Source organism: Sphingomonas hankookensis (genome assembly GCF_001619955.1).
Lineage (GTDB): Bacteria > Pseudomonadota > Alphaproteobacteria > Sphingomonadales > Sphingomonadaceae > Sphingomonas > Sphingomonas hankookensis_A.
The window spans coordinates 1-56,075 of the sequence record NZ_LQQO01000002.1 but is presented as its reverse complement, the minus strand read 5'-3'; the positions used below and the strand labels follow the sequence as shown (position 1 = coordinate 56,075).

56 protein-coding genes (1 of these 56 running past the window's edge) are annotated in these 56,075 nt (G+C 67.6%); 27 read left to right on the top strand and 29 right to left on the bottom strand.

From position 1 onward, the window contains the following. Positions 1-69 carry the beginning of a DNA repair protein RecN gene (gene recN, locus AVT10_RS03015; RefSeq protein ID WP_066688332.1) on the bottom strand. 1,596 nt of this gene lie to the left of the window's left edge, so 69 of the gene's 1,665 nt are visible here — the first part of the coding sequence; its start codon is at positions 67-69; the stop codon falls past the left edge of the window. 304 nt (positions 70-373) lie between these two features. Then, the gene (locus tag AVT10_RS03010) at positions 374-1,339 is read right to left on the bottom strand and encodes an outer membrane protein assembly factor BamD (RefSeq protein ID WP_066688224.1); all 966 of its coding nucleotides are present in this window, start codon (positions 1,337-1,339) and stop codon (positions 374-376) included. Positions 1,340-1,433: 94 nt separating this feature from the next. Between AVT10_RS03010 and AVT10_RS03005 the strand changes: the two genes are divergently transcribed. Then, entirely contained in the window at positions 1,434-2,258 is an 825-nt protein-coding gene (locus AVT10_RS03005) for a class I mannose-6-phosphate isomerase (protein ID WP_066688222.1), read from the top strand. Positions 2,259-2,350: 92 nt separating this feature from the next. Then, on the top strand, positions 2,351-2,914 hold the full coding sequence (locus AVT10_RS03000; RefSeq protein ID WP_157092672.1) for a glycine zipper 2TM domain-containing protein: 564 nt from the start codon (positions 2,351-2,353) through the stop codon (positions 2,912-2,914). 4 nt (positions 2,915-2,918) lie between these two features. Here the strand turns inward: AVT10_RS03000 and rarD are convergent, their stop codons facing one another. Together rarD and AVT10_RS02990 are read right to left on the bottom strand one after the other, a co-directional pair. Continuing rightward, positions 2,919-3,821 carry an EamA family transporter RarD gene (gene rarD / locus AVT10_RS02995; RefSeq protein ID WP_066688221.1) on the bottom strand — a complete coding sequence of 301 codons (903 nt, stop codon included), beginning with the start codon at positions 3,819-3,821 and terminating at the stop codon, positions 2,919-2,921. Positions 3,822-3,826: 5 nt separating this feature from the next. Next, complete coding sequence (locus AVT10_RS02990; protein WP_066688220.1) at positions 3,827-4,048, bottom strand: hypothetical protein; 222 nt, start codon at positions 4,046-4,048, stop codon at positions 3,827-3,829. 124 nt (positions 4,049-4,172) lie between these two features. Between AVT10_RS02990 and AVT10_RS02985 the strand changes: the two genes are divergently transcribed. Together AVT10_RS02985 and AVT10_RS02980 are read left to right on the top strand one after the other, a co-directional pair. After that, on the top strand, positions 4,173-4,889 hold the full coding sequence (locus AVT10_RS02985; protein WP_084401268.1) for a hypothetical protein: 717 nt from the start codon (positions 4,173-4,175) through the stop codon (positions 4,887-4,889). A gap of 49 nt (positions 4,890-4,938) precedes the next feature. Continuing rightward, positions 4,939-5,382, top strand: coding sequence for a hypothetical protein (locus AVT10_RS02980; RefSeq protein ID WP_066688216.1), 444 nt, complete (start codon positions 4,939-4,941; stop codon positions 5,380-5,382). 102 nt (positions 5,383-5,484) lie between these two features. Here AVT10_RS02980 and AVT10_RS02975 read toward each other — a convergent pair whose 3' ends face one another. From AVT10_RS02975 to AVT10_RS02955, 5 genes are all read right to left on the bottom strand, one after another. Then, a complete protein-coding gene (locus AVT10_RS02975; RefSeq protein ID WP_066688214.1) occupies positions 5,485-7,038 on the bottom strand; it encodes an efflux transporter outer membrane subunit in 1,554 nt (517 codons plus the stop codon). Then, positions 7,035-10,226 (bottom strand): efflux RND transporter permease subunit, encoded by a 3,192-nt coding sequence (locus tag AVT10_RS02970; protein ID WP_066688213.1) that lies wholly within the window; start codon positions 10,224-10,226, stop codon positions 7,035-7,037. The genes AVT10_RS02975 and AVT10_RS02970 overlap by 4 nt, the downstream gene beginning before the upstream one ends. A 3-nt stretch (positions 10,227-10,229) precedes the next feature. Then, entirely contained in the window at positions 10,230-11,438 is a 1,209-nt protein-coding gene (locus AVT10_RS02965; protein WP_232307851.1) for an efflux RND transporter periplasmic adaptor subunit, read from the bottom strand. A gap of 281 nt (positions 11,439-11,719) precedes the next feature. Beyond that, positions 11,720-13,003 carry an L-fuconate dehydratase gene (locus AVT10_RS02960; protein ID WP_066688212.1) on the bottom strand — a complete coding sequence of 428 codons (1,284 nt, stop codon included), beginning with the start codon at positions 13,001-13,003 and terminating at the stop codon, positions 11,720-11,722. 310 nt (positions 13,004-13,313) lie between these two features. After that, positions 13,314-14,129, bottom strand: coding sequence for an IclR family transcriptional regulator (locus AVT10_RS02955; protein ID WP_066688326.1), 816 nt, complete (start codon positions 14,127-14,129; stop codon positions 13,314-13,316). 140 nt (positions 14,130-14,269) lie between these two features. Between AVT10_RS02955 and AVT10_RS02950 the strand changes: the two genes are divergently transcribed. The 9 genes from AVT10_RS02950 to AVT10_RS02910 all read left to right on the top strand — a co-directional run bounded on the left by AVT10_RS02950 (position 14,270) and on the right by AVT10_RS02910 (position 26,307). Beyond that, on the top strand, positions 14,270-16,402 hold the full coding sequence (locus AVT10_RS02950; protein WP_066688211.1) for a TonB-dependent receptor: 2,133 nt from the start codon (positions 14,270-14,272) through the stop codon (positions 16,400-16,402). 165 nt (positions 16,403-16,567) lie between these two features. Further along, positions 16,568-18,733, top strand: a complete 2,166-nt coding sequence (locus AVT10_RS02945; RefSeq protein ID WP_066688209.1) for a primosomal protein N' — start codon at positions 16,568-16,570, stop codon at positions 18,731-18,733. Between the two features lie 170 nt (positions 18,734-18,903). Then, entirely contained in the window at positions 18,904-20,436 is a 1,533-nt protein-coding gene (locus tag AVT10_RS02940; protein WP_066688324.1) for a S1C family serine protease, read from the top strand. A 331-nt stretch (positions 20,437-20,767) separates the two neighbouring features. Continuing rightward, entirely contained in the window at positions 20,768-21,343 is a 576-nt protein-coding gene (locus AVT10_RS02935) for a F0F1 ATP synthase subunit delta (RefSeq protein ID WP_066688322.1), read from the top strand. A gap of 2 nt (positions 21,344-21,345) precedes the next feature. After that, positions 21,346-22,875, top strand: a complete 1,530-nt coding sequence (gene atpA, locus AVT10_RS02930; protein WP_066688204.1) for a F0F1 ATP synthase subunit alpha — start codon at positions 21,346-21,348, stop codon at positions 22,873-22,875. 122 nt (positions 22,876-22,997) lie between these two features. Next, a complete protein-coding gene (locus tag AVT10_RS02925) occupies positions 22,998-23,876 on the top strand; it encodes a F0F1 ATP synthase subunit gamma (protein ID WP_066688203.1) in 879 nt (292 codons plus the stop codon). After that, positions 23,873-24,460: a hypothetical protein gene (locus AVT10_RS02920; protein ID WP_066688201.1), complete on the top strand. Its 588-nt coding sequence runs from the start codon at positions 23,873-23,875 to the stop codon at positions 24,458-24,460. The genes AVT10_RS02925 and AVT10_RS02920 overlap by 4 nt, the downstream gene beginning before the upstream one ends. Continuing rightward, a complete protein-coding gene (atpD, locus tag AVT10_RS02915; protein ID WP_066688199.1) occupies positions 24,460-25,932 on the top strand; it encodes a F0F1 ATP synthase subunit beta in 1,473 nt (490 codons plus the stop codon). The genes AVT10_RS02920 and atpD overlap by 1 nt, the downstream gene beginning before the upstream one ends. 123 nt (positions 25,933-26,055) lie before the next feature. Next, entirely contained in the window at positions 26,056-26,307 is a 252-nt protein-coding gene (locus tag AVT10_RS02910; protein ID WP_066688197.1) for an ATP synthase F1 subunit epsilon, read from the top strand. 223 nt (positions 26,308-26,530) lie between these two features. Here the strand turns inward: AVT10_RS02910 and AVT10_RS02905 are convergent, their stop codons facing one another. Both AVT10_RS02905 and fsa read right to left on the bottom strand, forming a co-directional pair. Then, positions 26,531-27,412 (bottom strand): tyrosine recombinase XerC, encoded by an 882-nt coding sequence (locus AVT10_RS02905; RefSeq protein ID WP_066688195.1) that lies wholly within the window; start codon positions 27,410-27,412, stop codon positions 26,531-26,533. Between the two features lie 43 nt (positions 27,413-27,455). Further along, complete coding sequence (fsa, locus tag AVT10_RS02900; protein WP_066688193.1) at positions 27,456-28,109, bottom strand: fructose-6-phosphate aldolase; 654 nt, start codon at positions 28,107-28,109, stop codon at positions 27,456-27,458. Between the two features lie 198 nt (positions 28,110-28,307). Between fsa and AVT10_RS02895 the strand changes: the two genes are divergently transcribed. From AVT10_RS02895 to aguB, 3 genes are read left to right on the top strand one after another with little or no spacing between them, the layout of a single operon-like run. After that, complete coding sequence (locus AVT10_RS02895) at positions 28,308-29,276, top strand: agmatine deiminase family protein (RefSeq protein ID WP_066688191.1); 969 nt, start codon at positions 28,308-28,310, stop codon at positions 29,274-29,276. Continuing rightward, positions 29,273-29,623, top strand: coding sequence for a DUF3147 family protein (locus tag AVT10_RS02890; protein WP_066688186.1), 351 nt, complete (start codon positions 29,273-29,275; stop codon positions 29,621-29,623). The genes AVT10_RS02895 and AVT10_RS02890 overlap by 4 nt, the downstream gene beginning before the upstream one ends. Before the next feature lie 8 nt (positions 29,624-29,631). Next, the gene (gene aguB, locus AVT10_RS02885) at positions 29,632-30,477 is read left to right on the top strand and encodes an N-carbamoylputrescine amidase (RefSeq protein ID WP_066688183.1); all 846 of its coding nucleotides are present in this window, start codon (positions 29,632-29,634) and stop codon (positions 30,475-30,477) included. Positions 30,478-30,590: 113 nt separating this feature from the next. Here the strand turns inward: aguB and AVT10_RS02880 are convergent, their stop codons facing one another. The 5 genes from AVT10_RS02880 to AVT10_RS18045 are packed head-to-tail and all read right to left on the bottom strand — an operon-like array spanning position 30,591 to position 34,085. Next, positions 30,591-31,364 carry a crotonase/enoyl-CoA hydratase family protein gene (locus AVT10_RS02880; RefSeq protein WP_066688182.1) on the bottom strand — a complete coding sequence of 258 codons (774 nt, stop codon included), beginning with the start codon at positions 31,362-31,364 and terminating at the stop codon, positions 30,591-30,593. 37 nt (positions 31,365-31,401) lie between these two features. Continuing rightward, complete coding sequence (locus AVT10_RS02875; RefSeq protein ID WP_066688181.1) at positions 31,402-32,055, bottom strand: winged helix-turn-helix domain-containing protein; 654 nt, start codon at positions 32,053-32,055, stop codon at positions 31,402-31,404. A 32-nt stretch (positions 32,056-32,087) separates the two neighbouring features. Then, entirely contained in the window at positions 32,088-32,996 is a 909-nt protein-coding gene (locus tag AVT10_RS02870; protein ID WP_066688180.1) for a hypothetical protein, read from the bottom strand. Further along, the gene (locus AVT10_RS02865; protein WP_066688178.1) at positions 32,984-33,928 is read right to left on the bottom strand and encodes a hypothetical protein; all 945 of its coding nucleotides are present in this window, start codon (positions 33,926-33,928) and stop codon (positions 32,984-32,986) included. Before AVT10_RS02865 ends, AVT10_RS02870 begins: the two co-directional genes overlap by 13 nt. 1 nt (position 33,929) lies before the next feature. After that, positions 33,930-34,085 carry a hypothetical protein gene (locus AVT10_RS18045; protein WP_157092671.1) on the bottom strand — a complete coding sequence of 52 codons (156 nt, stop codon included), beginning with the start codon at positions 34,083-34,085 and terminating at the stop codon, positions 33,930-33,932. A 133-nt stretch (positions 34,086-34,218) separates the two neighbouring features. Between AVT10_RS18045 and AVT10_RS02860 the strand changes: the two genes are divergently transcribed. From AVT10_RS02860 to AVT10_RS02850, 3 genes are all read left to right on the top strand, one after another. After that, positions 34,219-34,662, top strand: coding sequence for a PaaI family thioesterase (locus AVT10_RS02860; protein ID WP_066688320.1), 444 nt, complete (start codon positions 34,219-34,221; stop codon positions 34,660-34,662). Next, positions 34,659-35,036 carry a PaaI family thioesterase gene (locus AVT10_RS02855; RefSeq protein ID WP_066688176.1) on the top strand — a complete coding sequence of 126 codons (378 nt, stop codon included), beginning with the start codon at positions 34,659-34,661 and terminating at the stop codon, positions 35,034-35,036. The genes AVT10_RS02860 and AVT10_RS02855 overlap by 4 nt, the downstream gene beginning before the upstream one ends. Before the next feature lie 100 nt (positions 35,037-35,136). Further along, positions 35,137-37,962, top strand: a complete 2,826-nt coding sequence (locus AVT10_RS02850; protein ID WP_126013020.1) for a TonB-dependent receptor — start codon at positions 35,137-35,139, stop codon at positions 37,960-37,962. Between the two features lie 153 nt (positions 37,963-38,115). Here AVT10_RS02850 and AVT10_RS02845 read toward each other — a convergent pair whose 3' ends face one another. The 13 genes from AVT10_RS02845 to flgB form a co-directional block, all read right to left on the bottom strand. Continuing rightward, positions 38,116-39,102, bottom strand: a complete 987-nt coding sequence (locus tag AVT10_RS02845) for a flagellar motor protein MotB (RefSeq protein ID WP_066688172.1) — start codon at positions 39,100-39,102, stop codon at positions 38,116-38,118. Between the two features lie 3 nt (positions 39,103-39,105). Continuing rightward, positions 39,106-39,969, bottom strand: coding sequence for a flagellar motor stator protein MotA (gene motA / locus AVT10_RS02840; RefSeq protein ID WP_066688170.1), 864 nt, complete (start codon positions 39,967-39,969; stop codon positions 39,106-39,108). Between the two features lie 131 nt (positions 39,970-40,100). Then, on the bottom strand, positions 40,101-41,222 hold the full coding sequence (locus tag AVT10_RS02835; protein ID WP_066688165.1) for a flagellin N-terminal helical domain-containing protein: 1,122 nt from the start codon (positions 41,220-41,222) through the stop codon (positions 40,101-40,103). An 8-nt stretch (positions 41,223-41,230) separates the two neighbouring features. After that, on the bottom strand, positions 41,231-42,568 hold the full coding sequence (gene flgK / locus AVT10_RS02830; protein ID WP_066688163.1) for a flagellar hook-associated protein FlgK: 1,338 nt from the start codon (positions 42,566-42,568) through the stop codon (positions 41,231-41,233). Next, positions 42,565-42,918: a rod-binding protein gene (locus AVT10_RS02825; RefSeq protein WP_232307850.1), complete on the bottom strand. Its 354-nt coding sequence runs from the start codon at positions 42,916-42,918 to the stop codon at positions 42,565-42,567. Before AVT10_RS02825 ends, flgK begins: the two co-directional genes overlap by 4 nt. A 2-nt stretch (positions 42,919-42,920) precedes the next feature. Continuing rightward, positions 42,921-44,015 carry a flagellar basal body P-ring protein FlgI gene (locus AVT10_RS02820; RefSeq protein ID WP_066688156.1) on the bottom strand — a complete coding sequence of 365 codons (1,095 nt, stop codon included), beginning with the start codon at positions 44,013-44,015 and terminating at the stop codon, positions 42,921-42,923. A gap of 8 nt (positions 44,016-44,023) precedes the next feature. Continuing rightward, the gene (locus tag AVT10_RS02815; RefSeq protein ID WP_084401264.1) at positions 44,024-44,713 is read right to left on the bottom strand and encodes a flagellar basal body L-ring protein FlgH; all 690 of its coding nucleotides are present in this window, start codon (positions 44,711-44,713) and stop codon (positions 44,024-44,026) included. Next, positions 44,694-45,482 (bottom strand): flagellar basal-body rod protein FlgG, encoded by a 789-nt coding sequence (flgG, locus tag AVT10_RS02810; protein ID WP_066688155.1) that lies wholly within the window; start codon positions 45,480-45,482, stop codon positions 44,694-44,696. The genes AVT10_RS02815 and flgG overlap by 20 nt, the downstream gene beginning before the upstream one ends. A gap of 12 nt (positions 45,483-45,494) precedes the next feature. Beyond that, entirely contained in the window at positions 45,495-46,247 is a 753-nt protein-coding gene (locus tag AVT10_RS02805; RefSeq protein ID WP_066688154.1) for a flagellar basal body rod protein FlgF, read from the bottom strand. Between the two features lie 213 nt (positions 46,248-46,460). Continuing rightward, on the bottom strand, positions 46,461-47,768 hold the full coding sequence (locus AVT10_RS02800; RefSeq protein WP_066688153.1) for a flagellar hook protein FlgE: 1,308 nt from the start codon (positions 47,766-47,768) through the stop codon (positions 46,461-46,463). A 42-nt stretch (positions 47,769-47,810) separates the two neighbouring features. After that, the gene (locus AVT10_RS02795; RefSeq protein ID WP_066688152.1) at positions 47,811-48,485 is read right to left on the bottom strand and encodes a flagellar hook assembly protein FlgD; all 675 of its coding nucleotides are present in this window, start codon (positions 48,483-48,485) and stop codon (positions 47,811-47,813) included. Between the two features lie 2 nt (positions 48,486-48,487). Next, the gene (gene flgC / locus AVT10_RS02790) at positions 48,488-48,895 is read right to left on the bottom strand and encodes a flagellar basal body rod protein FlgC (protein WP_066688151.1); all 408 of its coding nucleotides are present in this window, start codon (positions 48,893-48,895) and stop codon (positions 48,488-48,490) included. A 4-nt stretch (positions 48,896-48,899) separates the two neighbouring features. Then, positions 48,900-49,250, bottom strand: coding sequence for a flagellar basal body rod protein FlgB (gene flgB / locus AVT10_RS02785; protein ID WP_066688150.1), 351 nt, complete (start codon positions 49,248-49,250; stop codon positions 48,900-48,902). Between the two features lie 191 nt (positions 49,251-49,441). On the opposite strand from flgB, the gene AVT10_RS02780 reads away from it, so the two are divergent. From AVT10_RS02780 to fliA, 8 genes are all read left to right on the top strand, one after another. Next, on the top strand, positions 49,442-50,095 hold the full coding sequence (locus AVT10_RS02780; RefSeq protein WP_232307849.1) for a motility protein A: 654 nt from the start codon (positions 49,442-49,444) through the stop codon (positions 50,093-50,095). Further along, positions 50,092-50,658, top strand: a complete 567-nt coding sequence (locus AVT10_RS02775) for a hypothetical protein (protein WP_066688148.1) — start codon at positions 50,092-50,094, stop codon at positions 50,656-50,658. The genes AVT10_RS02780 and AVT10_RS02775 overlap by 4 nt, the downstream gene beginning before the upstream one ends. Beyond that, positions 50,655-51,185, top strand: a complete 531-nt coding sequence (locus AVT10_RS02770) for a hypothetical protein (RefSeq protein ID WP_066688146.1) — start codon at positions 50,655-50,657, stop codon at positions 51,183-51,185. The genes AVT10_RS02775 and AVT10_RS02770 overlap by 4 nt, the downstream gene beginning before the upstream one ends. Positions 51,186-51,421: 236 nt before the next feature. Then, a complete protein-coding gene (gene flgM, locus AVT10_RS02765; protein ID WP_066688144.1) occupies positions 51,422-51,730 on the top strand; it encodes a flagellar biosynthesis anti-sigma factor FlgM in 309 nt (102 codons plus the stop codon). Then, positions 51,717-52,055 carry a hypothetical protein gene (locus AVT10_RS02760; protein ID WP_066688143.1) on the top strand — a complete coding sequence of 113 codons (339 nt, stop codon included), beginning with the start codon at positions 51,717-51,719 and terminating at the stop codon, positions 52,053-52,055. Before flgM ends, AVT10_RS02760 begins: the two co-directional genes overlap by 14 nt. A 194-nt stretch (positions 52,056-52,249) precedes the next feature. After that, a complete protein-coding gene (locus AVT10_RS02755; protein ID WP_066688141.1) occupies positions 52,250-53,158 on the top strand; it encodes a flagellar biosynthesis protein FlgJ in 909 nt (302 codons plus the stop codon). Beyond that, a complete protein-coding gene (flhA, locus tag AVT10_RS02750; RefSeq protein WP_198158486.1) occupies positions 53,158-55,254 on the top strand; it encodes a flagellar biosynthesis protein FlhA in 2,097 nt (698 codons plus the stop codon). Before AVT10_RS02755 ends, flhA begins: the two co-directional genes overlap by 1 nt. Further along, positions 55,251-55,997, top strand: a complete 747-nt coding sequence (fliA, locus tag AVT10_RS02745) for an RNA polymerase sigma factor FliA (protein ID WP_066688139.1) — start codon at positions 55,251-55,253, stop codon at positions 55,995-55,997. Before flhA ends, fliA begins: the two co-directional genes overlap by 4 nt. Positions 55,998-56,075: the final 78 nt, after the last annotated feature.

Here is a 56,075-nt window from a genome sequence, read left to right as displayed (position 1 = left end):
GCCAGCGGCGAAATCGAGGTCGAGCGCCTCGATCAGCACCACGTCACGGATGGAAAGCGCCGTCAGCATCGCGCCCTCCATAGCCGCGGAACAGCGCAAGAACAAATGGCTATGTGCGGCATGCGGGGCGAACGGTTGGGGGCGGGGTTCGATCCGTGGTCCTTCTTCGTCTCTCCGGACTTGATCCGGGGTCCTGCTTTTTGCTGGTCGGCGAAGAAGAAGAAGCGGGACCCCGGGTCAAGCCCGGGGTGACGATCGTGGTAGCTGTTCGTCATTCCCGCGAAGGCGGGAATCCATTGCCGCTGGCGTTTCGGCCGGAGTCGCGACGATAGCGTTTATGGACTCCCGCCTGCGCGGGAGTGACGGAGTCGAGTCAGTTCCCCGACGGGGTGCCCGCACCCGTATTCGTGCCGCCGGTCGTCGGGCCGGTCGGCGACGGGGTTACTGCCGGCGGAGTCTGCGGGGCGGGCGTGGGGTCGTCGCCCGGTTCGACCGTCACCGTGCCGGTCGGCGGCGGGGGCGGCGGGGCGTATTTGACCGGGATCGGCTTGGGCGGCGGGGGCGTCTTGTCGTTGATCAGGTCATAGGCGCGCTGATACCAGTCGGTGCCCGGATAGTTGGCGCCGAGCACGGCGGCCGACTTCTTCGCCTCTGCCGGCACGCCCAGCGCCAGATAGGTTTCGGTCAGGCGCATCAGCGCCTCGGGTGCGTGGGTGGTCGTCTGATACTGATCGACGACCGAGCGGAAGCGCATCGACGCCGCCAGCCATTGCCCGCGCTGCTGATAGAAGCGGCCGATCTCCATTTCCTTGCCGGCCAAGTGATCGCGCACCAGATCGAGCTTCAGCCGGGCATCGGCGGCATAGGGCGTATTGGGATAGCGGCGCGAGAGTTCGCCCAGCGCGTCCATCGCCTGCATCGTGATCTTCTGGTCGCGGGTCACGTCGCTGATCTGCTCGTAATAGCTCAGCGCAATCAGATAATAGGCATAAGGCGCGTCGCGGTTGCCGGGATGGACCGACAGGAAACGCTGCGCACCGGCGATCGCCTTCGTATAGTCGGCGTCCAGATAATAGCTGAACGCGCCCATCAGCTGCGCCCGGCGGGCCCAGACCGAATAGGGGTGCTGGCGCTCGACCTCGTCGAACAATGCCGCCGCGACCTTGTACTGATGGCGGTCGAGCCGGTCCTTCGCGGCGGTGTAGAGCGTGCCCACGTCGCGCGCGACATAGGGCAGGTCGCGGCCCGCGCCGCCGCCGCCACGGGCGCAGGCGGACAGGCCGAGACCGGCGATGGCGACGAGGATGAGCGCAGACGCGCGGGTCGATACGGTACGCATATTGGCGATGCTTCTACTGCCACAGGGGTAGCGCGAACAGTCCCTTTCGCGCATGAGCACGCGGACCCGTTCAACGACGATCCGGAGCGATCCCATGCCCGTCACCAAGCTCGAAATGCACCGCGTCGAAAAGCCGTGGGGCCGCCATTCCCTCGGCTTCGGTTTCGCCGATCAGCCGGCCGATGCCGATCCGGTCGGCGAGATCTGGTACAAGACGCCGGGCGACGACACCCCCGACCTGCTGGTGAAATATCTCTTCACCTCGGAAAAACTGTCGGTGCAGGTCCATCCCGACGACCGCCAGGCGCAGGCCCGCGGCCTGCCGCGCGGCAAGGACGAGTGCTGGACGCTGCTGGCGGCCGAGCCCGATTCGACCATTGCGCTCGGCACCCTCGAACCGATGACCGCCGAGCAGCTGCGCGATGCGGCGCTCGACGGGTCGATCGAGCAGAAGCTGGACTGGAAGCCGGTGAAGGCCGGCGATTTCTTCTATGCCAAGTCGGGCACGGTCCATGCGATCGGCGCCGGCATCACGCTGATCGAGATCCAGCAGAATTCGGAAACGACGTACCGGTTGTACGATTATGGCCGCCCGCGCGAGCTGCATCTGGAGGATGGCGTCGCGGTGTCGGACGCGCGGCCGTTCGTGGCGCCGGAAGCGCCGGGCCAGATCGCGGAGAACCGCGCGATCCTGGTCAACGGGCCGAAGTTCGTGCTGGAACGCTGGACCGGTGGCGACCGCAGCGTCAAAGTTCCGGCAGGCGTAAAGGGCTGGTTCGTTCCCGTTACCGGCAATGGAACGGCCGACGGTACGAAATGGACCGCCGGCGACTGCCTGACCTTCGAAGGTGAAGTGCAGTTGCAGGCGAGCGAGGACTCGGACCTGTTGTTCGCCTATCCTGGTCAGCAATACGCCTGACGTGAAAATGAACGGGAAGTAGTTTTCCGTTCACGCAACCGCGATCGAGGTCGCGTCGTTCTACCGCCCATCCTCTGGACAGGAGTAGAATGATGCGTACTCCGATCCTCGCCGCGATGGTTGCGGCCGTGACCCTGCCGACGATCGCCGCCGCCCCCGCGATGGCGCAGACCCCGCGCCAGGAATATCGCGACGAAGTGCGCGACGCCCGCCGCGACTATCGCCGCGACCTGCGCAATGCCGACAGCCCCCGCGACGTGCGCCGTGCCGAGCGCGAATACCGCCGCGACGTGAACGATGCCCGGCGCGACCTGCGTCGCGACCAGCGCGACTGGCGCGCCTATCGCAACTATAACTACAACCGGTTCGAACCGGGCCAGAACCGCTATTGGGCCGACCGTTACTATCGCGACGGCCGCTATTACCAGCCGCGCCGGCTGACCCGGAACGACCGCATCTATCGCGGGCAGGACAATCGCTATTATTGCCGCCGCAGCGACGGCACCACTGGACTCATCATCGGTGGCCTGGGTGGCGGCGTGCTGGGCAATGTCATTGCCGGCGGCCAGTCGAGCCTGCTGGGCACGTTGATCGGCGGCGGTGCGGGTGCGCTGCTCGGCCGCTCGGTCGATCGCGGGCAGGTGGTCTGCCGCTAAGCCTTCAGGCCCGGGTCGGGGTGGCATCGCGCCGCCCCGGCCTGCGCCCGCCGACGACATAGACGGCAAGGCCGGCCCAGATCAGCGCGAAACAGCCCATGCGCACCGGCGTCAGCGTTTCGCCGAACACGAAGATGGCGATCAGGAACTGCAGCGAGGGCGCAAGGAACTGCAGCATTCCCATCGTCGCCAGCCGCAACCGGCGCGCGGCGGCGGAAAAGAGCAGCAGCGGCGCGGTGGTGACTGCTCCGGCAACGACCAACAATGCGGCCATGCCCGCGCCCTGATCGAATGCCAGCGGCTGGGTGGTGCTGAGCAACAGCAGATAACCGAGCGCGACGGGTGCCAACAGCGTGGTCTCCACCATTAGCCCTTCGAGCGCGCCGACCGATACCGTCTTGCGGATCAGGCCATAGAGCGCGAAGCTGATCGCGAGGCTGAGGCTGATGCCGAGCGCGATCCACGACGATCCGAAGGCGAACAGCGCCACCCCTGCCCCGGCCAACGCCACCGCCGCGCCTTGCGTCCGGTTCATGCGTTCGCCGAGCAGAACGACGCCCAGCAGCACGTTGAGCAGCGGGTTCAGGAAATAGGCGAGGCTGGCGGCGAGCACTTCGCCGTGGAGCACCGCCCAGACATAGACCAGCCAGTTGATCGCGATGAATGCCGCACTGGCGACGAGGTTGGCGAGCGCGCGGCGATCGGCAAAGGCCGCGCGCAACTGGGCGCCGCGCCCGACCGCGACGACGATGACCGCGACGAGCAGCGCCGACCACAGCACGCGCTGCGCCACGATCTCCCCCGCGTCTATCGGCCCCAGCAGCCGGAAATAGAGCGGCAACAGCCCCCACAGCGCATAGGCGCCGACGCCGAACGCCAGCCCGCGCCGGTCCACCCCCTCGTCCATCGAGATTAGATCAGGCCGCCGGTCAGGAACAGGCGGAGACCCGCCACGATCAGGATCACGAGGTTGAGGTTGCGGCCGGTATTCTTCGACGACAGCAGCCCGACCACGAACCCGACCAGCGCGATCGGAAAGGCGATCCAGTTCATCAGCGAGACGACGGGGATGAGCGCGGGGATGGCGATCACCAGCGCGACGAGACCGATCAGGATCGAGACGATGTTCAACATGGGACAGCACATGGCCCCGCATGACGCCCACGGCAATGGCGGCGGGGTGATTTTCGGTTACGATGGAATCTTAACCGCGCGGGCGTAGCGTCCGGCGGCCCTGACCCCGCGGAGTGCGTCGCCGATGATTCGTCCTGTTTCCATGCTGTTGCCGCTGGCGCTGCTGAGTGCGTGCAACAGGGGCGGCGATGCGCCCGCGAACAATGTCGACACGCTCGACGCCGAACTGCTGCGCGGCAATGCCGGCGATCCGGCGGTGACCGCGGCGTTGCAGGACCAGATCATGGTCGACCCCAGCCTGACCGGGCAATCGGGCAATGGCGCGGTGCGTCCGGCCGACAAGCCGTACAGCGCCGCCGCCCCGGCCGCCGATGTCGCGTCGGGCAGCGGGGCGCAGGCCGAATCGCTGCAATCCGCGCCGAAGCCCGGCGCCTGTCCGTCGTGCAAGGGCGGGCGCGAGGCGCTGACGCTGGGGGAACTGGCCGCGGTGCAGAAGGCCGGCAACCGGCAATGCGCGGCGAAGGTCGCCTATAGCGCCGCCTGGGCCAACCGCCTGCCAGCCGCCTTTGCCCTCCACCCCGATGCGCGGCTGTCCGAAGCGGCCGGCACCGATGCCGATGGCTGCCGGATGCGGGTGGTCAGCTTCACCATCGCCCAGCCGGTCGATCGCATGGTCGACTGGTATTACACCCGCGCCAGGAAGGGCGGCTATTCGGCGGAGCATCAGGCCGAGGGCGGCCAGCACGTGCTGGGCGGTACGCGCGGCAATGCCGCCTATGCCGTGTTCCTGTCACCCGAGGGGCGGGGTACGTCGGTCGACCTGATCGTCGACGGCGGCTGATCTTTACGGCCGGTGGTCGGCTCCCCATGTCGTTGCGGAGGGGAAACATATGCCGATCGTCGCTGCTACCTTCGTCGCCTGTATCGTCGTGCTGCGGTTGTGGCCGGAGCTGCCGGTGGCGCGGGTGCTGGCCGGACTGCTGGTGCTGCCGGTGGCGCGGCGGTTCGCGTCGCTGACGCCGGGGCATTGGCTGCTGTTCGCGATGCTGTCGGCGGCGGCGGGGACCATCGTCTGGATGGGCGGCGACATGATTATCGTATCGGCGATGGGGTCGCCCGAGCTGGCCGGGGTGCTGATGGCGGTCGATGTCGCCGCCTATCTCGATGCGATGCTGGCGGCGTTGGCGGTGGCAGGCGCCGTGCGGGGGGCGTCGCTCAAGCTGTGGGTGGCGCGGGTGCTGCCCCGGTCGCGGGGGCGGCGGACGCGGCGGGTGCGGGTGGCGCGGAAGGCGGCGAATGATGATGAGCCGGCGGGGTGGGGGGCGGCGGCTTAAAGTTAGCTGCCCACCTCGTACCCCCGCGCAGGCGGGGGTCCAGAGCCCCGCAAACAGACGTTGCGTTCTAGACCCTGGACCCCCGCCTACGCGGGGGTACGGTCAACGCATTTGGGCGGACGTCGCGGGAGTCACCGGCACCGGGCCGTTTGGCCCCGCCTCCAGCAGCGAATCGCCGCCCAGCGAACGGTACAGCGTCACGCGGTTGGTCGCCGCGACCAGCTGCGTCGCGACGAGGCGGCGTTGCGCGCTGTAATAGCTGCGCTGCGCGTCGAGGCTGGTGAGGAAGGTGTCGATGCCGCCCCGGTATCTGGCCTCGGTCAGGCGGAACGTGTCCTGCGCGGCGACCAGATTGGCCTGTTCGGCGCGGGTCTGGTCGGCGATGGTCCCCTGCCGCGCGAGCGCGTCGGCGACGTCGCGGAACGCCGACTGGATGGTGCGTTCATAGGTGGCGAGCAGCGCGTCGCGCTGCGCCTTGCTGAACTCGACCCCTGCCCGGCCGGCGCCGGCGCGGAAGATCGGATAGCTGAGCGAGGGCGCGACCGAATAGTTGAACGCGCCGCCGGTGAAGAGCGTGCGCAGCGCGTCGCTGGCGAACCCCACCAGCCCGGTCAGCGACAGGCGCGGGAACAGCGCCGCGCGTGCCGCGCCGATATCGGCATTGGCCGCCAGCAGCTCATATTCCGCCTGCACCACGTCGGGACGGCGCAGCAGGATCGAGGAGTCGATTCCCGCCGGCAGGTTCGCGATGGTCGGCAGCGCGACATCGATCGAGGCGGGCAGCAGCCGGGGATCGATCGGCGCACCGACCAGCAGTTGCAGCGCGTTGATGTCCTGCGCCAGTTGCGTGCGCTGTTCGGCGAGGTCACTTTCGGCGGTGGCGAGGATCTGTTCGGCCTGGCGCACGTCGGTGCGCGGGGCGATTCCGCCCTGCAGCCGGGCGCGGGTCAGCGTGACGCTGCGCCGCGCGCTGGCCGCCGTCGCCTCCGCCACCGCCATCAGGCTGCGGTCGGCGCCATAGGTCGCCCATGCTTCGGCAATGTCGCCGACCAAGGTCAGGCGCGTGGCGCGCGCACCGGCTTCGGTCGAGAAATAGCGGTTCTGCTCCGCCTCGGTCAGCGAGCGGATGCGGCCGAACAGGTCGAGTTCGAACGCGGTCGCGCCGAGGTCGAGCGAGAAGCTGCTGGGCGACCGACCGCTGGTGACGACCGTACCGCCGGTGCCCCCGGTCCCGCCGGTGCCGGTTCCCGGCTGTCCGGTCCCGGTGCCCGTACCGCCGCCACCCGTCCCGGTGCCCGGCACGGCGATGGTCGACGCACCGTCGCCGGTGCCGCGATAGCTGTAACGGGCCGACGCATCGACCTGCGGCAACAGGTCCGCGCGCTGGATGCGATATTGCGCGCGGGCCGCGCGGATATTGGCGGCGGCGATGCGCAGATCACGGTTGTTGGCGAGCGCCTGCTGGACGAGGGTCCGCAGCCCCGGCGCGGTGAAGACCTGTTCGAAGGTCAGCGAGGGCAGGCTCGCCTCGCTTTGCCGCAGATAGGCGTCGCCGACCGGCCATGACGGCGGCACGACCGCGGTCGGCCGTTCATAGGCCGGGGTCATCGAACAGCCGGCGAGCAATGCGGCGAGCGGGATGGTCAGCCGCTTCATGCCTCGGCCTCCTTTTGTGGCTTGTGACGCAGCCTGGCGAGACCGTCGCGCACCCCGCGCCGGACCATCACGAAGAACAGCGGGATGTAGAAGATCGCCAGCACCGTCGCGGTGAACATGCCGCCGATCACCGCCGTGCCGATGGCGATGCGGCTGTTGGCCCCCGCCCCGGTCGAGATGGCGAGCGGCAGCACGCCGAAGATGAAGGCGAGCGACGTCATCAGGATCGGGCGCAGGCGGATGCGCGCTGCCTCCAGCGCGGCATCGATGACGCGCGCGCCCTTCTTTTCCGCCTGTTCGGCGAATTCGATCATCAGGATCGCGTTCTTGGCGGCGAGGCCCATCGTCGTCAGCAACCCGATCTGGAGATAGACGTCGTTCTCCAGCCCACGCAGCGTGACGAAGGCGATCGCCCCGATCAGCCCGAGCGGGATGACCAGCAGCACCGCGATCGGGATCGACCAGCTTTCATACAGTGCGGCGAGGCAGAGGAACACGACGAGGATCGACAGGCCGTAGAGGATCGGCGCCTGCCCCGACGACAGCCGCTCCTGAAACGACAGCCCGGCCCAGGCGACGCTGGTGCCCGGAATCTGGCCAGCGAGTTCGGCGATGCGCTCCATCGCCTCGCCCGAGCTGACGCCGGGTGCCGCCTGCCCCTGAAATTCGAACGAGGGCAGGCCCTGAAAGCGCGACAGGGTGGTCGGGGCGACGGTCCAGCCGGTGCGCGAGAAGGAGGAGAAGGGCACCATCTGCCCGTTCGATCCGCGCACGAACCATTGGCTGAGGTCGGTCGGTTCGCTGCGATAGGGCGCGTCGCCCTGAACGAACACGCGCTTCACCCGGCCGCGATCGATGAAGTCGTTGACGTAGCGGCCGCCCCAGGCGGTCGACAACGTGTTGTTCACATCGCCCTGCGTCAGGCCGAGCGTGGAGAGCCGCTGCTGGTCGATATCGACGTTCAGCGTCGCGATGTCGGGCAGTTCGGACAGGCGCACCCCGGTCAGCATCGGATCGGCATTGGCGGCGGCCAGCAGCTTGTCGCGCGCTTCGGCAAATTCGGCGGTGGTCATGCCGCTGGCGTTCTGCAGCTCCATGGTGAAGCCGTTCGCCTGTCCCAGGCCGCGCACCGCGGGAGGCAGCAGCGCGAAGACCTGCGCATCGCGCAAGCCGCCGAACGCGGCGGAGGCGCGCGCGACGATCGCGTCGGCGCTGTTTTCCTTGCCCTTGCGTTCCGCCCAGTCGGTGAAGTTGATGAACCCCTGCCCGGTATTCTGCCCCGAACTGCCGCCGCCGCCGCCGGCGACGGTCAGGATGGTGCGGATATTGTCCTTCTCATAGGTCAGCAGATATTTCTCGACCGCGCGCTGCACCTCTTCGGTCCGGCTGCGCGTCGACCCGGCGGGCAGCTGGAACCGGACGGTCGCCGCCCCCTGATCCTCGGTCGGCAGGAAGCTGGTCGGCAGGCGGAAGAAGAGGAGCGCGAGGATGGCGAGCACCGCCGCATAGAGTAGCAGATAGAGCCATTTGCGGTCGATGACATGGACGACGCCGCGTTCATACTTCGCCACGCCCCGGTCGAACCGGGTGTTGAAGCCGACGCGGAGCCGTTCGCCGAAATGTGCGACGCGCGGGAATTTGCGTTCCAGCCAGCCGCCCTCGAGGCTGCCGTCCTCGCCGCGCTTCTTCTGCTTGAGCAGGGTCGCGGTCAGCGCCGGCGACAGGATCAGCGCGACCAGCACCGACAGTACCATCGCGGCGACGATCGTCACCGAAAACTGGCGATAGATGACCCCGGTCGACCCGCCGAAGAACGCCATCGGCAGGAACACCGCCGACAGCACGATGCCGATCGCGACCAGTGCGACCTGGATTTCCTCCATCGACTGAATCGTCGCATCGCGCGGCGACATGTCGGGATTTTCTTCGAGCAGGCGCTCGACATTCTCGACCACGACGATCGCGTCGTCGACCAGCAGGCCGATGGCGAGCACCAGTCCGAACAGCGTCAGCGTGTTGATCGAAAAGCCGAAGAGATAGAAGATGCCGAAGGTGCCGAGCAGCACGACGGGCACCGCGATCGTCGGAATCAGCGTCGCGCGCCAGCTCTGCAGGAACACGAACATGACGATGACGACGAGGATGACCGCCTCGACCAGCGTCTTGACCACTTCCTCGATCGACAGCTTGATGAAGGCGGTGGTGTCGTTGGCATAGGCGAAGGTCAGCCCGGCGGGAAATTTGGCCGATTGGCGTTCGACCTCCGCCTTGACCAGCTCGGCGGTCTCCAGCGCGTCGGCGCCGGGCGCGAGGCTGATGGCGAGGCCGGCGCCGGGATGGGCGTTGACCCGGCTCAACGCCGCGTAGTTTTCCTGGCCCAGTTCGATGCGCGCGACATCGGCGAGCCGCACGGTCGAGCCGTCGGGCAACGTCTTCAGGATGATCGCCTGAAACTGCGCCGGGGTCTGGAGCCGCGACTGGGCGGTGACGGTGGCGTTCAACTGCTGTTCGGGGCCGGACGGCTGGCCGCCCAGTTCGCCCGCGGCGACTTCGGTATTCTGGTTCTGGATCGCGGTGATGACATCGCCGGGCATCAGCGAGAAGGAGGCGAGCTTCGCCGGGTCGAGCCAGATGCGCATCGCATATTGCGATCCGAACACGTTGGTTTCGCCGACGCCGTTGATCCGCGCCAGCGGCTCGACGAGGTTCGCCTCCATATAGTCCGACACGTCGCCATTGGTGCGCTGGTCGGTTTCGTCGAAAATGCCGACGATCATCAGGAAGTCGGGGTTCGACTTGGTGACGCGGATACCCTGCTGCTGGACCTGTTGCGGCAGGCGCGACAGGGCCTGCTGCACCTGGTTCTGCACCTGCACCTGCGCGATATCGGGATCGACGCCCTTGTCGAAGGTCGCGCTGATCGTCACCTGCCCGCGCGAGCTGCTTTGCGAGCTGAAATAGAGCAGGCCATCGATGCCGGTCAGCTGCTGTTCGATGATCTGGGTGACCGAGTTCTGGATCGTTTCCGCATTCGCACCGGGATAGGTCGCGCGGATATTGACCTGTGGCGGGGCGACGTCAGGATATTGGGCGATCGGCAGCGACAGGATCGCGCCCAGCCCGCCCAGCATCACGATGATCGCGATCACCCATGCGAAGATCGGGCGGTCGATGAAGATACGTGACATGGCTTATCCCGCCTTCTGTGACGTGGCAGCCTTGTCGCCCTGCGGCTTGGGTTGAACGCGTTGCGGGGTATTGGCCGGGACCGGCCGGACCTTCGCGTTAGGGCGCAGGTTCGCGGTCCCCTGCGTAATCACCTTGTCGCCGGGGTTGAGGCCACCGGTCACGACCCAGAATTCGCCCTGGGTGCGGTCGGCCTGCACCGTCTTTTGCACGGCGGTATCGTTCGGGCCGACGACGAAGACGGTCGCCTGCCCCTTGGGATCGCGCTTCACCGCCTGTTGGGGCACGAGGATCGCGCGCTGGTCGATCGCTTGCGCGAATTGCGCGCGGACGAACATGCCGGGCAGCAAGATGCCCTGGGGATTGGGGAAGCGGGCGCGCAGCGTCACCGTGCCGGTCTGGGCATTGACCATCACCTCGGCGAACTGGACCGTGCCGGTCTGGCCGAAGTCGCTGCCGTCCTCCAGTTTCAGGCGGACAGCGGCCGATGCCGGGACCACCCCGCCGCTGGCCAGCTCGCGACGCAGCGCAAGGAGGTCGGCGGCAGATTGCTGGATATCGACGAAGATCGGGTCGAGCCGCTGGATCACCGCCAGCGGATCGGCCTGGTTGGTGGTGACCAGCGCGCCTTCGGTGAAATAGCTGCGCCCGATCCGTCCGGTGATCGGTGCGGGGACGTTGGTGAAGGACAGGTTCACGCGCGCCGTCTCCAACTGCGCCCGGCTCTGTTCGACGGCGGCGGCGGCCTGACGCGCCTGCGCGGCGGCGTCGGTATAGTCCTGGCGGCTGACCGCCTCGATCTCCGCCAGCGGGCGGTAGCGTTCGGCGCGGACGCGGGTCGCCTCGGCATTGGCGCGGGCGCTGTTGAGGTTGGCGACCGCTTCATTGGCCTGCGCACGATAGAGGCGCGGATCGATCTGGTAGAGCGTCTGTCCGGCACGGACCAACGCGCCTTCGGTGAAATAGCGTTTGCGGATCAGCCCGGCGACCTGCGGACGGACCTCCGACTGCTGGAACGCGACGACCCGCGCGGCGAGATCGGCGGTCTGGGCGACGCTGGTGGGTTGCACCACGACGAAGCCGACCTGTGCCGGTCCCTGGTTGCCGCGGCCGTTCTTCGTCGCCTTTTCCTCTCCACCGCCGCAGGCAGACAGCGCGATCAGGACGGGCAGCAACAGGAACGGGCGGACGCGCGGCGACGCGGATCGGATCAAGGCGACAACCTTTGCGACAGGAAAGCGGCGCGGATGCGCCGACGCACAACCATCGCCACATCCGAAAGTTTCAGATGCGATTTCATACGCGCCACGTCGAATGGCGCAATGCGAAGGTTGTCGCAATTTGTCGCGGACAGGCAACGAAGCGCGATTTGCGACAGAAGCGTGTCGCTCTCCACCGTCACCCCGGGCCTGACCCGGGATCCCGCTTTTCACCCCTAGCAGAAGAAGAATCGGGACCCCGGCTCAAGGCCGGGGTGACGGCGAACGACTTGAGGTCAGCGCGAACCCGTCCAGCGATGCGCTGCCATCGATTCCGGCTTCATCTCGATCGAATAGCCCGGCCGCGTCGGCGCGCGATAGGCGCCGTTTTCGACCACGCAGGGGTCGAGGAAATGTTCGTGCAGGTGATCGACGAACTCGGCGGCGCGGTCGTGCTTCACGCCCGAAAAGCACAGATAGTCGATCATCGAGAGGTGCTGGACATATTCGCACAGCCCCACGCCCCCGGCATGCGGCCACACGGCGAGGTTGAAGCGCGCGGCCATCAGCAGCACCGCCAGCACCTCGTTCACGCCGCCCAGGCGACAGGCGTCGATCTGCACCACGTCCAATGCGTGGCGCATGATGAACTGTTTGAAGACGATGCGGTTCTGGCACATCTCGCCGGTGGCGACCTGCACCGGCTTCACCCCCTCGCGGATCGCGCGATGCCCCTCGACATCGTCGGGTGAAGTTGGCTCCTCGATGAAGCGGGGCTTGGCGAAGGCGAGGTCGTTGACGCGGGCGATCGCCTCCGACACTTCCCAGACCTGATTGGCGTCGATCATCAGGTCGATGTCCGCCCCGACCGTCTCGCGGGCCAGCGCCACGCGGCGGCGATCGTTGGCGGGATCGCCGCCGACCTTCAGCTTGATGTGGGTGAAGCCCTCGGCGACCGCTTCCTTGCACAGGCGGACCAGCTTTTCATCGGAATAGCCGAGCCAGCCGGGCGAGGTGGTATAGGCGGGATAACCCTCCGCCAGCAGCGTCGCCCGCCGTTCCGCCTTGCCGATCGCGCGTTCCTCCAGCAGCGCGACCGCTTCGTCGGGGGCGATGCAGTCGGTCATGTAGCGGAAGTCGATCAGCCCGACGATCTCGGCCGGGGTCATCGACCCGATATAGTCCCACAAAGGCAGGCCCGCCGCCTTGGCCAGCAAATCCCACACCGCATTGACGACCGCGCCGGTGGCGAGGTGGATGATCCCCTTTTCCGGGCCGACCCAGCGCAGCTGGCTGTCGCCGGTGATCCGTCGCCAGAAGCCGGCACCGTCTTTGCGAATATCGTCGAGCGCCAACCCCTCGATCAACGGCGCCAGCGTCGCGATCGCCGCGCAGCACAGGTCGTTGCCGCGCCCGATGGTGAAGGTCAGGCCGTGCCCCTCCAGCCCCGGCGTGTCGGTTTCGAGGATGCAATAGGCCGCCGAGTAGTCCGGCTCCGGATTCATCGCGTCGGAGCCGTCGAGAAAGGCAGAGGTCGGAAACCGGATGTCGTGGACCGATAGCCGGGTGATGATCGTCATACGCAGCCCCCATGGGGCGCCGCCCGTGAATGTTCGATCCGCCCCGTTCCGGTCGTCATCCCCGACGCCGAAGTGTTTTCATATTTGAACGTAGTTTTTCATGCAACTGGAAAGCGTGGTGGGCGGGGAGGCACACGTCAAACACCGTACCCCCGTGCAGCCAGGAGTCACGGCTTGGCCCGCGAGAATAGCCCTATGCCCGACCGTACCCCCGCGCAGGCGGGGGTCCAGGGCGGCAAACGCAACCTGTTGTTCTGCTCGGCTCTGGACCCCCGCCTGCGCGGGGGTACGGAACGGTTGTCGGCGCCCTTCAGGGATGATGGTCATCGTCGACCAGTTGTTCCGAAATCCGTGCTGCGGCCGCCTGTACCGCCGCCGCCGCCGCGTCGGTCGTGTCGGCCTCGCCCAGTTTCGACAGATAGGGCATGGTCAGCGCCGCCGCCGCGACGCCGCCGCGCAGGATCGGCGCCGACAGGTCGGTCACGCCGCTGACGAAGCGGCTGGGGGTGCGCTCGATCCCGGCGGCGCGGACTTCCTCGGCATGGGTGCGGAAGGTCGCCAGCGCCTCGGGCGTCGGCCTGGGGTCGAGCATCGCTTCCCACCGCGCGCGCACATCGTCGGGCTGGAAGGCGTAGAGCACGACGCCCGACGCCGCCTGCAACAGCGGCCGGCGATAGCCGACCCGGACCGAGAAGCCGAGCTGGTCGGCCGATTCCATCCGCGCGATGACCGCCATGTCGCCCATGGTGTGCACCGCGACATGGCACGATTGGCCGGTTTCCTGCGCCAGCTGCCGCATCTCGGGCAGCGCGACCTCGATCAGATAGCGGGTGCGCGGCTGGTTCATGCCGAGCGAGAACAATCGGTCGCTGAGCGTATAGCCGTCCCCGCCCGCCTCGGTCGTCAGATAGCCGCGATATTCCAGCACCTGCACCATGCGGAACAGCTCACCATGCGATCGGCCCAAGCGCTGCACGATCTGCGTCAGCGTCAGCGGGGTCGTCACCCCGGCCAGCAGTTCGAGGATGTCGAGCCCCTTTTCCAGCGCGGGCGCGCGGTAGCGGCGGTCGTCGGCGGCTTCGGCATCGGCGGTGTCGGCGGGCGTCGCGGCGGTCTTGCTCGTCATGGCGCGGACCTTTGCCGGAAACGAAAGGGTACGCAACCCGAGGGTGCGCGACGCCATCACCGCTGCGATGCACAAAGTCGTGGTATGTTGTATCATATTACGCTACCGGATCGAGTCTCGATAAACTGGAGTGCTTCGCAATGTTCCGTCCCGCCCTGTGGCTGTCGACCACCGCCCTGGCCCTGCCCGCCGCCGCCTTTGCCCAGAGCACGACCGCGCAGGGCACCGCGACGACGACCGACGGCTATCATAGCGAGGCCCCGCCCGAGATCATCATCACTGCCCCCTATCAGCGCAACCAGGCCGATATCCTGTCGGGCACCAGCGTGCTGAGCGGCGAGAATCTGACCCGCGAACTGCGCCCGACCATCGGTGAGACGCTGGCCCGCCAGCCCGGCGTATCGGCGACCAGCTTCGGCCCCAACGCGTCGCGCCCGGTGCTGCGCGGCCTGCAGGGCGAGCGCGTGCGCGTGCTGACCGACGGCATCGGCAGCTTCGACGTGTCCAACACCTCGGTCGACCACGCCGTCGCGATCAATCCGCTGACCGCCGACCGGATCGAAGTGCTGCGTGGCCCCTCGGCGCTGCTGTTCGGGTCGTCGGCGATCGGCGGCGTGGTCAACGTCATCGACAGCCGCATCCCGCGCCGGGTGCCCGACGAACCGATCCATGTCGACGCGATCGCCACCTATGGCTCCGCCGCGAACGAGCGCAATGCGTCGGCGGCGGTCGACGTGCCGGTGACCGACAAGGTCGTGTTCCACCTCGACGGCACCTATGGCAAGACCGACGACCTGCGCACCGGCGGCTACCTGTTGTCGCGCCCGTTGCGGGCGCAGGCGGCGGCGAGCGACGAGGCGGAGGTGCGCGAGCTGGCCGACCTGCGCGGGCGGCTGCCCAATTCGCAGTCGCGGATGTGGGAAGTGGCCGGCGGTGCCGCGATCGTGACCGATACCGGCAATCTCGGCTTCTCGGTCAGCCATCTCGACAATCGCTACGGCGTGCCCGAGCGGTTCGACGTCGCCGAGCATGACCACGACCATGAAGGCGAAGAAGGGGGCGAGGAAGAGGGTCACGGCCACGAGCAGGTGACGCTGCACGTCCGCCAGACCCGCGCCGACATGCGCGCCGAGGTGAATACCGGCGACGGCTTCATCGAAAAGCTGCGCGTGCGCGGCGGCATCGCCGATTACCGCCATGACGAGATCGAGGATACCGGCGAGATCGGCACCAGCTTCTACAATCGCGGGCTGGAAGCGCGTGTCGAGGCGGTGCAGGCGGCACGCGGCGCATGGCGCGGCGCGTTCGGCGGGCAGATGTATATCCGCGACCTGAACATCATCGGCGAAGAGAAATTCATTCCCAAAAGCGAGACGCAGCAATTCGGCCTGTTCACGCTCCAGTCGTTCGACCTAGGCGCGTTCCGTGCCGAAGCGGGCGGGCGCTATGAATATTCGGTCGCCCGCGCCGCGGCCGATATCGATCTCGGCAACGACAATATCCGCCGCCGCTTCAACAGCTTTTCCGGCTCGCTCGGCGCCAGTGTCGGGCTGGCGGACAATGTCCGTTTCGGCCTGAACGCCAGCCATACCGAACGTGCGCCCTCGGCCGAGGAACTGTTCGCCAACGGCCCGCATGCCGGCACGCAGGCGTTCGAAATCGGCAACCCGGGCTTTGCCAAGGAAATCAGCGACGGGCTGGAAGCGACGCTGAAGGGGTCGGGCGACGGCTACAGCTTCGGGTTGTCGGCCTATCACAACTGGTTCCGCAACTTCATCTACGAGAACCCGACCGGCGAGGAGGAAGATCACCTGCCGGTGTTCCAATATTCGCAGGCGGATGCGCGGCTGTGGGGGTTCGAGGCGGAGGCATCGGCGCGCGTCGCGACCTTCGGCGAGACGGCGATCAATATCGACGGCCTGGCCGATTATACCCGCGCGACGATCGTCGATCGCGGCCCCGCCCCGCGCATCCCGCCGCTGCGCGTGCTGGGCGGTGTCGAGGCGCAGGGCCGGCTGGTGCAGGTGCGCGGCGAGGTCGAGCATGTGACCGCGCAGGACCGTGTCGCCGAGCTGGAGACGGTGACGCCGGCCTATACGATGGTCAACGCCTCGGTCTCGCTGCGGCCGTTCGGGCGCGACAGCAAGACGACGCTGATGGTGTCGGCGAACAATATCTTCGACGTCGAGGCGCGGCGGCATGCCAGCTTCCTCAAGGACTTCGCTCCGCTGGCCGGGCGCGATATCCGGGTGACGGCGCGACTGGCGCTGTAAGGCCTGGCAACAACGATCCGTACCCCCGCGCAGGCGGGGGTCCAGGGTTATGGCCACGAGGCTTCGGCTCGGTTGGGCTCTGGGCCCCCGCCTTCGCGGGGGCACGTTCTCTTTACGGTCCGGCGATGGTTCCCCATTCGCCGCCGCGCGCCTATCTACCTGTCCATGTCCCGCGCCCGCGTCCTCCTGCTCAACGCTGCACTCGGGCCGCTCGACTACCGCGTGCCGCATGGCATGACCGTCGAACCCGGCTCGATCGTCACCGCCCCGCTCGGCCCCCGGCAGTTGCTGGGCGTGGTGTGGGATGCCGAGCGGCTGGCGGCGGAAGAGGTCGGCGACAACCGGCTGCGCCCGCTGCTGGCGGCCGCCGACGTGCCGCCGATCGCGGCGCCGCTTCGCCGGTTGGTGGAGTGGACGGCGGGCTATTATCTCGCCGCGCCGGCATCGGTGCTGCGCATGTGCCTTGCCTCCACCTCGGCGCTGGAGGGGGCGAAGCTCGCCATCGAATATCGTGCGACCGGCGTGGTGCCCGACCGCATGACGGCACAACGCGAACAGGCGCTGGAGCGGATCGGCGAGCGGCGCGGGCTGGTGCGCGAACTGGCTGCCATCGCCGATGTGTCCGACGCGGTGATTCGGGGGCTGGTCAAGCTCGGCGCGATCGAGGCGGTGTCGGTCGATATCGACCAGCCCTATCCGACCCCCGACCCCGACCATCACCAGCCGGCACTTTCCGACGACCAGCAGGCGGCCGCCGACCGGCTGACCGGGGCGGTCGATGCGCACGCCTTCCACCCCTTCCTGCTCGACGGCGTCACCGGATCGGGCAAGACCGAAGTGTATTTCGAAGCAGTCGCGGCGGCGATCCGGCAGGATCGGCAGGTGCTGGTGCTGCTCCCCGAAATCGCGCTGACCGAACCGTTCCTCAAGCGCTTCACCGCGCGCTTCGGCTGCGAGCCGGTGCCGTGGCACAGCGACCTGCGCTCGACCCAGCGGCGCCGGGCGTGGCGCTCCATCGCCAGCGGACAGGCGAAGGTCGTGGTCGGCGCGCGTTCGGCGCTGTTCCTGCCCTATGCCAATCTCGGGCTGATCGTCGTCGACGAAGCGCACGAGACGAGCTTCAAACAGGAAGAAGGGGTGCATTATCACGCCCGCGACGTGGCGGTGATGCGCGGGCTGTTCGAGAAATGCCCGGTGATCCTTGCCAGCGCCACGCCGGCGATCGAGACGCGGCAACAGGTGGTGCAGGGCCGCTATACCGAGGTGAAGCTGCCCGGTCGCTATGGCAAGGCGCAACTGCCGACGATCGAGGCGATCGACCTGATCGAGCAACCGCCCGAACGCGGTCGCTGGATCGCGGCACCTTTGGTCAAGGCGATCGACGAGACGCTGGGCCGACACGAACAGGCGCTGCTGTTCCTCAACCGGCGCGGCTATGCGCCGCTGACCTTGTGCCGCTCGTGCGGGCATCGCTTCCAATGTCCCAATTGCACGGCGTGGATGGTCGAGCACCGGCTGATCCACCGGCTGTCGTGCCATCATTGCGGGCATGTCATTCCGACGCCGCGCGCCTGCCCCGAATGCCAGGCGGAGGACGCGCTGGTCGCGTGCGGTCCCGGCGTCGAGCGGATCGCGGACGAGGCGGCGGCGCTGTGGCCGACCGCGAAGATCGCCATCGTCACCTCCGACACCATCTGGTCCCCGGCCAAGGCGGCGGAGTTCGTGGGCCGGATGGAGGCGGGTGACATCGACATCGTCGTCGGCACGCAGCTGGTGACCAAGGGTTATCATTTTCCCAACCTGACCTGTGTCGGGGTGATCGACGCCGATCTGGGGCTGCAGGGCGGCGACCTGCGCGCGTCGGAGCGGACGTTCCAGCAGATCGCGCAGGTGGCGGGTCGGGCGGGGCGCGGGACCAAGCCCGGCCATGTCTATATCCAGACGACGCAGCCGGGCGCGCCGGTGATGCAGGCGTTGATCTCGGGCGATGCCGACAGCTTCTATGCCGCAGAGACCGAAGCGCGCGAGGAGGCGGGCGTGCCCCCCTTCGGCCGCTATGCCGCGATCATCGTGTCGTCGGAGGACAAGGGCGCGGCGGAGGCGACCGCCCGCGCGATCGGCCGCGCCGCACCGCAGGTGGAGGGGTGTCACGTCTATGGCCCCGCCCCCGCGCCGCTCGCCATGCTGCGCGGGCGGCACCGCTTCCGCCTGCTGGTGCATGCCACCCGCAGCCTCGACGTGCAGGACGTGATCCGCGACTGGCTGGACGGGGTCGAATGGGGGACGAAGGTGCGGGTGGCGGTGGACGTCGATCCGTATAGTTTCGTGTAGCTTCCTGCGTGATCCGTGCCCCCGCGCAGGCGGGGGTCCAGAGCCACTCACGTCACGCTTTGTTACTCTGGATCCCCGCCTGCGCGGGGATACGGAAACGAGCCCCCCCTTGCCCCGCGCCCTACTTTCGCCGAAACGGCGGCGTCATGGGGAAAGACGGGATGCCGATCATGCGATTGCTGACCTGCTGGCTGGCGGCGCTGGCCGCGTTGCTGGTGTTCACCGCACCGGCCCACGCCGACGATGTGTCGGCGGCGGCGCGCGGCGTCGTGCGGGTCGTGGTGATCGCGACCGTCGATGGCGAAATGGTCGATGTCGAACACGGCACCGGCTTCGCCATCGCGCCCGGCCGGATCGTCACCAACGCGCATGTCGTCGAACTGCTGGAACGCTATCCCGGCGAAGCGGTCGTCGGCGTGGTCCCGTCGGAGGGCGACAAGTCGTTCGAGGGCCGCGTGCTGCGCATCGACAAGTCGCGCGACCTGGCGCTGATCGAGGTCGGCGGCGTGCGCCTGCCCCCGCTCACCCTTTATACCGGGCCGCTGGGCGAGAGCGATCCGCTGATCGCGCTCGGCTATCCGGGGAATGTCGATCTCGCCACCGCCCGGTCAGCGGATGATTTCGTAACGCCGACCGCGCCGGTGCGCTCGCAGGGCGTGATGTCGGGCAACCGCACGCTGGAGGGGACCGCCGTGCTGGTCCACACCGCCAGCATCGCGCGCGGCAATTCTGGCGGGCCGCTGCTCGACCGGTGCGGCCGGGTGCTGGGCGTCAATTCTGCGCTGACCCGCGGCGAAGAGGGTGACGCGAGCTTCGCCTTCGCCATTGCGGACGCCGAACTAATCGCGTTCCTGCGCGAGGCGAGCCAGCCCGTCTCGACCATCACCACCCCCTGCCTGACGCTGGCCGATGCCGATGCGCGCGACCGAGCCGATGCCGAACGGCAGAGCATCGAGGATCGCGAGCGCGCCCGTGCCGCCGCCGAACGCGCCCGCGACGACCGCGAAGCCGCGCTGGAAAAGGCCCGCGCCGACAATGCCGAGACTCGCGAGAACATGATCGCCATCGCCGCCGTACTGCTGGCGCTGTCGGTGCTGGCAGCCGGCTATGCCGGGATGCTGGCAACGCGGCGGCTGAAGAAGCAGAAGCGGCAGGCGCGGCTGGCGGCGATCGCGGGCGGGGTGTTCTTCGTCGCGGCGGTCGCGACGTTCGTGCTGCGGCCCGATTTCGATCCCGAATCGGTTGCCCCCGCCGACGAATCGGGCAGCACCGCCGCGACCCGTGCGACGCCGCTGTCGGGCGCGCTGCAATGCGCGCTGGTGCCCGAACGCAGCCGGATCATCCAGCCGCCAGTCGAAACCGTCCGCTTCGATTGGCGGGCGGACGGGTGCATGAACGGCCGCACCCAATATGCCGAGGCCCCGGGCGGCGGCTGGGAACGGATTCTCGTGCCGAACGAGGATGCGACGGTGTCGGTTCTGCGCTTCGATCCGGTCAGCGGCAGCTATACCAACAGCCGTTACCTGTTGTCGGCCGACGCGATGGAGCGGGCGCGGACGCTGCGCGGACAGGTACAGCAAAAGGCCTGCGCCGCCGACACCGGCGGACGCGCCGCGCTGGCGACGCAGCAATCGGCGATTCGGACGGCGTTGCCCGCGCAGGTGAACGAACGGCTGGTGTATCGCTGCACGGCGGCGAAGTAACCTTCTCCGGGCATTACCGTACCCCCGCGTAGGCGGGGGTCCAGCGTTACAAGCGCTGCCGGTCGCGGCTCTGGATCCCCGCCTGCGCGGGGATACGAGCTGACCCGAAATCGGGACATGTCATTCCCCGTTCAGCTTGGGTTCGAATCGGATTGAGCGAACCGACCTCCCACAAAGCTTGCGAAATCGTGACACCGATGCTAGCGGCCCCACGACCCATCGGGGGCGCATGGGCCGGTCAGCGGCGCGACATCGGTCGCGACGGCGGTTGGAATGGCGGCCCCCTTTCATGCATGGGATTTTGAAGTTGACCCCTGACAAGGACGCGCGCGTGGAGACATCCGGCGGAACTACTGGTGGCGGCGGTACGATCCAGGCGAGCCTGGGCGGCCGCTATGCGACCGCGCTGTTTGACCTCGCCCGGCAGCAGGGCCAGCTGACGGCTGTCGAATCGAGCCTGAAGACGGTGTCGTCGGCCATGACCGAGTCGGCGGACCTGTCGGCGCTGGTGAAAAGCCCGCTGGTCGGCCGCGACGACGCGGCCCGCGCCATTGCCGCGCTGGTCCCGGTGCTGGGCCTCGACCCGCTGACCGCCAATTTCCTCGGCGTACTGGCGCAGAATCGTCGCCTGGGCGACCTGCCCGCGATCATCCGCGCGTTCCGCGACCTCGCCGCCCGTTCGCGGGGCGAGACCAATGCGGAAGTCGTTTCGGCCCACCCGCTGGACGATTCTCAGGTCGACGCGCTCAAGCAGCAGCTGCGTCACCGCGTCGGCCGCGAGGTCGCGATCGACCTGAAGGTCGACCCCACTCTCCTTGGCGGACTGGTCGTGAAGATCGGCAGCCAGATGATCGATAGCTCGATCAAGACCCGACTGAACACGCTCGCGCACGCGATGAAAGGCTGAACATGGATATCCGCGCCGCAGAAATCTCGAAGGTCATCCGCGACCAGATCGCCAATTTCGGCACCGAAGCGCAGGTTTCGGAAGTCGGCCAGGTGCTGTCGGTCGGTGACGGCATCGCCCGCATCCACGGGCTCGACAACGTCCAGGCGGGCGAAATGGTCGAGTTCGGCGGCGGCATCCAGGGCATGGCGCTGAACCTCGAAGCCGATAACGTCGGCGTCGTGATCTTCGGATCGGACTCGTCGATCAAGGAAGGCGACACCGTCAAGCGCACCGGCACCATCGTCGACGTTCCGGTCGGCAAGGGCCTGCTGGGTCGCGTGGTCGATGGTCTGGGTAACCCGATCGACGGCAAGGGGCCGATCGTTTCGGAACAGCGCGCCCGCGTCGACGTGAAGGCGCCGGGCATCATCCCGCGCCAGTCGGTCAGCGAACCGATGCAGTCGGGCCTGAAGGCGATCGACGCCCTCGTGCCGGTCGGCCGTGGCCAGCGCGAACTCATCATCGGCGATCGTCAGACCGGCAAGTCGGCGGTCGCGATCGACACCTTCATCAACCAGAAGACGGCGAATGCCGGCTCGGATGAATCCAAGAAGCTGTACTGCGTCTATGTCGCGGTCGGCCAGAAGCGCTCGACCGTCGCCCAGCTGGTGCGCACGCTCGAAGAAAACGGCGCGATGGAATATTCGATCGTCGTCGCCGCAACCGCGTCGGACCCGGCTCCGCTGCAGTACCTTGCGCCCTACACCGGCACCGCGATGGGCGAATATTTCCGCGACAACGGGATGCACGGCCTGATCGTGTTCGACGATCTGTCGAAGCAGGCGGTCGCCTATCGCCAGATGTCGCTGTTGCTGCGCCGTCCGCCGGGTCGCGAAGCCTATCCGGGTGACGTGTTCTACCTGCACAGCCGCCTGCTGGAGCGCGCCGCCAAGATGTCGGACGCCAATGGCGGCGGCTCGCTGACCGCGCTGCCGATCATCGAAACCCAGGCGGGCGACGTGTCGGCCTATATCCCGACCAACGTGATCTCGATCACCGACGGCCAGATCTTCCTCGAAACCGACCTGTTCTTCGCCGGCATCCGCCCCGCGATCAACGTCGGCCTCTCGGTCAGCCGCGTGGGTTCGGCCGCGCAGACCAAGGCGATGAAGAAGGTCGCGGGCAGCATCAAGCTGGAGCTGGCCCAGTATCGCGAAATGGCCGCCTTCGCGCAGTTCGGCTCGGACCTCGACGCGTCGACGCAAAAGCTGCTGAACCGCGGTGCGCGTCTGACCGAGCTGCTCAAGCAGGCGCAGTTCTCACCGATGCCGTTCGAGGAGCAGGTCGCGTCGATCTTCGCCGGCACGCAGGGCTATCTCGACACCGTTCCGGTGAACGACGTCGTCCGCTACGAACAGGCGATGCTGTCGGATCTGAAGGCGAACCACCCGCAGGTGCTGGCCAAGATCCGCGACACCAAGGATCTGGGCGACGAGGCGAAGTCGGGGCTGAAGGCCGCGCTCGACCAGTTCGCGAAGACCTTCGCGTAACCATCAGGCCCTCTCCCCTCCAGGGGAGAGGGTTGGGAGAGGGGCGAGCGGGACCGTCGTTGCGACAGCCCCCTCTCCCCGACCCTCTCCCCGCAGGCGGGGAGAGGGAGTAGGGAAGACAAATGGCTAGTCTCAAGGCCCTGAAACTGCGCATCGGCTCGGTGAAGTCGACGCAGAAGATCACCAAGGCGATGAAGATGGTCGCCGCCGCCAAGCTGCGCCGTGCGCAGGAGGCGGCCGAGGCCGGTCGCCCCTATGCCCAGCGGGTCGAACAGGTCGTCGCCAGCCTGGCGAGCACCGCGCAGATCACCGAGGGCAGCTCGCCGCTGCTCGCCGGCACCGGCCGCGATCAGGTTCACCTGTTCGTCGTCGCGACGTCGGACAAGGGGCTGGCCGGCGCGTTCAATTCGAACATCGCCCGTCTCGCCCGTCGTCGTGCGCTCGAGCTGCAGGCCGAGGGCAAGACCGTCAAGTTCCTGACCATCGGTCGCAAGGGTCGCGCGGTGCTGGCCCGCCAGTTCCGCGACGGGTTCGTCCATGCGGTCGAGCCGGGCGATCTGGGCAAGCTGACCTTCGCCGATGCGAAGGGCTATGCCGACGACCTGATCCGCCGCTACGAAGCGGGCGAGTTCGACGTCGCGCACCTGTTCTACGCCACGTTCAAGACGGTACTGACGCAGGAGCCGACCGAGCAGCAGCTGATCCCGGTCAAGATTCCCGACGCGACCAAGGCGCCGGCCGCCGACGCGGTGGTCGAATATGAGCCGAGCGAGGAAGCAATTCTCGACAGCCTGCTGCCGACCAACATCGCGGTGCAGATCTATCGCGCGATCCGCGAGAATGCGGCGTCGGAGCAGGGGTCGAAGATGACGGCCATGGACAATGCCACGCGCAATGCGGGCGACCTCATCAACCGCCTGACCATCGAATATAACCGCACCCGCCAGGCCGCGATCACGACCGAACTGGTCGAGATCATCTCGGGCGCCGAAGCGCTGTGATCCGCCGTGCCGTCCTGCTGGCGCTCGTCGCCATGCTGGCCGGCTGCGGTCAGCCTGCTGCCGACAAGGCGGCGGAGAAGCCGCGCGCGACGCCGACGCCGTTCGTCACCGGCGGCTGGGCGACGGTGCTCGGCGACGCGCCGCGCACGATCGAGCTGCTGAACGGCATGGGTTTCCGCCTGTCGGCCTATGCGCCGGAGGGCGGCGCCTTCGTCGCCACGGCGCAGCCGACGCCGATGGCCGACCCGTCGATCAAGCCGGTCAATACCGCCAACCTGAGCGTGACCGGCGATGCCCAGCGGATCGGCGAATTGCGCTTCACGCTCGACATCGTGAACCTCGATTCCAGCCCGTTCGCGAAGGACCAGTTCATCCGCTGGGTGAACCGGCCGCTGGCATCGATGGCGCTGCCGGGGCAGGATGTCGTCGAAAAGGCGATCCGTACCGAAAGCCCCGCCTCGGGCAACCTGCCCGGCGCGGACTATACAGTTACCCGTGAACCGATCGACGGCGGACGTCGCCTGATCGTGACCTTTACCCGTCCCGGCCGCCAAGCCGGGGACAGCCACCCGAGGAACCCGTAATGGCAACCGCCGCAGACACCTACGCCCCGCAGGGCAGCACCAACAATACCGGCCGCATCAGCCAGGTGATCGGCGCGGTCGTCGACGTGACGTTCGACGGCGAACTGCCCGCCATCCTGTCGGCGCTCGAAACCGACAATAACGGCAACCGGCTGGTCCTCGAAGTCGCGCAGCATCTGGGCGAGAACACCGTCCGCACGATCGCGATGGACGCGACCGAAGGCCTGACGCGCGGTCAGTCGGTCAAGGACACCGGTTCGCAGATCCGCGTTCCGGTCGGCCCGAAGACGCTCGGCCGCATCCTGAACGTCGTCGGCGAGCCGATCGACGAGCGCGGGCCCGTCGGCGCGGAAACCACCGCCCCGATCCATGCCAAGGCGCCGGAATTCGTCGACCAGTCGACCGAGAGCGCGATCCTCGTCACCGGCATCAAGGTCATCGACCTGCTCGCCCCCTACGCGAAGGGCGGCAAGATCGGCCTGTTCGGCGGCGCGGGCGTCGGCAAGACGGTTCTCATTCAGGAACTCATCAACAACATCGCCAAGGGCCATGGCGGCACGTCGGTATTCGCGGGCGTCGGTGAGCGTACCCGCGAGGGCAACGACCTGTACCATGAATTCCTCGACGCGGGCGTCATCGCCAAGGATGCCGAGGGCAATCCGACGAGCGAGGGGTCGAAGGTCGCGCTGGTATACGGCCAGATGAACGAGCCGCCGGGCGCCCGCGCGCGCGTCGCGCTGTCGGGCCTGACGATCGCCGAATATTTCCGCGACGTCGAAGGGCAGGACGTGCTGTTCTTCGTCGACAACATCTTCCGCTTCACCCAGGCGGGCTCGGAAGTGTCGGCGCTGCTCGGCCGCATTCCCTCGGCGGTGGGCTATCAGCCGACGCTGTCGACCGACATGGGCGCGCTGCAGGAACGCATCACTTCGACCAACAAGGGCTCGATCACCTCGGTGCAGGCGATCTACGTCCCCGCGGACGATTTGACCGATCCGGCGCCGGCGACCTCGTTCGCCCACCTCGACGCGACGACCGTGCTCAACCGCGCGATCTCGGAACTCGGCATCTATCCGGCGGTCGATCCGCTCGATTCGACCAGCCGCGTTCTCGAACCGCGCACGGTCGGGCAGGAGCATTACGACACGGCGCGCGCCGTGCAGTCGCTGCTCCAGCGCTACAAGTCGCTGCAGGACATCATCGCCATCCTCGGCATGGACGAGCTGAGCGAAGAGGATAAGGTCACGGTCGCCCGCGCCCGCAAGATCCAGAAGTTCCTCAGCCAGCCGTTCCACGTCGCCGAAGTCTTCACCGGCATCAGCGGCAAGTTCGTCGCGCTGGAAGACACGGTGAAGTCGTTCAAGGCGGTCGTCGAAGGTGAATATGACCATCTGCCGGAATCGGCCTTCTACATGGTCGGCGGCATCGACGAGGTCGTCGCCAAGGCGCAGAAGATGGCGCAGGACGCGTAATTCGATCTCCCTCTCCCCGCTTGCGGGGAGAGGGTCGGGGAGAGGGGCAGTCGGAACCTCTCGGCCGAAACCCCCTCTCCCCTGCCCTCTCCCCTGAAGGGGAGAGGGAGTGAGGTTCTAACTATGCTGCACTTCGAACTCGTGACCCCCGAAAAGCTGGTGCGGTCGGAATCGGTCTATATGGTCACCGTACCGGGCACCGAAGGCGACTTCGGCGTGCTGGAGGGCCATGCCCCGTTCATGTCGACGATCCGTGACGGCGACGTCCTGATCCAGCGCTCCGAAAAGGGCGAGGCGGAACGCATCGCGATCCGTGGCGGCTTTGCGGAGGTGACCGCCAAGGGGCTGACGATCCTCGCCGAACAGGCCGGGTAACGGCTTTCCGGTATCGGGTTAAGGCGGACGCCGCGTCGGACCGAGGTTCGGCGCGGCGTTCGTGTTTTGGGCTAGCGGTCGAGGGACACATTGCCCCCCTTCGTCACCCCGGGCTTGACCCGGGCTCCCGCTTTGTTGCGGCGGCTCGAAGAAGAAGCGGGACCCCGGATCAAGTCCGGGGTGACGTTGAGAATGGGTCAGACGTCAGGTTTCCCGCACCGCCCTACCCACGCGGATGCGCATTCCGGTACACGTCCAGCAAATGCGCGGCATCGACCGCCGTATAAATCTGCGTCGACGACAGGCTGGCATGGCCCAGCAACGCCTGCAGCGAGCGCAGGTCCGCGCCGCGCCCTAGCAGATGCGTCGCGAAGCTGTGGCGCAGCGCGTGGGGACTGGTGCGGTCGCCCAACCCCAGCGCGACGCGCGCGGTGCGCACCGCCTTGCGCACCACGCCTGCGTCAAGCGGGCCGCCCTTCGCCCCCCGGAACAGCGGCGCATCGCGCGCGGTGCCCCATGGTTGCTGCGCGACATAAGCCTCTACCGCCGCACGGACCGGCGGCAGCAGCGGCACCATGCGCGTCTTGTCGCGCTTGCCGGTCACGACCAGCGTCTCGCCGAGCGGCAGCACGCAACCGGTCAGCGACAGCGCCTCGCCGATGCGCAGGCCGGCACCGTAGAGCAGCAGCAGGATCGCCCAATCGCGCGCGCCGATCCATGGCTCGGCGGCAGCATCGGCTACTTCTTCAGCCAGCGCGACGGCGTCGTCGGGCGAAATCGGGCGGGGAACGTTCTTCGCGACGCGGGGACCACGCAGCGGCGGTGCTTCGCCCCCGGTAAAAGCGATGAAGGCCCGCACCGCCGACAATTCGCGCGCAGCGGCGGCATTACCCAAGCCCTGCTCGCGGCGATGGGCGAGGAAGGCGCGCAGGTCGGCGGCGGTGAGGTGATGCAGCGCGGCGGCATCAACCGCCCCGCCCCAATGCCCCTGCAGGAAGGCGATCAGCCGTTCGGCGGTCGCGGCATAGGCCCGGACGGTATGCGTCGATCGGCGACGGTCGCGGGCGAGATGGGTGGCGAAAGCCAGCGGCAGCGGCTGCGTCATGGCCGAATGATAGCGCCATGCCGCAGCCGCTGTCGAACCCGGATCAGCCGATCTTCTGGCCCGACTTGGCCCAATCGGCCATGAAGCCTTCGATGCCCTTGTCGGTCAGCGGATGCTTGACCAGCGCGCGGATGACCGACGGCGGGGCGGTCATCACATCGGCGCCGAGCTTGGCCGATTCGAGGACGTGGATCGGATGCCGGACGCTGGCGACGAGGATTTCGGTGCCGAAGTCGTAATTGTCATAGATCAGACGGATGTCGCTGATCAGCCCCATGCCGTCGAAGCCGATATCGTCGTGACGGCCGACGAAGGGCGAGACGAAGGTCGCGCCGGCCTTGGCGGCCAGCAACGCCTGGTTGGCCGAGAAGCACAGGGTGACATTGACCATCGTGCCGTCGTCGGTCAGTGCCTTGCAGGTCTTCAGGCCATCGATGGTCAGCGGCACCTTCACCGCGACATTGTCGGCGATCTTGCGCAGGATTTCGGCCTCGCGCATCATGCCTTCATGGTCGAGCGCGACCACTTCGGCCGATACCGGCCCGGGGGTGATCGAGCAGATTTCGGCGACCACTTCGAGGAAGTCGCGCCCCGACTTGTGGATCAGCGACGGGTTGGTGGTGACGCCGTCGAGCAGGCCGGTATCGGCCAGTTCGCGGACGTCGTTGGTATCGGCGGTGTCGACGAAGAATTTCATGGGACTCGGGTTCCTGGCGGATGGAGGCGATGCGCGCCCCATCGCGCATCGCCGCCGCCGGGGCAAGGTTTGCCGGGGATGACAAGGAGACACGCTACGTCACCCGGGACTTGATCCGGGGTAACGAAAACGACTGGTGTCATCTCAGCACGAGCCCGCCCCTTTTCCTAGCGCTCGCGATTCAGTATTTGCGCGCGCATGACCGCGCCGAAACCCGAATGGGCCCCCCACGCCGCCGTATGGATCGGCTATCCCAGCCATGCCGAACTCTGGCTGGAGGACCTCGACCCCGCCCGCGACGAAGTCGTCGCCTTTGCCCGCGCCGTCCATGCCGACGGCCGGGGTGAAAAGGTGCTGCTGGTCGCCGCCGATATCGAAGCCGCCGACGATGCGCGGCAGCGCGCGCCGTTCGCCGAGGTCATCATCGAACCGTTCGGCGATATCTGGCTGCGCGATACCGGCCCGATCATCGATGGCGAGGGCACCGCGCGCTGCTTCGGCTTCAATGGCTGGGGCGGCAAATACGACCTGCCCGGCGACGATGATATCGGCCTGCGGCTGGCGCGCGAGCGCGGCCTGCCGGTCGCCGAGCATGACTGGATCGTCGAAGGCGGCGCGCTGGACGGTGACGGCACCGGGCTGGTCGTGACGACCGAACAATGCCTGCTCAACCGCAACCGCAATGTCGATTTCCACCGCACGGATGCCGAGACGCGGCTGCGCGAGGATCTGGGCTATGACCGGGTGCTGTGGCTGGGCGACGGGTTGCTCAACGACCATACCGATGGCCATGTCGACAATCTCGCCCGCTTCGTCGGGCCGAACCGGCTGGCGATCCCGGAAGCGGCGGAGAACGACCCGAACTGGCGCATCTATCAGGACGCTGCCGCCCGCGCGAAGGCGTTCGGCGTGGAGGTGGTGCTGGTTCCCTCGCCCGGCCGCGTGCTGTCGCCGGATGAGGAGATCATTCCGGGCAGCCACATGAATTTCTACATCGGCAATGCCGCGGTGGTCGTACCGCTCTACGGCACCGGGACCGACGATGCGGCCGTCGCGGCCTTTGCCGAGCTCTTCCCGAACCACGAAGTCGTGGGCCTGCGCGCCGATCATATCCTGACCGGCGGCGGCAGCTTCCACTGCATCAGCCAGCAGATTCCGGCGGCTTGATCGCGTTTGCGCTCCGCACCGCGCTGTCCGGGCTGATCGTCGCCGCCGTGGCGCTGATCGCCCGGCGCAGTCCGGCGGCGGGGGCGCTGGTCGCGTCGCTGCCGCTGGTCTCGCTGCTCGGCATGATCTGGCTGTGGCGCGATACGGGCGATGCGGTGCGGCTGGCGACCCATGCGGAGGCGACCTTCTGGTATGTGCTGCCCTCGCTTCCCATGTTCCTGATCGTGCCCGCGCTGCTGCGGCACGGCATCGGCTTCTGGTGGGCGCTCGTCGCCGGTTGCGGTGTCACGATCCTGCTGTATCTGGCCATTATCCCCGTTGCCGCCCGTTTCGGCGTCACGCTTTAGGACCGTCCATGACCGACATCACCGTTGCCGCGCTCCAGCTCGGCTTCACCGCCGATATCGACCGCAACATCGCCAATGTCTCGGCGCTCGTCCGCGAAGCCGCGGCCAGGGGCGCGCAGGTCGTGCTGCCGCCCGAACTGTTCGAAGGCGAATATTTCTGCCGCATCGAAGACGAAGGGCTGTTCGCCAACGCCAAGCCGGTGGCCGAGCACAAGGCGGTGCGCGCGATGCAGGAACTCGCCGGCGAACTGAAGATCGCGATCCCGACCAGCTTCTTCGAACTGGACGGCCATCATCATTACAACAGCCTGGCGATGATCGACCCCGATGGCCGCATCCAGGGCGTGTATCGCAAGAGCCACATCCCCGACGGGCCGGGGTACGAGGAAAAATTCTATTTCCGCCCCGGCAATACCGGGTTCAAGGTGTGGGACGGCCCGGCGAAGCTGGGCGTCGGCATCTGCTGGGACCAATGGTACCCGGAAACCGCGCGCGCGCTGATGCTGATGGGGGCGCAGGTCCTGTTCTTCCCGACCGCGATCGGCAGCGAACCGCACGACACCAGCCTCGACACCGCGCGGCTGTGGCGCCGGGCGATGGTCGGCCACGCCGTGTCGAACGTCGTGCCGGTCGTCGCCGCCAACCGGGTCGGCACCGAACATGGCCAGACCTTCTACGGGACGTCGTTCATCACCGATGAGCGCGGCGACATCGTTGCCGAACTCGACCGCGAGGAGGAGGGCGTCATCACCGCGACCTTCGACCTCGACCGGGTAAAGCGCCACCGTGCGGCGTTCGGATTCTTCCGCGACCGCCGGCCGGAGCTGTACGGGCGGCTGGTGCAGGACATCTGAACCGTCCGGTCTGACTGGACGTCATCCCGGCGAAGGCTAGAATCTCTCGGGAATGGGCGGGACAAGAGCCGCGCCAGGCCCCAGCCTTCGCTGGGGCGACGAATTTGGTCGGATCAATCCTGGAACGATGGCGCGCGCCGTTCCATGCCGGCGCGCACCGCCTCCACCTGATTGGGCTTGCCGAGCAGCGCCTGTTGCTCGGCGCTCTCCGCAGCGAGGATCGTCGCGGCATCCGCTTCGTCGGCCAGGTTCGCCATCCGCTTGGCCGCACGTGCCGCATCCGGGCTGCGTGCGGCGATCGCGCGGGCGAGGACTATAGCCGCCCCGTGCGGGTCGTCGGCCAGTCGCGTGACGAAGCCGGCACGCACCGCCTCTTCCGCCGTGAACTCGCGCGCGGAAAAGGCCAGTTCCCTGAGCAGATCGCTCCGCACGTCACGCCACAGCGCAAAGCCGGCCATGTCGGCGACCAGGCCCCATTTGGCTTCGAGGATCGAGAAGCGGGTGTCGGGTGCGGCGATCTGTATATCGGCGCCGGCCATGATCTGCATCCCGCCGCCGAAGGCGAGGCCATGCACCGCAGCGATCACCGGCATGGGCAGCGTCCGCCAGCCCCAGGCCACCTGCTGCACGCGATTGGCGATGCCATGGCTGCGCGTCGCAAGGTCGATGCCCGCCGCGCCGGCCGCCATGCTCGCCATGTCCAGCCCGGCGCAAAATGCCCGCCCCTCCCCCGACAACACCACACAGCGCATCGATGAATCGCGCAGCGTATCGATTGCGTCGATCAGCGCATCGAACATTTCCAGATCGATCGCATTCATCCTGTCGCCGCGCGTCAGCCGCACATCGGCAATGCCGTCGACCGTCGAAATCGTCACCCGCGTCATGCGGCACCCCTCATCCCGTTTTGTTTCGGGACCTATGCTATCGATCGTCGCCGGCCGGCGATAGTTGCCACGACACGTCCCCCAGCCGGTAGCCCCGGCCGCGATCAGTGTGCAGCATCGGCGGACCGGCCGCATCGAGCTTCGCGCGCAGCCGCGACATCTGCACCTGCACGACATTGGTGCCGGGATCGAAATCCCGGTCCCATAGCGCACGCAACAGCGCCGTACGCGACACCGCGCGGCCAGCATGTTCGGCCAGATGCAGCAACACCGCATATTCGCGCGGCAACAGATGCAGTCTAGTGCCTCCGCGCCACACCCGGTGCGCGGCGCGGTCGATAGTCAGGTCGCCGATGGTCAGCAGCCCGTCGCGGCGGCTGTCGCGCAGCAGCGCCAGCATCCGTGCGACGATCTCGACCGGGTGCGCGCGTTCCAGCACCGCATCGTCGGCGCCCGCATCCAGCCCGGCGGCCAGCGCATCGGCATCCTCGACCAGCAGCATCGCGCGCACCGACCGTTCGCCGCCACGTACCGTCCGCAGCCGCCCCGGCGCGCACCCCTCCCCCCGGTGCCAGCGCGCCAACCGGACCGGGGCATGGGGCGCCTCGGGCAGCGAGCGCAGCACGATGCCCCGCCGACGCGCCGGAACGACCAGCGCGGGAACCGGATCAAGGGCGACGACGACATGCATCGACGACACCCTACCCGCCCATCGCCAGCCGCTTAGGACAACCGCGTCCGATCCGGATCGATCTGTGCCAGCAGCTGTCGGGCATGGCCGGCGATCCGCCGCGACGGGTCGTCCGCCGCGCGCTCCAGCGCGGCCAGCGGATCGGGTCCGGACCGGACCAGCGCGTCGAGCACGGTGATCCGCATCCGGTCGCACGGGTGGCGCGTGGCAAAACTCTCGGCGAGGTCGAGCGCGTCGGGCAGGTCAGCCCCGACGGCCAGCGTCACCAGCGCCTCCGCCGGCGTCGAGGTCAGCACCTGCGCGATGCTGTTGCCGCGAATGTCGAAGCGATATTGGTCGAGCCAGGGCTGAGCCGCGTCATAGCCCAGGATGTTGAGCGATACCGAAAAGGCATCGGGCGGCAGCTGGACATGCACGTCGTCGCGCATCCGGTAGAGCAGCACCTTGCCCGGATCGAGCCGCGAGCGCCCGACATGGCGCAGACCCGCCGGTTCGCCGATGCTGCCGTCGATGGCGGTGACGTCGTAGCGGTAATCGTCGCTCCAATAGCCCGGCCCATGATAGCCGACCGTCAGGAACGGGAAATTATGGTCGTGCGGCAGGTCGTAGAAATAGGCGCCCCGCCCGCCGGCCCGGAGCGCGCGATCCTGCGCCGCCGGCCAGAAATTCGCACGCAGAACGAAGCGGCCATCAGGCGGGCGCAGCAGCAACACCTGTGCACCATAGGCATTGCCGTCGACCTGCCCGCGGCACCGCTGTTTGAGTTCGGCCAGCGCGAGTTCGCCAAGGAAGGTCCGGTTGCGCCCGAGCCGGGCGAGTGCCGGGCCAAGCGACGCGAACGCCTCCTCGTCGCGCACATCGACCGGTTCGGTGGCGAGCAGGTCGACCAGATCGTCCAGCCCGATCGCATCGCCACTGCCCGGGTCGATCACCCGTGCCATGCCGCCCCCATGCGCGCTTCCACCACCGGCAGCATCGCCTGGGCCGCTGATCGGACGTCGGGGTGCGGATCGTCGGTCATCGCGCGCAGCCGGGGCAAGGCGGCACGCGCATCGCAGGCCAGCCATTCGCGCATCGCGTCCCAGCGCACGAAGAAGGCGGGGTCGCGCGACAGCGCGTCGAACACCTCTTCGTCCGCCTGTCCCAGTTCGCGCAACAGCGTCAGCAGCATCGTGCTGCGCGCCGCCGCGTCGTCCAGCGTCGCCACGCGCACCAGCCCACCGCCCGCCCGGTCATATTCGCGCATGAACGGCGCGGCACCGTGGCGCAGCGTGATCGTCACCGACACGATGGGGCCGACCGGTTCGACCAGCAACATCGCGTCGGTCCGTCCGTCCAGCCGCACCACTGCGCCATCGGCCAGGGGCTGCACCGCCAATGGCCGCGCCGGTGCGGCGATGGCACCGTGCCAGCCATCGTCGATCGCGTCGGCCCGCCATCGCCACAGCCGGGCCTCGCCCCCGCGCAGGTAGCGCGTCCACGACACCCGCCCGCCAACGACGACGGTATCGGGCATGACGCGGGCCGCCGGGGCAAGGTGGTCGATCACCGCCATCGTCACGCTGGCAGCCGCCGTCTCGACCAGCACCATGCCGGTGCGCAATGCGTCGCGCTGGCTCTTGAACGGCGGTTCAAGCAGGGGATCGTCCCGCAGCCTTGCGATCCACGGGGCGAGCAGGGCACCGACCCAGCCGGCATCCTGCACCAATGCGCACGCAGCGGCCTCTCCCTCGGCCAGCGTCGTCACATCGGCGAAGCGCGCCGTTACCGCCCGAACCGCCGCATCGTCGGTCCAGTCGCGCGCCACCGCGAGCGACCGCTCCCGCGCCGCCGCGATCGCATCGCGCAACTGTCCATCGATCGGTGCCGGCATCTCAGTTCGGATACATCTCGTACACCAGCATCGCGACGGCGATGATATATTCGAACACCTGATCGCCCGACGCCTCCGCCACGCGGATCGCGCCGGTCGTCGCAACCTGCGTTCCCAGATCGACGATCTCGGCAAGTGGGATGGTGACGATCGGCATGTTCTTCCCCCCGTGACGCGACGGTCGTGCGCCGCGAGCGGGATCCTATGGCCGTGCCGGCCCAAGCCATAGTTACAAGGCTGTTATGGTAGGCCGCTTCATTCCGGCCGCGTTCCGCCCTATGGACCGGAGCATGACTGCCCCCGCCCCTTCGCCCGGCTTCGATCCGGCCCGCTTCTTTTCCGCACGGATCGGCGGGCATGGCACGCGGCTGGGCATCGGATATCAGGCGCATGGCGCCGATTGGTGCGAATTGCTGCTGCCGTTCCGCCCCAACCTGATCGGCGATCCGGCGCGCGGCGTGCTGGCATCGGGACCGATCCTGACGCTGATGGACATGGCGACCAGCGTCGGGGTGTGGCTGAAGCGTGGCGCGTTCCTGCCCCATGCCACGCTCGACCTGCGGATCGATTATCTGCGCCCGGCCACGCCAGAGCGGACCGTCGTCGGGCGCGGCGAATGCTACCGCGTCGCGCGGCAGGTCGCGTTCGTGCGCGGCATTGCCCATGACGGCGACCCGGACGATCCGGTGGCGCATGTCGCGGGCACCTTCATGTTGCTGGACTCGTTCGCATGACCGTGTCGCCCTATGCCGAACTGCTCGGCCTGACCTTCGGCACCGATAATCGCGGCCATCCGCTGGTGACGATGGAGTTCGCCCACGACCTGCTCGGCCGCCCCGGCTTCCTGCATGGCGGCGCGATCGGCGGGATGCTGGAAATGGCGGCATGGGCCACGCTCCGCGCCGCGCTGGGTGAAGAGCAAACGGTCATCAAGCCGATCAACGTCACCATCGACTATATGCGCGGCGGGCGCGAGCGGACGACCTTCGCCGCCGGCGAGGTGACGCGGCTGGGTGGGCGCATCGCCAATGTCACGGCGATCGCATGGCAGGACGACCGCGACCGCCCGATCGCCGGAGCGCGGCTGAACTATCTGCTGAAGCGCTGAATCTACCCGGATATTTTCGCCGGCCGCGATAGTTGTGCGACATTTGGACCGTAGTGGCCCTGTTACCGCAGATGGCGGGCAGGGTGTGGAAGGAATGCGCATGGCGCGGTGGACGTTACTGATACTGGCGCTGGGCACCGCGCCCGGCGCATGGGCGGCACAGACCGCGCCCACCACCCCCGCCCCCGCAACCGCGCAGAGCCAGACCCCCGAACCGGTCGAACCCGGATCGGGGGGCGCCGGCGGCACCGACACCGAAAGCGACGCGGAAGAGATCGTCGTCACCGGCCGCCTGCCGCCCGGAACGGTGCCGGGCGACATCAAGCCCGAATTGCAGCTCTCCCCTGCCGACATCCGCTCCTATGGTGTCAGCTCGGTCGCCGAACTGGTCACCGAACTCGCTCCGCAATTGCAGTCGGTCCGCGGCGGCCAGCCGGTGTTCCTCGTCAATGGCCGCCGCTCGGCCGGTTTCCAGGAAATTCGCGACCTGCCGACCGAAGCGATCCTGCGCGTCGACATCCTGCCCGAGGAAGTCGCGCTCAAATATGGCTATCGCTCGGACCAGAAGGTCATCAACTTCGTGCTGCGCCCGCGCTTCCGCAGCTATACCGGCGAGTTGCAGGGCGGCGCGCCGACCGATGGCGGGTCGAGCAACTTCGAGGTCGAGGGCGGTCTGGTCCGCATCGACCAGGACAAGCGCTTCAACCTGAACCTGCAGGCCGAAACCACGTCCAACCTGCTGGAAAGCGAACGCGGGATCATCCCGAACACCAGCGGCACACCCTTCGACCTGCGCGGCAACGTGACCTCGACGGTCAGCGGCGCGCCGGTCGATCCGACACTCAGCGCGCTGGCGGGCACGCCGGTCATCGTCGCGGCAGTACCGACGGGCACGCCGACGCTGGCAGGCTTTGCGGCCGGGGCGAACAATCCGAACATCACCGACACCACGCCGTTCCGCACCCTGACCGGCGCAACCGACCGGCTTTCGGCGAACGGCGTCTATGCGCGCAGCATCTTCGGCAATGTCGCCGCGACCGTCACGACGCGGGTCGAACATACCCGCACGGAATCGCTGCTGGGCCTGCCCGGCGTCTCGCTGACATTGCCGGGCAATACGCCCTTCTCGCCCTTTGCCAGCGACGTGATCGTCCGGCGCTTCGCCGATACCGATCCGCTGATGCGCAATGCCGAGACGACGACGGCCAATGCCGCGCTGGCGCTGAACGGCGATATCGGCCGGTGGCGCTGGACGGTGAACGGCAATTACGACCGGACCGAAACCAGCACCCGCACCGAACGCGGCGTCGATGTGTCGGACGTCCAGAGCGCGGTGACCGCCGGCGCGTTCAGCCCGTTCGGCGATCTGGGCAACCTGATCCGCACCGCCGACCGCGCGAAATCGGTGTCGAGCGCGGCCGGGCTGAACGCGCTGATCGCTGGGTCCCCCTTCTCGCTGCCCGCCGGCGACGCCAATAGCAGCATCCGGGTGGCGGCGACGACGACCGACTTCACCAGCGATTCGCTGCGTGCCGGCATCGCCAATTCGACCAGCCTCGGCCGCGATACCGCGTCGATCCGCGCCAATATCGACCTGCCGATCGCCAATGCCGCACGCGACGTGCTGTCGGCGCTCGGCCGGCTGTCGCTCAACGCCAATGCGGAGGTCGAGCAGCTGTCGGACTTCGGCACGCTGACGACGCTCGGCTATGGCATCAACTGGCAGCCGATCACCGCGATCCGCCTGCTGGCGTCGGTCAGCCACGAAGAGAACGCCCCGACGCAGCAGCAGCTGGGCAACCCGCTCATCACCACGCCTTTCGTCCGGACGTTCGACTATGTCAGCGGCACGACGGTCGACGTTACCACCATCACCGGCGGCAATCCCGACCTGGTGTCGAGCGACAGCCGGGTCATCAAGCTGGGGTTGAACGTGAAGCCGTGGACCGAGCGCGATATCTCGCTCCAGTTCGACTATACCGACAGCCGGATCGACAATCCGATCCAGAGCTTCCCGGCGATCACCGCCGATATCCAGGCGGCGTTTCCCGACCGGTTCGTGCGCGGTGGCACGCTGTTGAGCGTAGACACGCGTCCGATCAACTTCGCCCGCGCCGACAGCAGCCAGCTGCGCTGGGGCATCAATTTCTCGAAGCGGGTGACGACCGCGCGCTCGCGCCAGTTCGAGGCACTGCGCCAGCAGCGGATGGAACAGCGCCGTGCGGCACGCGAAGCAGCGGAAGCCAATGGCGCGCCGCCGCCGGGCGATGCACCGCCACCGCCGCCGCCGGGTGAAGGTCGCGGCCCCGGTGGCGAAGGCCGCGGTCCGGGTGGTGAAGGCCGCGGTCCGGGTGGTGAAGGCCGCGGTCCGGGTGGCGGACGCGGCTTTGGCGGTCCCGGCGGCGGAGGCTTCGGCGGACGCGGCGGCGGTGGTGGCGGCGGGCGGATCTGGGCCAGCCTGTACCATACGGTCGCCCTCACCAACACGATCCTGATCCGGCCGGGCCTGCCCGAGCTGGACCTGCTCAACGGATCGGCGATCAGCGACACCGGTGGCCAGCCGCGCCATCAGGTGCAGTTCAATAGCGGCTATACCCGCGATGGCATCGGTTCGCGGCTGGTGGTCAACTGGCAGTCGGGAACCGAGGTCGATGGCGGTGCGGCCGGCGCGACGCAGCGGTTGAACTTCGGCAGCCTCGCCACGGTCGGGCTGCGGCTGTTCGCCGATCTGGGCCAGCAGCCCGCATTGGTCCGCAACAATCGCTGGCTGCGGGGGTCGCGGATCAGCCTGGGCATCGACAATCTGTTCAATGCGCGGCAGCGTGTGACCGATGCCAGTGGCGTGGTGCCGATCAATTACCAGCCGGGCTATCTCGACCCCAATGGTCGCGTCATACGGCTGACGTTCCGGAAGCTGTTCTTCTAAAGTCGGGTCGACATACAGACCGTACCCCCGCGCAGGCGGGGGGCCAGGGCCAAGCGCGACAAACGTCGCTTATGACGCTCCTGGACCCCCGCCTGCGCCGGGGTACGGGGGTCAGGTTCTACTAAAGGAAATTCCTGTCCCGGCACGCCCCCCTCAATGCGCCGGCGTCTCCCGGCCCGGCCGCGGCACGTCGGCGCGGTCGGCGGGGCCGCTGTCGATGCTGGCCATGCGCGAGCCGCCAAAGCCTTCGGTCGCCTGATAGAGGAGCGTGATTGCCACGCGGCGGTTGCGCGGGTCGTACGGGTCCTTGGCGATCATCGGCTCGCGGTCGGCCACGCCCTCGATCCGTTCGAAGCGGCGTTCGCCGACGCCTCCCATGGCTAGGCGGCGACGCGTCGCCTCCGCCCGGCCCGACGACAGCATCCAGTTGTTCATGTCCTGCGGCCGGCCATAGGCGACGGCATCGGTATGCCCCCGGATCATGATCGTGTTGGGCAGGTCGCGGACCGTCTGCGCGATCAACGCCATCAGCTTGGCCGCTTCGGGCGCCATTGCCGTGGTGCCCAGCGCGAACATCGAATAATCGGCATTGTCGACCAGGTCGATCCGCACCCCGTCGCGCGTCGGCACGAAGCGGACGTTGCGTGCCAGCTTGCGCAACTCGCCGTTGGTGGCGAGCTTGCGCGCCAGTTCGCGCTTCACGCGCTCGAACGCCTTCTTGTCGGACTGGGTCAGTTCGGACTTGTTCTTCAACCGGCCCTTGTCGCCCGCCCCTTCCTTCGCACCGCCATTGGCGTCGACGGGAATGGTCAGCGACCGGGTGCCGGTCTGCGCGGCGCGATGGGGATAGCTGTCCTGGTCGACGATCGATTCGCCGCCGAACAGCCCGTTCGATCCGGCGGCGCCCGCCTTCACCTCGACCAGGGTCGGTGCGAAGAAGTCGGCCAGCCCCTTGCGCTGCTTCTCGGTGGTCGCGCCCAGCAGCCACATCAGCAGAAAGAACGCCATCATCGCCGTCACGAAGTCGGCATAGGCGACCTTCCATGCACCGCCGTGATGGCCGCCATGGCCCTCGGCGATGATCTTCTTGACGATGATGACGGGGGGCGGCTGGTTATTGCCGTGCGGTGCCTTCGCCATGGATCAACGCCCGCGCAGGCCGTCAAAGACTTCGGCGAACCCCGGCTGGTTGTGGTGCGGAATGCCCGAGCGCGCCGCTTCGATCACCAGCGGCTGCGGATGGCCGTGGAGCGAGGCGATGATGATCTGCTTGACGGTGTGATAGATGGCGGCGTCGGCATCGATCACCTGCTGCAACCGGCCGGCCAGCGGCCCGACCAGACCATAAGCGAGCAGAATCCCGAGGAAGGTGCCGACCAGCGCCGACCCGATCATGCCGCCCAGGATCGAGGGCGGCTTGTCGATCGACCCCATCGTCTTCACCACGCCCAGCACGGCGGCGACGATGCCGAGTGCGGGCAGCGCGTCGGCCAGCCCCTGCAGCGTCGCCTGCGGGCCCTGTTCCTCGTGATGGTGGGTCTTGATGGCGTTGTCCATGACCTCCTCGACAGCGTGCACGTCCAGCGTGCCCGACGATACGACGATCAGGCGCAGCGTGTCGGCGATCAGGTTGATGAGCGTATGGTCCTTCATCAGCCGCGGATATTCGCTGAACACCGACGACGATTTCGGGTCCTCGACATGCGGTTCCAGCGCGATCGGCCCTTCGGCGCGCAGCATCTTCATCAGCTTGGACACCAGGAAGATCGCGTCGAGATAATCCTGCTTCTTGTATTTGGGCCCCTTCAGCACCTTCATGAAGCCGCTGCCCATGCCCTTCAGCTCACGGCCCGAATTGCCGATGATGAGCGCGCCGACCGCCGCACCGCCGATGATGAGCATTTCGTGCGGCAGGGCGTGCAGCACGGGACCGAGCGAACCGCCGGTGAAGGCGAACCCGCCGAACACCATGGCGATAAGGACGACGAAGCCGATGGCCGGAAACATATGGCGCTTGCCCCTGGGTTACTAAATGGCGCCCCGCCGGTCGCGGCGCGTCATACGAAACCCCTTTTGCGCGAGAGACGTCGAGAAATCGTTACCGTGCCCGAATTCAGGGGTCGCACGGCGCAAATCGGTCACTTCAGATAGTTGAAGAGCGACAGGTTCGCGAGCTTCGAGATGGTCGCCTGGGTCGCGTTGAGGATCGTCAGCGTCTTCTGGAACTGCACCGTCATCGTCGCGATATCGACGTCCTCCAGCGAGCTGCGCGCCTCTTCGCGGTCGATGCCGACCGTTTCCAGCTGAGTCGATTCGATCTCCAGCCGCGCCGCGCGGGCGCCGTTGGCGGCGCGGGCGGCGGTGACCTGCGCCTCGGCCGAATCGAGCTTGTTCAGTGCCGAGCTGATCGCCAGCGCATATTTGCTGCGCGCGGCCTCCGCGTCGAACGGTACGGGGGTAGCGGGGTCGGTCGTACCGGCACCTCCGGTCGTACCACCGGTGCCGCCCGTACCTCCGGCCGTGCCGCCCGTACCTCCGGCCGTGCCACCCGTCCCGCCGGTCGTGCCGCCGGCCCCACCCGTCCCGGTCGATCCGGCGGCTTCGGCGGCGGCGGCGGTCAGCGGCATTTCCATCGCCGCCTTCAGGTCGTCGATCAGCTTGAAGATGTCGGTCGCGCCGGTCGCGCCGCCGAAGACGCGGCTGCCATCGATGCCGACCTGGATCTGGCTGGCGTCGCCGATGCGGATCTGCGCCGTCGATTCGACATCGACCACCGTCGCGCCGGTCGCATCGATGCCGGTATATTTGATCGCGCCGTCGGCATCCTTGGCAAAGGCGACGTCGCCCAGGCCGCCGAAAATCGCATGGCCGCGCACGTCGCGCGTGTTGGAAAGCGCCAGCAGCCCTTCGCGCAGCTGGCCCAGTTCGGTCGCGATCGACATACGATCGGCATCGTTCAGCGTTTCGGTGCCGGCCCGGGTCGCCAGTTCGCGGACGCGGACCAGCCGGTCGTCGACATTGCCGAGCGCCGTGTCGGCCTGTGCCAGCAAGCCGCGCGACAGGGTAATGTTGGCGCGAAAGGCCGTCGCGTCCGCCTCGTCCTTCTTGATGCCGCCCAGCATCATCCACGCGGTCGAATCCTGCGACGCGACGTTCAGCTTCTTCGTCGCCAGTTCGCTCGTATAGCGGTTCAGATCGGCGTTCAGCCGCGACATCTGCGCGGCGGAGCGGTTATAGAAGCTGGCGGTGGAGATCTGCATGCTACGTCCTATCGGATCGCGAGAATCGCATCGAGCGTCTCGCGCGCGACCTGGATCACGCGGCTGGACGCCTGGTACGCCTGCTGGAACTTCATCAGGTTGACCGCTTCCTGATCGAGATTGACGCCCGCCGACATGTCGCGGGCATCGATCGCGGAATCGCGGATCGACCCCTGCGCCTCCGCCACGGTCTTGCGCGCGGCCAGCGCCGACCCGTTGCTCGACTGCAACGCGACCAGCTGCGTTTCCCAGGCACCCGCGCGCCGTGCCTCGGCCAATATGCCCAGGTTGCCGCTGTCGCGCGGCCCCTTGCCGACCCGTGCCGCCGCGATCCTGCTCGCATCGTCGAACGCCAGAGTGACGCGGCCATCCGCGTCGATGGCGAACATCTTGTTGGCGTCGCCGGTATTGCCCTTGAGGTCCTCGCCCTGGGTCAGCGCGCCGTTCACGCCATCGACGAACTTCTGCGCGAGGTCGCGGACGTCGGCGCGCATTTCCTTGATACGCTGCGCACCGTCGATCATGCCGGCCGTCGTTCCGCCGCGCGGGCTGAGCACGGTTTCCTTCCCGTCGCGCATCGCGGCAAAGACCGGCACGCCGCTGTCGTCGTCACGCCACACCCGCACGGTCGATGCCTGGATGCCGTGGACCAGTGGCGGGGTATCCCCCGCCCCCGCGCGGACGGTGACGCGGCCGACCGGATCGAACTGGACGTCGATGTCGATCATCTCGCTCATTTCGTCGAGCGTCCGGTCGCGCTGGTCGAGCAGCTGCGCCTCGCCGACCGATCCGCGCGCGACGCGTGCCAGCCCGTCGTTGATGCGGGCAAGGGCGGCGGCGTTGTTCGAAAGCTTTTCGGCGACGTTGCCGGCCATCGCGTCGAGATTGGTCGCCGCATCGTCCAGCGCCTTGATCGTGCCGGAAAAGGACTGAGCGACGCTTTCGGCCTCCTCCATCATCGCCTGGCGCGGTGCATCGGCCGAGGGGTCGGACGACAGGGTCGTCGCGGCGTTGAAGAACGAGGTCATGCGCGTGGTCAGCGCGCGGCTGCCCAGCGCATCCTCGATCCGTTCCATCCATACGATGCCGCCATCGCTGCGCGACACGTCGGAGGTCGTCTGGCGGACATCCGCCGATCGGAAGGCATCGGCGGAACGCGCGATGCCGGCAACGGTCACGCCGCTGCCGGTCAGCTGCACCGACGACCCCACGCCGATTTCGGCGAGCGTGGTCGTGCGGCGCACATAGCCGGGGGTGCCGGCGTTCGCGATGTTATCCGACGTGGTGGTCAGCGCCGACTGATAGGCCCTGACGCCGCTCGCCCCGATCGACAGCAGGTCGCTCATCCGCTCTTCCCTTCAGAGGGGTTAACGGCAGATTGCGGTGCGGCTTGCGTCGAATTGACGGTATCCGCCTCGGTAACCTTGTTTGCCTTCGCGAGAAACTCGGTCATCGCCTTCCCGATCCCCATCGGCGTCGTCACCGCCATGTTCTCGGCGAGCTTCTGGTCCCACATGTCGCGGAACTGGGTACCGGCCTTGTTCTCGAACAGGCCGTCGGCGAGCTTCGCCTGCCGCATGGATTTCAGCATCATGCCGGTGAAGACCGCTTCGAACCGTTCGCCTGCGGCCTTCAGGTTCCTGTCGGTGCCCAGGCGGCTGGTGTCGACCCCGATGCCGGTCGTCGCGCCGATCACGCTCACAGGACCACCAGCTCGGCCTTCAGGGCACCCGACTCCTTGAGCGCCTCGAGGATCGCGACCAGATCGGCCGGCGACGCGCCGATCGCGTTGATCGCCTTCACGACGTCGGCGAGCTGCGGTCCGGGTGCCAGCAGGAACATCGGCTTGACTTCCTGCTCGACGGTCACACCGCTCTTCTGTTCGAGCGCGGTCTGACCCTGGCTCAGCGGCGCGGGCTGGCTGACGCGCTGGTTCTCGTCGATCTTCACGGTCAGCTTGCCATGCGTGACCGCGGATGGCGCCAGCCGGACTGCAGAGCTGATGACGATCGTCCCGGTACGGGCGTTGACGATGACGCGTGCCGCCGTTTCGGCCGGCTGGACCGGAAGATTCTCGACCTCGCTCATCAGCATCGACCGGGTATCGGCACCCGGCGCCGCGCGCATCGCCACCGATACCGCGTCGATCGCGGTCGCGGTGCCGGCGCCGAAGCGGCGGTTGATCGCGCTCGCGACATTCTGCGCCGTCGTGAAGTCGGCCTGCGCCAGGTTGAAGGTCAGCGTCGGCGCGGTGGCGAAGCCAGTGTCGACCGTGCGTTCGACCGTCGCCCCGTCGGGGATGCGACCGGTCGAGGGGATGTTGACTACGATCTTCGACCCGTCGGCGCCTTCGGCACCCAGACCGCCGACCGCGAGATTGCCCTGCGCCATCGCATAAATCTGCCCGTCGGCACCCATCAGCGGGGTCATCACCAGCGCACCGCCGCGTAGCGACTTGGCCTTGCCCATCGAGGCGACGGTGACGTCGATCCGCTGGCCGGGCTTGGCGAAGGCGGGCAGTTCGGCGGTGATCATCACCACCGCGGCATTCTTCAGCCCCGGGTTGATCCCCTGCGGCAGTTGCAGCCCCATGCGCGACGTGATCGCCTTCACCGACTGTACGGTGTATTCGAGATTGTCGTCACCGGTGCCGGGAAGCCCGACGACGATGCCATAGCCGGTCAGCTGGTTGGACCGGATGCCCTGGAAGCGGCCGAGGTCCTTGACCCGTTCCGCCGAAGCGGGCTGGACCATCAGGAAGGCGGCGGCGAGGATGGCGAATAGGAGGCGCATGGGCTGTCCTAGAACGGGCTGACGACCTGGAAGAAGCGGCTGAGCCACCCCTGCCGGCTGGCGCGGGCGACATCGCCCTTGCCGGTGTAGGAAATGCGGGCATCGGCGACGCGGGTCGACGGCACGCGGTTGTTGGCATCGACATCGGCCATGCGGACGATGCCCCTGATCGCGACGAATTCGTCCCCGCGATTGAGCGTCACCTGCTTGCGGCCCTGCACCAGCATCGTGCCGTTAGGATAGACTTCGGCGATCGTCACCGACAGTTCGCCCGACAGCGCGTTCGTCTGGTCGGCCGATCCGCCGCCGTTGAAGTTGCGCTTGCCCGATGCCGACGCGATGTTCGGGTCGAACGACAGCGGCCCGACCGATGGCGGCGTGATGCCGAAGCCGCCGCCGCTGTCCAGCTTCGAACCGGCCGACTTGGACGCGCTGGTGCGTTCGACCAGCACGATCGTCAGCGGGTCGCCGACCTTCTTGGCGCGCCAGCCTTCGTACAGGGCGGCATAGCCCTGATCCGCCTGAAAGATCGCACCGGTCGCGACGACCGTGGCCACCGGCGGCGCGGGGCGCGATGCCGAATAATCCTCGGGCGGCAATTTCCTGCCGAACAGGGGGCGGGCGGTTGCCGGCATTGCCGCCAGCACGACCGCGGCGAGCGCGAGGCTGCGCACGGCTTCAGATGTTCTGGTTGACATATTTCAGCATCTCGTCGGTGGCCGAGATCATCTTCGAATTGACCTCATAGGCGCGCTGCGTCTCGATCATGTCGACGAGTTCCTCGACGACGTTGACGTTCGAACCCTCCAGCATCCCCTGGCGGATGCGAGCCCGGCCATCGAGGCCGGCGACGCCGGTCTGCACCGCACCCGATGCACCGGTTTCGATCAGGAAATTGTCGCCGATCGGCTGCAAACCGGCCGGATTGGCGAAGGTCGACACCTGGATCTGGCCGATCGGCGTCGCTTCGGTCTGGTTCGGGATCGTCGCGCTGACCGTGCCGTCACCGCCAATGGTGATCGAGGTCGCCCCCTCGGGCAGGGTGATGCCGGGCATCACCTGATAACCCTCGGTCGTGACCAGCATGCCCTCTGGCGAGCGGCTGAAATTGCCGGCGCGGGTATAGCCGAGCTGGCCGCCGGGCAGCTGCACCTGGAAGAAGCCGTCGCCTTCGAGTGCCATGTCGAGCGTGTTGCCGGTCGACGACAGCGATCCCTGCGTCTGGATGCTGGCGGTGCCCTGGATCTTGACGCCGGTGCCGAGGTTCAGGCCGGTGGCATAGCGCGATTCCGCGGTCGAGGCGGCGCCCTGTGCAGTCACGATCTGGTAGCTCAGCGCCTCGAACGAGGCGCGGTCGCGCTTGAACCCGGTCGTGTTGACGTTCGCCAGGTTGTTCGAGATGACACGCATGCGCGTGTCCTGCGCGTCCAGCCCGGTGCGGGCGATATGGAGTGCGGCATTGGCCATCGTGTCTTCTCCTTAACTCTGGACGCGCATCAGGTTGGCGGAGGATTCATCCATCTCCTTCGCCTGCTTCAGCATGCCCGCCTGCACTTCGTACGACCGCTGGTTCTCGATCATGTCGACCAGCGCCTGCGTCATGTTGACGTTCGACTGTTCGAGCGAACCCGAACGGACCTTGGCGGTCATGTCGCCGGGCAGGACGCCGCCGCCGCGGACGTGCAGCAGATTGTCGATACCCTTGACCGTCTGGCTGCCCGCCGTGCTCGCCAGCTTGATCTGGCCGATTTCCTGGTCCGGCGTGCCGGCGGGTGCGCCCTGCGGCACGATCATCACCCGGCCATCGGCGGTGACGGAAATCGCCTGGTAGGGCGGCACGGTGATCGGCCCGGTCGCGCCCATGACCGGCAAGCGATCGCCGGTTTCCAGCGTGCCGGCGGCAGAAACCTGCAGGTCGCCGCGGCGGGTATAGGCTTCGGTGCCGTCCAGCGCCTGCACCGCCATCCAGCTGTCGCCTTCCATCGCGATGTCGAGCGGGCGGCCGGTCGCGAGGATCGCGCCGGCCCGCCGGTCCATGTCGCGCACTTCCTCTGACGAGGGCGAGCGGGATTCGAGTTCGCCGTTCTTGCCCTTCAGCAACAACTGTTCGAAATCGACCTTGTCCGCGCGATACCCGATGGTCGAGGCGTTCGCGATGTTGTTCGCGATCGTCGCCTGCGACGCCATGTGGCCGCGCAACCCCGACATTGCGGTATAGACCAGCCGGTCCATCGAAACCTCCCAAGTATGACCCTCGCTACACAGCAAGGGTCATGCCAGTTTCATGGGTTATGCCTGTTCGAAAATGCGTCGAGACGCATTTTGCGGCACCAGCCCGCTCCCCCACCCGGCCACCCACACGGTATCCTCGATGGGTGGTCGGGTGGGGGAGCGGGCTGGTGCCGCCTCAAAACGCGCTCTTTCGCGCGTTTTCAAACAGCCTTATTACGCACGCAGATCGAGGATCGACCGCGTGATCTGGTTCGAGGTGTCGAGCGCCTTCGAGTTCGCCTGGAAGTTGCGCTGTGCGGCGATCAGGCTGACCAGTTCCTCGGTGATGTCGACGTTCGACCCTTCGATCATGCCCGACATCAGCGAACCCGCGCCGTTTTCGCCCGAGCTGGCGAAGCTGGGGTCGCCCGACAGGCCGGTCGCCTGCCAGTTGCTGTTGCCCATCTGGCGCAGACCGGCCGAGTTCGAGAAGTTGACGATCGCGACCTGGCCCAGCGCCTTGGTATCGCCGTTCGAATAGCTGGCGGTGACGATACCTTTTTCGTTAATCGTCACGCCCTGCAACCGGCCGACGGCGACGCCGTCCTGCTGCTGCGTTTCCAGCTTGAACGGCTTGGTCGTCGCGACGGTGGTGGTCGGGAAGGTCAGCTTGATCTGCTGCTGCGCCACGCCGCTGGCCGGCATGAACGAGTCGAAGGTCGTCGCGACCGGGGTGGTGAACTTGCCGGTGGCATCGAAGGTGATCGTCACCGCCTGCGTTCCCGGCACCGCCGGGGTCGTGCCGGTCGCAGGCGTGCCGCCCACTTCCATCGCCTTGTCGCCGACGAAGCTATAGGCTTCCCAGGTGCTCGACAGATCGGTCGGGTCCGCCTGCGGCGCGGTGGTGCGGACCATATAGGTGGTCATGGTCATCGGGTTGCCGGCGCCGTCATAGACGGTCGTGGTCACCGCTTCGTTGTAGCTGGTCGAATCGAAGCGGTTGAACGGGGTCGTCGTCGGCTTGACCGAGCGGGCGTTCATGTTGAGGCCGAGCTTCACATCCTCGGTGCCGGTCGGCTTGCCCGAGGTTTCGAACAACACGAGGTCGGCCAGCGAATCGCGGGTGGTCGACACGACGTTGCCCGACCCGTCGACCGGATAGACCTGCAGCCGCGCGCCCTGCGCATCGGTGACGAACTGGTTCGAATCGACGCGCAGCGAGCCGTTGCGGGTGAAGGTCAGGCCGTCCTTCGTGGGATCGGGCTTCAGCGCGAAGAAGCCGTCGCCGGCGATCGCGATGTCGAGCGACGAGGACGACTGGACGAGGTTGCCTTCGCCGAACTGCTGGCGGTTGCCCTTCACCACGGTACCCGACCCGACCATTTGCGTCGGCGCGACCGACAGGTTGGACGCGATCACGTCGGCGAATTCGGCGCGGCTCTTCTTGAAGCCGGTGGTGCCGACGTTGGCGAGGTTGTGCGAGATCGACGCCATGTCGACCTGCGAAGCCTTCAGACCGGAGAGCGAAGTGTAGAAGGACATGGGATTTGCTCCTGCGAAAATTCAGATGAAAGGGTTGGAATTTCAGGCGATCTTGCGAACGGTATCGGCCAGCACCTGCTGACCGTCGGACAGCGTCAGCATCGGTTTTCCGCCATTGGGCATGACGGAGGAGACCCCGGCCCAGGCAAGGTTGCGAGCCTTCACCACCTGTCCGCTGGCATCGCTGGCCGCGACGCTGATCGTGTAGGGGCCGGCGCCGGCGGCGCTGCCGTCCTCGGTCTTTCCGTCCCACTGGTAATCGACCATGCCGGTAGGCTGCGCACCCAGCGACACGGCACGGGCGAGATTGCCGTTGGCATCGCGAATCTCGACCTTCACCTGCGCGGCGTCGCCATCGAGCTCGACCGCACCGGTGACATTGCCCTTGGTATCGGCGGTGGCGGTCGCGCTGTCGGTCAGGACGGCCTTGCCGATCCACGACACCGCGTCGCTCGCACCGCTGCCGGCCAGGCGGGCGGACAGCGTCTTCAGGGTCGAACTCATTTCGGTAATGCCCGACAGCGACGACATCTGCGCCATCTGCGCGACCATCTGGCCGTTGTCGGTCGGGTTGAACGGGTCCTGATATTGCAGCTGTGCGGTCATCAGCCGCAGGAAATCGTCCTGGCCCAGCGAGCGCTGGCCCAGTTTCGCCTTCGCCGCGGCGTCGTTCGCGCCCTTTACCGTCGGGATGTTCTGGATGGCGGTGGTGGTCATGATCAGCGTCCCAGGCGCAGCGTTTCGGTGATGAGCGACTTGGCGGTCGACATCACCTCGACATTGTTCTGATAGGTGCGGGCGGCATCGAGCATGTCGACCAGCTCGCGCGGTTCATCGACGGCGGCTTCCCACACATTGCCTTCGGCATCGGCCAGCGGGTTGCCGGGATCGTGGCGCTTGGCCGGCGCCTCGCCCGCCGTCACGACCTGCGCCGCATCGACCGTGGCGAGGCCGCTGGCGGCATCGAAAGTGGTGCGGAACACCGGCTTCATCGTGCGATAGGCGCCAGCCTCAGTCTTCGAGACCGCACCGGCATTGGCGAGGTTCGAGGCGGTGGTGTTCATCCGCACCAGCTGCGCGGACATGGCGCGGCCGGAGACTTCGAAAATGCTCATGGGTTGGGGCATTTGTTTACTCGCCCTTCAGCGCGCGGGTGATGGTGGAAATGCGGCCGTTCAGGAACGCGAGCGTCGTCTGATACGCGACCGCGTTTTCGGCGAAGGCGGTCTGTTCGGTGACCAGTTCGACGGTGTTTCCGTCGAGCGAAGGCTGGAGCGGACGGCGGTAGAGCGTGTTGCTGTCGATCGAGCGGTCGACATTGCCGCTCTGCTGCGCGCCGGCCAGCGCCGCGCGGAAGTCGACGTCCTTCGCCTTGAAGCCGGGCGTCGAGGCATTGGCGATGTTCGATGCGAGCATACCCATGCGCTGCGCCCGCACCTGCAGCGCGGCGCCGTGTATCCCGAACAGAGCATTGTCGGCCATCGGACGGTTCCCAAATCGGCGCGCCGGATGCGCGTCACACGGAAACACAGCAAAGGGCGTGCCAGTTTTCGCGAAACCCGCCACCCATGGTCCAATTGCCGCTTTTGCCGCCGCCGACCGGCAAGCGGCAACCGCATCCGGCAAGCCATTGCCGGCACGAAAACTGGCACCGTGTTTGCAGGGAAGCGGCCATGGACGCATCCATGTTCGCCCCCTATGCCGATCCGGTCGCCGCCGCCTTCGTGGTCGGCGGCACCTTCGTCGCGCTGCTGATCCGCACGCCGCCGGCCGATCTTGCCCGCGCGATCCGCGCGCTCGGCACGCTGGGCCGCAAGCCCTTTTCGGCCGAGGAAGGACTGGGCCAGATTGCCGCGCTGGGCCGCATCGCCAAGCGGCATGGCGTGATGACGCTCGACCGGTCGCGGATCACCGATCCCGACATCGCCGACGCCATCGCCGCGATCGTCGACGGCGTCGGCCCCGACGGCGTGGCGGCGACGCTGCGCCACCGCAACGAGGCACGCGCCGAACGGCACCTCGCCGCCGCCGACATGTGGACGGCGGTGGCCGAACTGGCCCCCGCGCTGGGCATGATCGGTACGCTGGTCGGCCTGGTGCGGATGTTCATGGCGATGACCGATCCGACCGCGATCGGGCAGGCGATGGCCGTCGCGTTGCTGTCCACCCTATACGGCGCGGTGCTGGCCGCGCTGGTCGGCATGCCGATCGCCGGACGGCTGCGCCGGCTGGGTCGCGCCGAAGCATTCGAACGTGCCCGTTTCGAGGCACCTCTGGTCGCGCTCGCCAGGCGGGAGCGACCACAATTCCGGGAGGCCGCAGAATGAGAATCCAACGTTTCGACCCCGCCCCCGGTCGCCCGCTATGGCTGACCACCTTGGCCGACCTGTCGCTGCTGCTGGTCGGGTTCTTCGTGTTCCTGCAGGCGGCGCAGGCCGTCGACAAACGCGCGCTGACTGCCGGCATCCGCGCCGGATTCGATGCCGAACCGATCCCGATGACAGTGGAACGCGCGGTGATCGAAGGCTTTGCGCCCGGATCGGCCGCCCTGCCCGCCGGCAGCGCCAACAGCGTCGAGTTCGTGCGCGGTGCCGCCGCCGACCGGCGCATCGCCGTCACGCTGACCGGCGGGACCGACGGCCCCGAAGCCGGCAAGGACGTCGACCCGACGACCGGCAGCGCCGCGATCCTCGCCACCGACCGCGCGCGCGCCGTCGCCGCGCTGCTGGTGCGCGAAGGCGCGGCGACGCCCGCGCAAATCGCCTTCGCACCGCCGGGAACCGGCGGGCGGGGCGTATTCATCGATCTGGGCTTTGCCGGTGAGCGGCAAGCCGTTGCCGACCGGCAAGCGCCGCTTGCCGCCCCTGCCGATGGAGCAGAGACGAAATGATTCGCCACAGCCTGTTCGCCGCGATGCTGATCGCGGTCCCTGCCACCGCGCAGACCTTTCAATCGACCGCCCAGCTCGACGAGGCGGTGGTGCAGTTCACCGGTGCCAGCATCGGCATGGACGGCGGCGCGCAGATGCCCGTCGATCCGCGCCTGAAGCTCGCGCGCTGTGCCATGCCGCAATTCGGCTGGCTGTCCGACCGGCAGGATGCGGTGGTCATCAGCTGCATGGCGCCGGCGTGGAAAGTCTATGTGCCGGTCCGCCGGATGACCCGCGTCGCCCCCGAACGCCCGGCGGCAGCGCCGGTCGCGGTCGTCGCCGCCAAGCCCGAACCGGTCATCCGCCGGGGCGACCCGATCATGGTCGAGGCCGGCGCACCCGGCTTCTCGATCACGCGTGACGGCGTGGCGATGGGCGATGCCCCGGTCGGCGGTCGGTTGATGGTGAAGGTCGATCCGGCCAGGCCGCCGATCCAGGCGATCGCGCTGGAATCGGGCCGGGCGGCGCTGCCGGGTTTTACAGGGTAGGCTGAGCCGATACGTCTGCCCAATCCGCATCGTACCCCCGCGCAGGCGGGGGCCCAGGGCGGCAGGCGCAGGCCGTCGTTCGACCCCCGCCTGCGCGGGGGTACGGCTCAAATGCGGACCGGTGGGCGTTCCCGCCCCCATGAAATCCGAAAAAATAACCCCCCAGTAATTTTTGCTAAAGAAGTCGCCGGTGCCGCCGTTTCTCCTCATGTCAGCAGTTCGTGAAGGACGGGGACATGGTGGATTCTGTCGGATCAAGGCTGGTTACGTCGATCGGTGGGCGCGGTGTCGCGCGGACCGAGGGGCAGGCACGCACGGAAACGGCACAAGCGCCGCAGGATACGGGCGCGCCCAAGAGCGGCGTGGCGCTGCTGTCCGGCGGGACCACCGCGCAGGCGATGGCGTCGTCGCCGCCGGTCGATACCGACCGCGTCGCGACGATCCGCAAGGCGATTTCCGAAGGACGCTTCCCCCTGTCGCCCGCCACCATCGCCGACCGGCTCATCGCCCTGAAACTCGATTGGAACAGCAATGAACCGGCGTGATGCGCTGATCCAGATCATCGACAGCCTGCATGCCGAGATCGCGGCGTTGCAGGCCAACGACATCATCGCGCTGGAGACCGCCACCGCAATGAAATTGCAGGGGATCGAGGCGGTCGCCGCCAATGACGACCTGCCGCTCGACGCCGAGCTGGAGACGCTGGCGCGCGAGGCGCAGCGGCTGAACGAGACCGCCCGCATCTACGTCAACCTGATGGCGGCCAATGTCCGCCGGCGGATCGACCAGCTGGCCGGCGGCGGTTTGCCGGCCTACCGGCCGGGAATTGCCGGCACCCCGCAGCGCATGGCTGCGGCGGCGTATCGGTAGGTTCGTTCCCGCTCTCCAAAGCGTGACCCCAGCGCAGGCTGGGGTCTGCTGCGGTTCCTGTCCCGCGCTGCAACCGGGAGATCCCAGCCTTCGCCGGGATGACGCTCGTGGCGAGCCTGACTGCGCACCCGATCCCAAACTGGCACGCCGCTTGCTTTTCTCGCTCCTGAACAGGGGAAGCGAAGTACAGCCCGATGAGTGTCGTTCCGGTAGAAGCCCGATCCTATGTCCATAGCGCGATCGCGAAGGCGAGCGCGCGGACCGGTGTCGATTTCAATTACCTGCTGGGCCAGGCGCAGGTCGAAAGCGGCCTGCAGGCCAATGCGCGTGCCGGGACGTCGTCGGCCACCGGGCTGTACCAGTTCGTCGAACAAAGCTGGCTGGGCGTGGTGAAGGCACATGGCGCCGAACACGGCATGGGCTGGGCATCCGACAGCATCCGCCAGGGCAGCAACGGCCGTTACTATGTCGCCGATCCGGCCGCCCGCCGCGCGATCCTGAACCTGCGCAACGACCCGCAGGCATCGTCGCTGATGGCCGCAGAGCATGCCGCCGACAACAAGGCCGCGCTGGAGACCGCGCTGGGCCGCTCCGCCACCGGCACCGACCTGTACATGGCGCATTTCCTGGGGCTGGGCGGTGCGCGCCAGTTCCTGACGACGATGCAGAGCAATCCCGACCGTTCGGCCGCCGGCATGTTCCCCGCCGCCGCCCGCGCGAACCGGACCATCTTCTACGGCGCCGGCGGCCAGCCGCGCTCGCTCGCCGAAATCTATGACAAGATGGCGACCAAGCTGGACCGCGGCGCGAGGGCCGGCGGCGGCAGCGGCGTCGACATGGGCGACATGATGGGCGGCTTTCCGGTCAACCGGATGCAGCCGGCGGTGATGATGAACGGCTTCGACGGCGACGTCATCCTCGGCAACGAGGCGCAGGGCAATGACGAGGCGTGGCTGGCGACGACGCTGGCCAATCTGAACGTCGTGCGCAGCCGCAGCGGCGACGCGACGACGCCTCAGGTGCAGATGGCCTCGCTCTACCGCCCGACCCCTGAATCGGCGCGCCTCGCCTATTCGATCCTCGCCAATCTGGGTAACGCGTGATGCAGGCGATCCTGAGCAATCCCAAGAGCCTGTTGCCCGCGATGCGCGGGTCGGCGCTGCCCGCCGCGATCCTGCTGCTCGTCCTGCTGATGGTCGTGCCGATCCCGGCGTTCATGCTCGACATCTTCTTCGTCATGAACATCATGATCTCGATCGCGGTGTTGATGGTCGCATTGAATGCGCAGAAGCCGCTCGACTTCTCCGCCTTCCCGACCGTGCTGCTGTTCGCGACGCTGTTCCGCTTGGGCCTCAACGTCGCGTCGACCCGCGTCGTGCTGGTGCACGGGCATGAAGGCGAAGCGGCGGCGGGCCATGTCATCGAGGCGTTCGGGACGTTCCTGATCGGTGGCGACTATGTCGTCGGCCTCTTCGTCTTCTCGATCCTGATCATCATCAACATGATCGTGGTGACCAAGGGTGCGGGCCGCGTGTCCGAAGTCTCGGCGCGCTTCACCCTCGACGCCCTGCCCGGCAAGCAGATGGCGATCGACGCCGACCTGAACGCCGGCCTGATCACCCCCGACGAAGCCCGCAACAAGCGGATCGAGACCGGCGCCGAAGCCGATTTCTACGGCGCGATGGACGGTTCGTCGAAGTTCGTGAAGGGCGACGCGGTCGCCGGCCTGCTGATCCTCGCGATCAACATCGTCGGCGGCCTGATCCTCGGCGTCGTCAGCCACCAGATGGCGGTCGGCGAAGCGGCGCAGACCTATGTCCTGCTCGCGATCGGCGACGCGCTGGTCGCGCAGGTCCCCTCGCTGCTGCTGTCGATCGCCGCCGCCGCCATCGTTACCCGCGTCACCTCCACGTCTTCGCAGGATCTGGCCGGCCAGATCGGGACGCAGTTCGCGTCGCACCGCACCTGGGCGCCGGTCGCCGGTATCCTGGGGCTGCTGGCGATGCTGCCGGGGATGCCGTTCCTCGTGCTGGCGCCCGCCGCCGGCATTGCGGGCTTCGCATCGTGGAAACTGGGCAAGATCAAGAACGCCCCCCCGCCCCCGCCGCCGGTCGAGGCGCTGCCCGAAGCAGCCGACCTGTCGAAGATCTGCTGGGAGGAAGTGGCCGACACCTGCCACATCATGCTCGACATCGGCTATGGCCTGGTGCCGCTGGTCGACGAGCGCAAGGGCGCGCCGCTGATGAGCCGGATCACCGGGGTCCGCCGCCAGCTGTCCAAGGAACTGGGCTTCGTCGTGCCGCAGGTGAAGGTGCGCGACGATATCAACCTCGCCCCCTACACCTATCGCATCTCGATCGGCGGCGTGGTCGTCGGCGAGGACATGGCGTCGGCGACCGAGATGCTGGCGCTCGACACGGGCCAGGCGGTCGGCATGCTGAACGGCAAAACCGCCAAGGACCCGACCTTCGGATTGGACGCGGTGTGGATCCAGCCGGGCGACGCCGATGCAGCGACGGGTGCCGGCTATCTGGTGGTCGATGCCGGGACCGTCATCGCCACGCACCTGAACCATGTGCTGACCGTCAATGCGACCGAGCTGCTGGGTCCGGACGAGGTGCAGGCGCTGCTCGACGGCCTCAAGGACCGTGCCGCCAATCTGGTGGCGGCTTTGTGCCCCAACCCGCTGACGCTCACCACGCTGACGCAGGTGCTGCGCGCGCTGCTGGCCGAGAATATCACGCTCAAGGAATTCCGCCGTATCGCCGCCGCGATCGTCGTGGTCGCCCAGCGGACGCAGGATGCCGACGAGATCGTCGAGCTGATCCGGCCGGAACTGGGCGCCCTCATCATCCAGAAGCTGTGCGGGGTGCGCGAGCCGCTGCGGGTGATGACGCTCGAGGGGCAGCTGGAGGCGCTGCTGGGCCAGGCGATGCGGAACGATCCCAGCCGCCGCCACGCGATCGAACCCGATCTGGGCCGTCGCATCGTCGACGCGCTGACCAACGCTGCGCAGCCGCTGATGGCCGAGGCCAAGCCGTTCGCGCTGGTCGTGCAGCCGTCGATCCGCGTCGCGATCCGCAAGCTGATCAAGTCCTACCTGCCCGACACCCCCGTCATGAGCTTCTTCGAAGTTCCCGAGGACAAGGCAGTCGAAGTCGTCGCCGTCATCGGCGCCCCGGAGGCCATCGCAGCATGAACGCCCCCTTCTTCCCCCAGCCCGAGCTGAGCACGCCGGTCTATACCCGGCATGCGAAACCGAACGACGGCGACGCGATCGTCCGCCGCCACCTGCCGCTGGTCCGCCGGATCGCGTGGCACGTCCATGGTCACATGAGCACGATGGTCGATGTCGAGGACCTGGTGCAGGTCGGCCTCGTCGCGCTGGTCGAGGCGGTGCCGATGTTCGAGGATCGCGGCACGGTGACGTTCGAGCAGTATCTCGCCACCCGGCTGCGCGGGGCGATGATCGACGAACTCAGGCGACAGGCGACGATCAGCCGCGGGGCGATGAAGCGGCGGCGCGACTATGCCAAGGCGGTGTCGAGCCTGACGGTGGAGCTGGGCCGCGCGCCGGTGCCGGCGGAGATCGCCGACCGGCTGGGCGTGCCGCTGGGGCGGCTGCGGGTCGATTATGCCGATGTCCAGTCGGTGCAGTTCGATTCGATCGACGACGTCTATACCGACGAGGCGCCGTGGTTCATGGACGACGGCCCCGACGCGTTCGAGGCGCTGGCCGAGGGTGAGTTGCGGAGCACGCTGATCGCCGCGATCGCCGCGCTGCCCGAGCGGGAGGCGCAGGTGATCCAGCTTTATTATGTCGAGGAACTGAACCTCGAGGAGATCGGGCAGGTGCTGGGCGTCGGCGCAGCGCGCATCTGCCAGATCAAGAAGGCGGCGCATGAGAAGCTGAAACGGGCGTTGGCGCGAGCTTCGGGGTAGTTTTCTTTTATTTCCAAACGCTTGAGCGGGGTCGGACCAGGGGTTCGGCCCCTCACATGGGAGTTCTCAGGTCAAGAG

Bases quoted from the DNA above. Each gene is read 5' to 3' on its own strand.
- AVT10_RS03010 (WP_066688224.1), bottom strand. From the start codon at position 1,339: ATGCGTACCGTATCGACCCGCGCGTCTGCGCTCATCCTCGTCGCCATC.
- AVT10_RS02780 (WP_232307849.1), top strand. From the start codon at position 49,442: ATGGACGCATCCATGTTCGCCCCCTATGCCGATCCGGTCGCCGCCGCC.
- AVT10_RS02760 (WP_066688143.1), top strand. From the start codon at position 51,717: ATGAACCGGCGTGATGCGCTGATCCAGATCATCGACAGCCTGCATGCC.
- AVT10_RS02815 (WP_084401264.1), bottom strand. From the start codon at position 44,713: ATGTCAACCAGAACATCTGAAGCCGTGCGCAGCCTCGCGCTCGCCGCG.
- AVT10_RS02925 (WP_066688203.1), top strand. From the start codon at position 22,998: ATGGCTAGTCTCAAGGCCCTGAAACTGCGCATCGGCTCGGTGAAGTCG.
- AVT10_RS02820 (WP_066688156.1), bottom strand. From the start codon at position 44,015: ATGCGCCTCCTATTCGCCATCCTCGCCGCCGCCTTCCTGATGGTCCAG.
- flgM (WP_066688144.1), top strand. From the start codon at position 51,422: ATGGTGGATTCTGTCGGATCAAGGCTGGTTACGTCGATCGGTGGGCGC.
- AVT10_RS02940 (WP_066688324.1), top strand. From the start codon at position 18,904: ATGCGATTGCTGACCTGCTGGCTGGCGGCGCTGGCCGCGTTGCTGGTG.
- AVT10_RS02990 (WP_066688220.1), bottom strand. From the start codon at position 4,048: ATGTTGAACATCGTCTCGATCCTGATCGGTCTCGTCGCGCTGGTGATC.
- rarD (WP_066688221.1), bottom strand. From the start codon at position 3,821: ATGGACGAGGGGGTGGACCGGCGCGGGCTGGCGTTCGGCGTCGGCGCC.
- AVT10_RS02955 (WP_066688326.1), bottom strand. From the start codon at position 14,129: ATGACGAGCAAGACCGCCGCGACGCCCGCCGACACCGCCGATGCCGAA.
- AVT10_RS02950 (WP_066688211.1), top strand. From the start codon at position 14,270: ATGTTCCGTCCCGCCCTGTGGCTGTCGACCACCGCCCTGGCCCTGCCC.
- flgK (WP_066688163.1), bottom strand. From the start codon at position 42,568: ATGAGCGACCTGCTGTCGATCGGGGCGAGCGGCGTCAGGGCCTATCAG.
- flgC (WP_066688151.1), bottom strand. From the start codon at position 48,895: ATGCCCCAACCCATGAGCATTTTCGAAGTCTCCGGCCGCGCCATGTCC.
- AVT10_RS02875 (WP_066688181.1), bottom strand. From the start codon at position 32,055: ATGCATGTCGTCGTCGCCCTTGATCCGGTTCCCGCGCTGGTCGTTCCG.
- AVT10_RS02775 (WP_066688148.1), top strand. From the start codon at position 50,092: ATGAGAATCCAACGTTTCGACCCCGCCCCCGGTCGCCCGCTATGGCTG.
- flhA (WP_198158486.1), top strand. From the start codon at position 53,158: ATGCAGGCGATCCTGAGCAATCCCAAGAGCCTGTTGCCCGCGATGCGC.
- AVT10_RS02960 (WP_066688212.1), bottom strand. From the start codon at position 13,003: ATGACGATCATCACCCGGCTATCGGTCCACGACATCCGGTTTCCGACC.
- AVT10_RS02970 (WP_066688213.1), bottom strand. From the start codon at position 10,226: ATGTCACGTATCTTCATCGACCGCCCGATCTTCGCATGGGTGATCGCG.
- aguB (WP_066688183.1), top strand. From the start codon at position 29,632: ATGACCGACATCACCGTTGCCGCGCTCCAGCTCGGCTTCACCGCCGAT.
- fliA (WP_066688139.1), top strand. From the start codon at position 55,251: ATGAACGCCCCCTTCTTCCCCCAGCCCGAGCTGAGCACGCCGGTCTAT.
- atpD (WP_066688199.1), top strand. From the start codon at position 24,460: ATGGCAACCGCCGCAGACACCTACGCCCCGCAGGGCAGCACCAACAAT.
- AVT10_RS03000 (WP_157092672.1), top strand. From the start codon at position 2,351: ATGCGTACTCCGATCCTCGCCGCGATGGTTGCGGCCGTGACCCTGCCG.
- AVT10_RS02910 (WP_066688197.1), top strand. From the start codon at position 26,056: ATGCTGCACTTCGAACTCGTGACCCCCGAAAAGCTGGTGCGGTCGGAA.
- AVT10_RS02850 (WP_126013020.1), top strand. From the start codon at position 35,137: ATGGCGCGGTGGACGTTACTGATACTGGCGCTGGGCACCGCGCCCGGC.
- AVT10_RS02980 (WP_066688216.1), top strand. From the start codon at position 4,939: ATGCCGATCGTCGCTGCTACCTTCGTCGCCTGTATCGTCGTGCTGCGG.
- AVT10_RS02905 (WP_066688195.1), bottom strand. From the start codon at position 27,412: ATGACGCAGCCGCTGCCGCTGGCTTTCGCCACCCATCTCGCCCGCGAC.
- AVT10_RS02865 (WP_066688178.1), bottom strand. From the start codon at position 33,928: ATGCCGGCACCGATCGATGGACAGTTGCGCGATGCGATCGCGGCGGCG.
- AVT10_RS02835 (WP_066688165.1), bottom strand. From the start codon at position 41,222: ATGCAGATCTCCACCGCCAGCTTCTATAACCGCTCCGCCGCGCAGATG.
- AVT10_RS02880 (WP_066688182.1), bottom strand. From the start codon at position 31,364: ATGACGCGGGTGACGATTTCGACGGTCGACGGCATTGCCGATGTGCGG.
- AVT10_RS02985 (WP_084401268.1), top strand. From the start codon at position 4,173: ATGATTCGTCCTGTTTCCATGCTGTTGCCGCTGGCGCTGCTGAGTGCG.
- flgG (WP_066688155.1), bottom strand. From the start codon at position 45,482: ATGGCCAATGCCGCACTCCATATCGCCCGCACCGGGCTGGACGCGCAG.
- AVT10_RS02805 (WP_066688154.1), bottom strand. From the start codon at position 46,247: ATGGACCGGCTGGTCTATACCGCAATGTCGGGGTTGCGCGGCCACATG.
- AVT10_RS03005 (WP_066688222.1), top strand. From the start codon at position 1,434: ATGCCCGTCACCAAGCTCGAAATGCACCGCGTCGAAAAGCCGTGGGGC.
- AVT10_RS02755 (WP_066688141.1), top strand. From the start codon at position 52,250: ATGAGTGTCGTTCCGGTAGAAGCCCGATCCTATGTCCATAGCGCGATC.
- AVT10_RS02800 (WP_066688153.1), bottom strand. From the start codon at position 47,768: ATGTCCTTCTACACTTCGCTCTCCGGTCTGAAGGCTTCGCAGGTCGAC.
- AVT10_RS02770 (WP_066688146.1), top strand. From the start codon at position 50,655: ATGATTCGCCACAGCCTGTTCGCCGCGATGCTGATCGCGGTCCCTGCC.
- AVT10_RS02945 (WP_066688209.1), top strand. From the start codon at position 16,568: ATGTCCCGCGCCCGCGTCCTCCTGCTCAACGCTGCACTCGGGCCGCTC.
- flgB (WP_066688150.1), bottom strand. From the start codon at position 49,250: ATGGCCGACAATGCTCTGTTCGGGATACACGGCGCCGCGCTGCAGGTG.
- motA (WP_066688170.1), bottom strand. From the start codon at position 39,969: ATGTTTCCGGCCATCGGCTTCGTCGTCCTTATCGCCATGGTGTTCGGC.
- AVT10_RS02860 (WP_066688320.1), top strand. From the start codon at position 34,219: ATGACTGCCCCCGCCCCTTCGCCCGGCTTCGATCCGGCCCGCTTCTTT.
- AVT10_RS02845 (WP_066688172.1), bottom strand. From the start codon at position 39,102: ATGGCGAAGGCACCGCACGGCAATAACCAGCCGCCCCCCGTCATCATC.
- AVT10_RS02895 (WP_066688191.1), top strand. From the start codon at position 28,308: ATGACCGCGCCGAAACCCGAATGGGCCCCCCACGCCGCCGTATGGATC.
- AVT10_RS02855 (WP_066688176.1), top strand. From the start codon at position 34,659: ATGACCGTGTCGCCCTATGCCGAACTGCTCGGCCTGACCTTCGGCACC.
- AVT10_RS02975 (WP_066688214.1), bottom strand. From the start codon at position 7,038: ATGAAGCGGCTGACCATCCCGCTCGCCGCATTGCTCGCCGGCTGTTCG.
- fsa (WP_066688193.1), bottom strand. From the start codon at position 28,109: ATGAAATTCTTCGTCGACACCGCCGATACCAACGACGTCCGCGAACTG.
- AVT10_RS18045 (WP_157092671.1), bottom strand. From the start codon at position 34,085: ATGCCGATCGTCACCATCCCACTTGCCGAGATCGTCGATCTGGGAACG.
- AVT10_RS02870 (WP_066688180.1), bottom strand. From the start codon at position 32,996: ATGGCACGGGTGATCGACCCGGGCAGTGGCGATGCGATCGGGCTGGAC.
- AVT10_RS02795 (WP_066688152.1), bottom strand. From the start codon at position 48,485: ATGACCACCACCGCCATCCAGAACATCCCGACGGTAAAGGGCGCGAAC.
- atpA (WP_066688204.1), top strand. From the start codon at position 21,346: ATGGATATCCGCGCCGCAGAAATCTCGAAGGTCATCCGCGACCAGATC.